Source organism: Pseudoalteromonas sp. 20-92, assembly GCF_030847595.1.
Taxonomy (GTDB): domain Bacteria; phylum Pseudomonadota; class Gammaproteobacteria; order Enterobacterales; family Alteromonadaceae; genus Pseudoalteromonas; species Pseudoalteromonas fuliginea.
On sequence record NZ_JANJGQ010000011.1, the window covers coordinates 1 to 57,671 of the forward strand.

General features: G+C 39.1%; 56 protein-coding genes and 1 pseudogene (1 of these 57 running past the window's edge). 36 read left to right on the plus strand and 21 right to left on the minus strand.

Translation table 11 applies throughout. The features are described from left to right. Positions 1 to 47: 47 nt before the first annotated feature. Positions 48 to 728, plus strand: a complete 681-nt coding sequence (locus NRL14_RS11145; protein ID WP_306724683.1) for an IS30 family transposase — start codon at positions 48 to 50, stop codon at positions 726 to 728. A 9-nt stretch (positions 729 to 737) separates the two neighbouring features. On the opposite strand, the pseudogene NRL14_RS11150 reads toward NRL14_RS11145, so the two are convergent. The 4 genes and pseudogenes from NRL14_RS11150 to NRL14_RS11165 all read right to left on the minus strand — a co-directional run. Continuing rightward, positions 738 to 1,001 (minus strand): annotated as a pseudogene (locus NRL14_RS11150) (transposase); the annotation flags it as partial. Between the two features lie 377 nt (positions 1,002 to 1,378). Then, the gene (locus NRL14_RS11155) at positions 1,379 to 2,281 is read right to left on the minus strand and encodes a hypothetical protein (RefSeq protein ID WP_306724684.1); all 903 of its coding nucleotides are present in this window, start codon (positions 2,279 to 2,281) and stop codon (positions 1,379 to 1,381) included. 288 nt (positions 2,282 to 2,569) lie between these two features. Further along, positions 2,570 to 2,971 carry a TIGR02444 family protein gene (locus NRL14_RS11160; RefSeq protein ID WP_306724685.1) on the minus strand — a complete coding sequence of 134 codons (402 nt, stop codon included), beginning with the start codon at positions 2,969 to 2,971 and terminating at the stop codon, positions 2,570 to 2,572. Continuing rightward, on the minus strand, positions 2,955 to 4,877 hold the full coding sequence (locus NRL14_RS11165; protein WP_306724686.1) for an ATP-binding cassette domain-containing protein: 1,923 nt from the start codon (positions 4,875 to 4,877) through the stop codon (positions 2,955 to 2,957). Before NRL14_RS11165 ends, NRL14_RS11160 begins: the two co-directional genes overlap by 17 nt. A 132-nt stretch (positions 4,878 to 5,009) precedes the next feature. Between NRL14_RS11165 and NRL14_RS11170 the strand changes: the two genes are divergently transcribed. Then, positions 5,010 to 5,213: a YheV family putative zinc ribbon protein gene (locus NRL14_RS11170; protein WP_007378899.1), complete on the plus strand. Its 204-nt coding sequence runs from the start codon at positions 5,010 to 5,012 to the stop codon at positions 5,211 to 5,213. A gap of 32 nt (positions 5,214 to 5,245) precedes the next feature. On the opposite strand, the gene NRL14_RS11175 is transcribed toward NRL14_RS11170, so the two are convergent. Both NRL14_RS11175 and NRL14_RS11180 read right to left on the minus strand, forming a co-directional pair. Then, a complete protein-coding gene (locus NRL14_RS11175) occupies positions 5,246 to 5,461 on the minus strand; it encodes a SlyX family protein (protein WP_007378900.1) in 216 nt (71 codons plus the stop codon). Continuing rightward, positions 5,448 to 6,446, minus strand: coding sequence for a WD40 repeat domain-containing protein (locus NRL14_RS11180; RefSeq protein ID WP_149605753.1), 999 nt, complete (start codon positions 6,444 to 6,446; stop codon positions 5,448 to 5,450). Before NRL14_RS11180 ends, NRL14_RS11175 begins: the two co-directional genes overlap by 14 nt. A gap of 214 nt (positions 6,447 to 6,660) precedes the next feature. Here NRL14_RS11180 and fkpA point away from each other — a divergent pair, with 214 nt between their 5' ends. Beyond that, on the plus strand, positions 6,661 to 7,413 hold the full coding sequence (fkpA, locus tag NRL14_RS11185) for an FKBP-type peptidyl-prolyl cis-trans isomerase (RefSeq protein WP_007378902.1): 753 nt from the start codon (positions 6,661 to 6,663) through the stop codon (positions 7,411 to 7,413). Between the two features lie 83 nt (positions 7,414 to 7,496). Here fkpA and NRL14_RS11190 read toward each other — a convergent pair whose 3' ends face one another. Then, entirely contained in the window at positions 7,497 to 7,967 is a 471-nt protein-coding gene (locus NRL14_RS11190; RefSeq protein WP_008138658.1) for an Rsd/AlgQ family anti-sigma factor, read from the minus strand. A gap of 527 nt (positions 7,968 to 8,494) precedes the next feature. On the opposite strand from NRL14_RS11190, the gene hemE reads away from it, so the two are divergent. After that, a complete protein-coding gene (gene hemE / locus NRL14_RS11195; RefSeq protein WP_002961084.1) occupies positions 8,495 to 9,559 on the plus strand; it encodes a uroporphyrinogen decarboxylase in 1,065 nt (354 codons plus the stop codon). Between the two features lie 94 nt (positions 9,560 to 9,653). On the opposite strand, the gene sthA is transcribed toward hemE, so the two are convergent. Both sthA and NRL14_RS11205 read right to left on the minus strand, forming a co-directional pair. Continuing rightward, a complete protein-coding gene (sthA, locus tag NRL14_RS11200) occupies positions 9,654 to 11,084 on the minus strand; it encodes a Si-specific NAD(P)(+) transhydrogenase (RefSeq protein WP_007378904.1) in 1,431 nt (476 codons plus the stop codon). A gap of 13 nt (positions 11,085 to 11,097) precedes the next feature. After that, positions 11,098 to 12,231: a fatty acid desaturase gene (locus tag NRL14_RS11205; protein ID WP_058230565.1), complete on the minus strand. Its 1,134-nt coding sequence runs from the start codon at positions 12,229 to 12,231 to the stop codon at positions 11,098 to 11,100. Between the two features lie 126 nt (positions 12,232 to 12,357). Between NRL14_RS11205 and fabR the strand changes: the two genes are divergently transcribed. From fabR to leuD, 5 genes are all read left to right on the plus strand, one after another. Further along, positions 12,358 to 12,981 carry an HTH-type transcriptional repressor FabR gene (gene fabR, locus NRL14_RS11210; protein ID WP_002961087.1) on the plus strand — a complete coding sequence of 208 codons (624 nt, stop codon included), beginning with the start codon at positions 12,358 to 12,360 and terminating at the stop codon, positions 12,979 to 12,981. 405 nt (positions 12,982 to 13,386) lie between these two features. Beyond that, positions 13,387 to 14,940 carry a 2-isopropylmalate synthase gene (leuA, locus tag NRL14_RS11215; RefSeq protein ID WP_002961090.1) on the plus strand — a complete coding sequence of 518 codons (1,554 nt, stop codon included), beginning with the start codon at positions 13,387 to 13,389 and terminating at the stop codon, positions 14,938 to 14,940. Beyond that, positions 14,937 to 16,013, plus strand: coding sequence for a 3-isopropylmalate dehydrogenase (gene leuB, locus NRL14_RS11220; RefSeq protein ID WP_169044565.1), 1,077 nt, complete (start codon positions 14,937 to 14,939; stop codon positions 16,011 to 16,013). The genes leuA and leuB overlap by 4 nt, the downstream gene beginning before the upstream one ends. A gap of 60 nt (positions 16,014 to 16,073) precedes the next feature. Continuing rightward, complete coding sequence (leuC, locus tag NRL14_RS11225; protein ID WP_306724687.1) at positions 16,074 to 17,474, plus strand: 3-isopropylmalate dehydratase large subunit; 1,401 nt, start codon at positions 16,074 to 16,076, stop codon at positions 17,472 to 17,474. Next, a complete protein-coding gene (gene leuD / locus NRL14_RS11230; RefSeq protein WP_002961095.1) occupies positions 17,474 to 18,073 on the plus strand; it encodes a 3-isopropylmalate dehydratase small subunit in 600 nt (199 codons plus the stop codon). The genes leuC and leuD overlap by 1 nt, the downstream gene beginning before the upstream one ends. 93 nt (positions 18,074 to 18,166) lie before the next feature. Here the strand turns inward: leuD and NRL14_RS11235 are convergent, their stop codons facing one another. Then, positions 18,167 to 19,675 (minus strand): DUF3360 family protein, encoded by a 1,509-nt coding sequence (locus NRL14_RS11235; protein WP_306724688.1) that lies wholly within the window; start codon positions 19,673 to 19,675, stop codon positions 18,167 to 18,169. Positions 19,676 to 20,093: 418 nt separating this feature from the next. Between NRL14_RS11235 and NRL14_RS11240 the strand changes: the two genes are divergently transcribed. Together NRL14_RS11240 and NRL14_RS11245 are read left to right on the plus strand one after the other, a co-directional pair. Beyond that, positions 20,094 to 22,331 (plus strand): Ig-like domain-containing protein, encoded by a 2,238-nt coding sequence (locus NRL14_RS11240; protein WP_306724689.1) that lies wholly within the window; start codon positions 20,094 to 20,096, stop codon positions 22,329 to 22,331. Between the two features lie 200 nt (positions 22,332 to 22,531). Further along, on the plus strand, positions 22,532 to 23,110 hold the full coding sequence (locus NRL14_RS11245) for a hypothetical protein (protein WP_306724725.1): 579 nt from the start codon (positions 22,532 to 22,534) through the stop codon (positions 23,108 to 23,110). Positions 23,111 to 23,112: 2 nt separating this feature from the next. Here the strand turns inward: NRL14_RS11245 and NRL14_RS11250 are convergent, their stop codons facing one another. Then, complete coding sequence (locus NRL14_RS11250; protein ID WP_008138679.1) at positions 23,113 to 23,493, minus strand: hypothetical protein; 381 nt, start codon at positions 23,491 to 23,493, stop codon at positions 23,113 to 23,115. A 98-nt stretch (positions 23,494 to 23,591) separates the two neighbouring features. Between NRL14_RS11250 and NRL14_RS11255 the strand changes: the two genes are divergently transcribed. Beyond that, positions 23,592 to 24,032 carry a TerB family tellurite resistance protein gene (locus tag NRL14_RS11255; protein WP_033040561.1) on the plus strand — a complete coding sequence of 147 codons (441 nt, stop codon included), beginning with the start codon at positions 23,592 to 23,594 and terminating at the stop codon, positions 24,030 to 24,032. Positions 24,033 to 24,049: 17 nt separating this feature from the next. Here the strand turns inward: NRL14_RS11255 and NRL14_RS11260 are convergent, their stop codons facing one another. After that, complete coding sequence (locus NRL14_RS11260) at positions 24,050 to 24,616, minus strand: NADPH-dependent FMN reductase (RefSeq protein ID WP_149613420.1); 567 nt, start codon at positions 24,614 to 24,616, stop codon at positions 24,050 to 24,052. A 119-nt stretch (positions 24,617 to 24,735) separates the two neighbouring features. Here NRL14_RS11260 and NRL14_RS11265 point away from each other — a divergent pair, with 119 nt between their 5' ends. Continuing rightward, entirely contained in the window at positions 24,736 to 25,635 is a 900-nt protein-coding gene (locus NRL14_RS11265) for a LysR family transcriptional regulator (protein ID WP_149613421.1), read from the plus strand. Between the two features lie 194 nt (positions 25,636 to 25,829). Here the strand turns inward: NRL14_RS11265 and norR are convergent, their stop codons facing one another. After that, positions 25,830 to 27,386, minus strand: coding sequence for a nitric oxide reductase transcriptional regulator NorR (gene norR, locus NRL14_RS11270; protein WP_096792241.1), 1,557 nt, complete (start codon positions 27,384 to 27,386; stop codon positions 25,830 to 25,832). 160 nt (positions 27,387 to 27,546) lie between these two features. Between norR and NRL14_RS11275 the strand changes: the two genes are divergently transcribed. From NRL14_RS11275 to hmpA, 3 genes are read left to right on the plus strand one after another with little or no spacing between them, the layout of a single operon-like run. After that, entirely contained in the window at positions 27,547 to 27,816 is a 270-nt protein-coding gene (locus NRL14_RS11275; RefSeq protein ID WP_007584928.1) for a hypothetical protein, read from the plus strand. Continuing rightward, complete coding sequence (locus NRL14_RS11280) at positions 27,816 to 29,048, plus strand: NnrS family protein (RefSeq protein WP_306724690.1); 1,233 nt, start codon at positions 27,816 to 27,818, stop codon at positions 29,046 to 29,048. The genes NRL14_RS11275 and NRL14_RS11280 overlap by 1 nt, the downstream gene beginning before the upstream one ends. A 24-nt stretch (positions 29,049 to 29,072) precedes the next feature. Then, entirely contained in the window at positions 29,073 to 30,254 is a 1,182-nt protein-coding gene (gene hmpA / locus NRL14_RS11285) for an NO-inducible flavohemoprotein (protein ID WP_306724691.1), read from the plus strand. A gap of 95 nt (positions 30,255 to 30,349) precedes the next feature. Here the strand turns inward: hmpA and NRL14_RS11290 are convergent, their stop codons facing one another. Next, positions 30,350 to 31,003, minus strand: coding sequence for an endonuclease (locus tag NRL14_RS11290; RefSeq protein WP_033030270.1), 654 nt, complete (start codon positions 31,001 to 31,003; stop codon positions 30,350 to 30,352). A 192-nt stretch (positions 31,004 to 31,195) separates the two neighbouring features. Continuing rightward, positions 31,196 to 33,907 (minus strand): TonB-dependent receptor, encoded by a 2,712-nt coding sequence (locus tag NRL14_RS11295; protein WP_306724692.1) that lies wholly within the window; start codon positions 33,905 to 33,907, stop codon positions 31,196 to 31,198. A gap of 423 nt (positions 33,908 to 34,330) precedes the next feature. Between NRL14_RS11295 and NRL14_RS11300 the strand changes: the two genes are divergently transcribed. Further along, a complete protein-coding gene (locus NRL14_RS11300; RefSeq protein WP_008138697.1) occupies positions 34,331 to 34,711 on the plus strand; it encodes a hypothetical protein in 381 nt (126 codons plus the stop codon). 10 nt (positions 34,712 to 34,721) lie between these two features. Here the strand turns inward: NRL14_RS11300 and NRL14_RS11305 are convergent, their stop codons facing one another. Together NRL14_RS11305 and NRL14_RS11310 are read right to left on the minus strand one after the other, a co-directional pair. Further along, positions 34,722 to 35,162, minus strand: coding sequence for a PaaI family thioesterase (locus NRL14_RS11305; RefSeq protein ID WP_033030264.1), 441 nt, complete (start codon positions 35,160 to 35,162; stop codon positions 34,722 to 34,724). A 234-nt stretch (positions 35,163 to 35,396) separates the two neighbouring features. Then, positions 35,397 to 36,887, minus strand: a complete 1,491-nt coding sequence (locus tag NRL14_RS11310) for a M12 family metallo-peptidase (protein ID WP_306724693.1) — start codon at positions 36,885 to 36,887, stop codon at positions 35,397 to 35,399. A gap of 263 nt (positions 36,888 to 37,150) precedes the next feature. Between NRL14_RS11310 and lexA the strand changes: the two genes are divergently transcribed. The 5 genes from lexA to NRL14_RS11335 all read left to right on the plus strand — a co-directional run bounded on the left by lexA (position 37,151) and on the right by NRL14_RS11335 (position 42,412). Then, the gene (lexA, locus tag NRL14_RS11315) at positions 37,151 to 37,768 is read left to right on the plus strand and encodes a transcriptional repressor LexA (RefSeq protein ID WP_007376396.1); all 618 of its coding nucleotides are present in this window, start codon (positions 37,151 to 37,153) and stop codon (positions 37,766 to 37,768) included. A 468-nt stretch (positions 37,769 to 38,236) separates the two neighbouring features. Beyond that, positions 38,237 to 39,379, plus strand: coding sequence for a cytochrome c oxidase subunit II (gene coxB, locus NRL14_RS11320; protein WP_033039608.1), 1,143 nt, complete (start codon positions 38,237 to 38,239; stop codon positions 39,377 to 39,379). Next, positions 39,379 to 40,971 carry a cytochrome c oxidase subunit I gene (gene ctaD, locus NRL14_RS11325; RefSeq protein ID WP_002959615.1) on the plus strand — a complete coding sequence of 531 codons (1,593 nt, stop codon included), beginning with the start codon at positions 39,379 to 39,381 and terminating at the stop codon, positions 40,969 to 40,971. Before coxB ends, ctaD begins: the two co-directional genes overlap by 1 nt. Then, complete coding sequence (locus tag NRL14_RS11330) at positions 40,971 to 41,501, plus strand: cytochrome c oxidase assembly protein (RefSeq protein WP_002959612.1); 531 nt, start codon at positions 40,971 to 40,973, stop codon at positions 41,499 to 41,501. Before ctaD ends, NRL14_RS11330 begins: the two co-directional genes overlap by 1 nt. Before the next feature lie 35 nt (positions 41,502 to 41,536). After that, positions 41,537 to 42,412, plus strand: a complete 876-nt coding sequence (locus tag NRL14_RS11335) for a cytochrome c oxidase subunit 3 (protein WP_002959610.1) — start codon at positions 41,537 to 41,539, stop codon at positions 42,410 to 42,412. Here NRL14_RS11335 and NRL14_RS11340 read toward each other — a convergent pair. Then, the gene (locus NRL14_RS11340) at positions 42,315 to 42,623 is read right to left on the minus strand and encodes a DUF2909 family protein (protein ID WP_306724694.1); all 309 of its coding nucleotides are present in this window, start codon (positions 42,621 to 42,623) and stop codon (positions 42,315 to 42,317) included. The two genes, NRL14_RS11335 and NRL14_RS11340, sit on opposite strands and share 98 nt — an antisense overlap. A gap of 14 nt (positions 42,624 to 42,637) precedes the next feature. Here NRL14_RS11340 and NRL14_RS11345 point away from each other — a divergent pair, with 14 nt between their 5' ends. From NRL14_RS11345 to NRL14_RS11405, 13 genes are all read left to right on the plus strand, one after another. Next, positions 42,638 to 43,378, plus strand: a complete 741-nt coding sequence (locus tag NRL14_RS11345) for an SURF1 family protein (RefSeq protein WP_306724695.1) — start codon at positions 42,638 to 42,640, stop codon at positions 43,376 to 43,378. After that, the gene (locus tag NRL14_RS11350) at positions 43,368 to 43,862 is read left to right on the plus strand and encodes a hypothetical protein (protein WP_007376400.1); all 495 of its coding nucleotides are present in this window, start codon (positions 43,368 to 43,370) and stop codon (positions 43,860 to 43,862) included. Before NRL14_RS11345 ends, NRL14_RS11350 begins: the two co-directional genes overlap by 11 nt. Before the next feature lie 17 nt (positions 43,863 to 43,879). After that, positions 43,880 to 44,869 carry a heme A synthase gene (locus tag NRL14_RS11355; protein ID WP_306724696.1) on the plus strand — a complete coding sequence of 330 codons (990 nt, stop codon included), beginning with the start codon at positions 43,880 to 43,882 and terminating at the stop codon, positions 44,867 to 44,869. Positions 44,870 to 44,881: 12 nt separating this feature from the next. After that, on the plus strand, positions 44,882 to 45,811 hold the full coding sequence (cyoE, locus tag NRL14_RS11360) for a heme o synthase (RefSeq protein ID WP_306724697.1): 930 nt from the start codon (positions 44,882 to 44,884) through the stop codon (positions 45,809 to 45,811). Then, the gene (locus NRL14_RS11365) at positions 45,808 to 46,425 is read left to right on the plus strand and encodes an SCO family protein (RefSeq protein WP_306724698.1); all 618 of its coding nucleotides are present in this window, start codon (positions 45,808 to 45,810) and stop codon (positions 46,423 to 46,425) included. Before cyoE ends, NRL14_RS11365 begins: the two co-directional genes overlap by 4 nt. Before the next feature lie 165 nt (positions 46,426 to 46,590). Beyond that, positions 46,591 to 46,863 carry an STAS domain-containing protein gene (locus NRL14_RS11370; RefSeq protein WP_007376404.1) on the plus strand — a complete coding sequence of 91 codons (273 nt, stop codon included), beginning with the start codon at positions 46,591 to 46,593 and terminating at the stop codon, positions 46,861 to 46,863. Between the two features lie 8 nt (positions 46,864 to 46,871). Then, positions 46,872 to 47,234 (plus strand): response regulator, encoded by a 363-nt coding sequence (locus NRL14_RS11375; protein ID WP_007376405.1) that lies wholly within the window; start codon positions 46,872 to 46,874, stop codon positions 47,232 to 47,234. 14 nt (positions 47,235 to 47,248) lie between these two features. Further along, the gene (locus NRL14_RS11380; RefSeq protein ID WP_007376406.1) at positions 47,249 to 49,336 is read left to right on the plus strand and encodes a chemotaxis protein CheA; all 2,088 of its coding nucleotides are present in this window, start codon (positions 47,249 to 47,251) and stop codon (positions 49,334 to 49,336) included. After that, a complete protein-coding gene (locus NRL14_RS11385) occupies positions 49,333 to 49,818 on the plus strand; it encodes a chemotaxis protein CheW (RefSeq protein WP_007376407.1) in 486 nt (161 codons plus the stop codon). Before NRL14_RS11380 ends, NRL14_RS11385 begins: the two co-directional genes overlap by 4 nt. Positions 49,819 to 49,873: 55 nt before the next feature. Then, positions 49,874 to 52,180 (plus strand): methyl-accepting chemotaxis protein, encoded by a 2,307-nt coding sequence (locus tag NRL14_RS11390; RefSeq protein ID WP_306724699.1) that lies wholly within the window; start codon positions 49,874 to 49,876, stop codon positions 52,178 to 52,180. 74 nt (positions 52,181 to 52,254) lie between these two features. Further along, positions 52,255 to 53,085 (plus strand): protein-glutamate O-methyltransferase CheR, encoded by an 831-nt coding sequence (locus tag NRL14_RS11395; protein ID WP_306724700.1) that lies wholly within the window; start codon positions 52,255 to 52,257, stop codon positions 53,083 to 53,085. Beyond that, a complete protein-coding gene (gene cheD / locus NRL14_RS11400; RefSeq protein WP_007376410.1) occupies positions 53,069 to 53,686 on the plus strand; it encodes a chemoreceptor glutamine deamidase CheD in 618 nt (205 codons plus the stop codon). Before NRL14_RS11395 ends, cheD begins: the two co-directional genes overlap by 17 nt. Positions 53,687 to 53,694: 8 nt before the next feature. Then, entirely contained in the window at positions 53,695 to 54,726 is a 1,032-nt protein-coding gene (locus NRL14_RS11405) for a chemotaxis response regulator protein-glutamate methylesterase (RefSeq protein WP_007376411.1), read from the plus strand. On the opposite strand, the gene NRL14_RS11410 is transcribed toward NRL14_RS11405, so the two are convergent. After that, complete coding sequence (locus NRL14_RS11410; protein WP_033030243.1) at positions 54,723 to 55,754, minus strand: polysaccharide deacetylase family protein; 1,032 nt, start codon at positions 55,752 to 55,754, stop codon at positions 54,723 to 54,725. The two genes, NRL14_RS11405 and NRL14_RS11410, sit on opposite strands and share 4 nt — an antisense overlap. On the opposite strand from NRL14_RS11410, the gene dinF reads away from it, so the two are divergent. Beyond that, the gene (gene dinF / locus NRL14_RS11415) at positions 55,734 to 57,068 is read left to right on the plus strand and encodes an MATE family efflux transporter DinF (RefSeq protein ID WP_306724701.1); all 1,335 of its coding nucleotides are present in this window, start codon (positions 55,734 to 55,736) and stop codon (positions 57,066 to 57,068) included. The genes NRL14_RS11410 and dinF overlap by 21 nt on opposite strands. A 13-nt stretch (positions 57,069 to 57,081) precedes the next feature. On the opposite strand, the gene NRL14_RS11420 is transcribed toward dinF, so the two are convergent. After that, a complete protein-coding gene (locus NRL14_RS11420; protein ID WP_007376414.1) occupies positions 57,082 to 57,351 on the minus strand; it encodes a hypothetical protein in 270 nt (89 codons plus the stop codon). 9 nt (positions 57,352 to 57,360) lie between these two features. After that, on the minus strand, positions 57,361 to 57,671 hold the 3' portion of the coding sequence (gene nfuA, locus NRL14_RS11425; RefSeq protein ID WP_002959571.1) for a Fe-S biogenesis protein NfuA. Its footprint extends 265 nt past the window's final position; 311 of the gene's 576 nt are visible here — the last part of the coding sequence; its start codon lies off the right edge, out of view; the stop codon is at positions 57,361 to 57,363.

Genomic DNA, 57,671 nt, shown 5'->3' on the forward strand with positions numbered 1-57,671 from the left:
TTTTTCACCCAAATTTGTATGCTTATTAGCATAACATTTCTTTCTTAATGGGTGGCCAAAATCACTGTACCACTACACATGAGACTATTTATAAAACGTTATTTATCCCATCACGCTATATTTTCGAAAAAGCAGTCCTTAGCCATCTTCGCTCAAAACGTAAGTTGAGGCATGGTAAACGCTCAACAAATAAGGGAATTTATAAAGGTATTATTGATGCTAAAACAATTCATGAAAGGCCTCATGAAATTGAAACACGAGAAACTCTAGGTCACTGGGAGGGCGATTTAATATCAGGAAGTAGCAACTCACATATAGCAACATTGGTTGATCGAAAAACACGGTATACAGCTTTGGTACAAGTTAATGGTAAGGATACTAAAAATGTAGTAAATGCACTTATTCTGAAATTTAATGGTTTACCAAAGGCACTTAAAAACACACTAACGTGGGATCGGGGAATGGAATCAGCAGACCATAAAAGATTTACTAAAAATACGAATACAGATGTTTACTTTTGTGACCCGAGTAGTCCGTGGCAAAGGGGAACAAATGAAAATACAAATCGCCTATTAAGGCAGTACTTCCCCAAAAAGACAAGCCTACATGGCTTTGACCAACGTTATTTAGATAAAATCGCTAATAAACTAAATAATCGACCAAGAAGAATATTAAACTATTTAACTCCTAATGATATGATTAAAAACCATGTTGCACTGACCACTTGATATCACCGTCGCTTTTTTTAATATTTCACGCTCCATTTCTAGGCGTTTCACTTGCGCTTTTAGCTCTCTGATCTCTTCTTGCTCAGGGGTCAAATTACCATTCCCTCTAAAAGCCTGCCCATCATCATTTTCAGCTTCTTTTATCCACCGACCAAGCATGTTGGGATTTACCCCTAAATTTCTAGAGGCTTCTGCTTGAGAGTAGTTTTGCTCAACAACTAATGCGATGGCATCAAGTTTAAATTCTTTGGAATACTTTTTATGTTTTGTCATTATCGATCTCCAGTTAAGTTGATTATCTCTTAACTGGGGTAGTCGAATCCATTAAACCACGTCAAAGCCTAGTCTATTTTGGATTAAGTGCTGTGCGTTTCACGGAGTGAGAACTGGTATGAAAATTTAATTTTCAAACTGGATATTTACTTTAGCTTATGTGTCGCCATTGTTACTTTACCCAACTTCTCGCAGTGTTATATGCATTGTATAGTATGCATATATACAATTTGCTTGTTATTAGTAGCAGAAATTATTAACTTGAAGGGATATTTATATCTGATAATGACGTTTATTATCTATATTAAAGTAAGAGTTAAAGGATATTAACTCTTACTTTCTAACATCAATATTCTATTTAATACAGATGAATATCATTAAAACCTATATGTACAAGTATATCTACTTCCATTGGTTGGAGTACAAGTTACTTGACCACCGCCTATTGACGGTGTAGTGCTGCTTGAAAAAATGACTCCGGCACGACCTGCTGCCCTAAAAAAGCTTCTGAAGCTGGTTTCTGTGCCTTCAGTAAAGCGATAGGTTTGAGGGGTTTTTATATCTAAGCTAGGTTTAATAATATTACCGTCGGCATCGGCTCCGCGCTCAAAATCCCACTGTATTCTTTTATCATTAGCGTATGCTAATGAAAAAACGGCAATGCTATTATCAGAAAAAGTTACTTCCATCAAAATTTTGTCTATGTTTAGTTTGTTTGATAGTTTTCCAGCCATTGAAACGTAGGTGTTAAAATCATCAGTTGCGGATGTATTTTCGGAATAATGATTAGCAACATCATTCTGAACAGCACTAAAACCTACTAAATCCCAGGCACTTTTAGCTATTTTTTCTGGAACAACATTAGCTTCTAGAGTTGAAATGCTCTCTTTTAATTGAATGCTTGCACTTGAGAATGCATAAAATGAATTTTGAGTCTTTTGTTCAACGCCATAACTATCTGCTGTTACACTATAATAAGGAACACGTCTATCACGCATTCTTCCGCCACGGCCATCTGGTTCATTATCATATGAAATGACACGGTATCCCGACTGCTTTTTGGTTACTTTAAATCTGTTAATAATAGTTTTGTCTAAATTCATAACGTGAACGTCAAGAGTTTGGTTAAGCTTTGCTTCTGATTTAGCTGCAATTTGAAATTGTTCAAAAGATTGACAATAACTACATTCTTTGAATATAGGTTCTTCGGTTTCTGCTATAGCTGCAGTAGAGGATACTGAAAAAAAAACTAATAGTGGAGCAATGAGAAAGTTATTCATATTTAATTTTCCTGAAAATAGAAGATATTATTGTACCTTTATTGGGGTGGATAATCAATATCTATTTGACTAAGGAAAATAGATATTGATTACTGAATTTACAGTGGCATGCTTATTGTTTTAAACAAAACAGCGCATGCTAGTGCTGTTATTTATCATAAAATAGGCGATAACGACTAATCGATGTCAAGCACAGGCTACCGAAAAAATTCTTTTTAACTTGATTTCCACTTAGCTCTCTCGGTTATAGATTGTTGGCGACTTATAGCTACTCATAAATATAGCGCACTATTTATTAGCAGGTGTTGGGAATGCAGTTAATTCAAGTTTGTTTACCGCTTCAATCAACATATGCTGCTGTTGTTTTTCAAGCTTGAGTTCTGCATTAAGCAGTTCTTCGCGTATTATGGCGTAGTCATTTATCGTATTCTGATTAATTTTTAAATAGCTACGTGCAGCGCGCAGAGGTTGTAATACGTGAGTATCAAACTCACTCACTACTTGTGTTAACTCGTTTAGCTGTTGGGTGTTAATACTTAAATTTAATGAATCTAAATAAAGTAGTAATAAGCATAAATTAACGTTTTTTCCTTGCTGGTTTTGTAGTGCCAGCAAGGTTGTTTGTTGATCAGGCTTTGCGTACAAGGTGCACGCAAACTGCCAAAAATGGTCGCTATTGAGCAAGTTCATCGGCGAATGCCTGTTCTTTTTCTTCCATTTCTTCAAGTGCCATAAGTAGCTCTTCTTCAATGTCGTTAAGCTTAGGCGTAAGGGTTGCTTGCTTGGCTAATAACTCTTTAAGCTTGGCTTTGTTGTCGTCGTTGTACAGTTCGTTATCACCTAAGGTCACTTCAACTTCACTTAATTCAGCGGTGAATTTATCGAGTTGCTTTTCAAGCTTTTCAATTTGCTTTTTAAGTGGCTGAGTGGCCTTTCTAAACTCAGCCTCTAAGCGTTTTTGCTCTTTGCGGTTAACACCTGGGTTTGCTTTAGGCTCGTCGGTTTGCTGCGCTTTAACCGCTTCTTTATTCGCGTTAAGTAACCATTGATAATACGCATCTAAGTCGTAACCAAACTGGGTTACTTTGCCATCATCGACTAGGTAAAACTCATCGGCGGTATTTTTAAGCATATGGCGATCATGCGAAACGGTAACCATAGCGCCTTCAAAGCCTTGTAGTGCCATAACAAGTGCATGGCGCATCTCTAAATCAAGGTGGTTGGTTGGCTCATCCAGTAATAATAAGTTTGGCTTTTGATATACCAACATGGCAAGCACTAAACGTGCTTTTTCGCCGCCCGAAAATGGGGCTACAGGCTCAAGTGCCTTATCGCCAATGAAGGCAAAGCCGCCTAAAAAGTCACGTAGTGATTGCTCAGTGGCTTTTGGGTCTAGTCGTTGTATGTGCGTTATTGCACTGGCTTTTAAATCAAGAGATTCAAGCTGATGCTGCGCAAAGTAACCAATATTTAATCCGTGATGCTGAATAACTTCGCCAGCTTGCGGCTCTAAATCACCAGAAAGCAGTTTAATTAACGTTGATTTACCCGCGCCATTTCGACCAAGTAAAGCAATTCGGCTGCCTGGTACAAGGTTTAGCTCTATATTATTTAAAATAGTGACGTCACCATAACCCGCTTTGGCTTTATCTATTGTCATTAGTGGGTTTGGTAATGCTTTTGGCTCTGCAAACTCAAAGTTAAATGGCGAGTCGGCATGTGCTGGCGCTAGTTTTTCCATGCGTTCAAGCGCTTTTACACGGCTTTGTGCTTGTTTAGCTTTACTGGCTTTTGCTTTAAAGCGCGTTATAAATTGCTCTAAGTGTGCAATTTGATCTTGCTGCTTATCAAACATCGCTTGTTGTTGTAGCAAGCGCTCTGCTTTTTGGCGCTCAAACTGCGAGTAGTTACCTTTGTACACATTGATAAGTTGCTTATCTACATGCCAAATTTGGTCAACCACCGCATCTAAAAACTCACGGTCATGCGATATAAGTACAAGGGTGCCGGTATAAGCACGTAAAAAGCGTTCAAGCCAATAAACGGCATCTAAATCAAGGTGGTTTGTTGGCTCATCGAGTAATAGTAAATCGGCGTCGCGTATTAATGCTTGGGCAAGGTTTAAACGCATACGCCAACCACCCGAAAACGAGCTGACAGGGTTTTCTATAAGGTTATTGGCAAAGCCTAAGCCGTGTAATAGCTCACCGGCGGTTGATTCAATGCTGTAGCCTTTAATGTTTTCAAGCTGAATATGTACTTTGGCTTGTGTGTCGCCATCGTTGTTTTGCTCGGCCTCACGCAGTGCTATACGCATTGCATAGTATTCTGGATGGCCTTGGAGTACATAATCAATCGCGCTTATTTCAAGTGCAGGTGTCTCTTGCTTAACAGAGGCAATAGACCAATCTTTTGGAATGCTGCAGTTACCGGCATCTAGTTGCAGTTCTGATTTTAGTAAACCAAATAACGTTGATTTTCCGCAGCCATTAGCGCCAACAAGGCCTACTTTGTGCTCTGGAAATAATGTAGCTGATGCGTTTTTTAATAAGGCTTTACCGCCACGAAGTAGTTCTATTTCTGAGATTTGGATCATGAATGCGTTACTTTGCTGTGCCCTTGTTAAGTTGGCGCTATCATAACATAGAACTTAATGCTCTTATCAAGCGTATCAACAAGTGAAGTTATACGATAAAATAGCGGCAGTTCAAACCACAGGAAAAATGTTGTGAGACAAAAGAAGCGATTTATTGCTGGTGCATCGTGCCCTGACTGCAAAGCCATGGATACTATGATGCTATACAGAGAACATGATGTTGAAAAAGTAGAGTGTGTTGAGTGTGGTCATAAAATGGCGCAACCCGATAACGCTGTTCAGGCGTCTACTCGTCAATTTGAACAAGTAATTGGTGTATTTAAACCGGGCGACTAACCCGGTTTTTTATTGCCTAATTTTTACCGGTTTTAGTAATGCGGTGGAGGCGGCTCAGGTGCTTCAGACATCATAGACGATGATGACTGCGACTCTTTAATTTTTTCTGCTAGCAGCTCAGTTTGGCGTTTCATTTTTGCTAACAGTTGCTGGTGCACTTTTATTTCATCATTTAAGACTTCAATTGTTTCGTCTTGAAAAGCCACTTTGGCTTCAAGTTCCATTAAGCGATGTTCAATTGTGTTCATTATTCTCTCGTATAATAAATCGCTCTGCGATACCGCTGGAGCTTTCGGTTAACAACGACTTACCGTTATCTGTAAATGTCACATCTAGTACCACCGCAGATTTAGGCTTACTGCCTTCGCGCGGGGCAACCTGCCAAGTTTGAATTTTTTCACCGCTTGGTATTTGCCACAAATCTACACGCTTATTTGGCGAGCCGGTTGCAAGCAAAGTGCCTTGTTCGTTAAAACGCACAGCAGTAAAAATTTTCTGACGCGCAATATACTTCAGTTTACTCACAAGATCACCTGTAGTCAGCTTCCATACATTTGCTTGTGCCATACTATCGGCCGTAAACGCATAGCGACCTTGTGGATCGAGCGTTACGTGGGTAACACGCGTTGGGTGATTAAAGCGATGAATTACTTGCCCTGTACGTGTATCCCAAAAGTAAGCAACATAATCGTTAGAGCCACTTAAAGCAAAGCGTCCGTTGGGCGATAAATCAACGGTGTTAACTTTATCTTGATGACCTAAAAATTCGATACGTCTGCCGGTTTCAAGGTTTATGAATACAACTACGCCGTCGCTACGGCCGTATAAAACACTACGGCCTTGATTGCTAATGGCAATATCGCGAATACTGGCTTTTTGTATTTTGTAATAACCTTTATTTTTGCCTGTGGTTATATCCCACACCGCAAACGTGGTTTTTTCGGCGGTAACGGCCACGCTGTTATCAAAAGCAATGGCTACTGCATACACTAGGCTATCTTGTGATTGTTGCTGAAACCACTGGTATTTTAGCACTTGCTGTTGATTATCCCACAGGGCGACCCCATGGTTAATGGAGGAGATCAAGCTGTATTTACCATCGTTCGATAGCGTTGATGAAAATGCACCTTGCGCAGCATGTTCGTAGCTTGCTACAGCCTGTTGTTTTTTATCGGTACAGGCGATGGCTAAAAAACAGCTAAATACGATTAAAAAAGTACGAAATATCGACATGTTACAGGTATTTCCTCTTAACTCTTAGTGACTGAGAGGTTAGACTAGGACGCGTTGAATGCCTAGGTTGTTTGTCTAATCACTGGATATGTTTTTAGTTTAGCTAACAATGTGAAATTTAGTCATTAAACAAGCAGCCTATCATGTAGGCCGTTAATCTTTAACTAGTAATAATACAATAAATGACAACTGCAAAGTGTGTCGGAGATTTAAAATGAAAAAGACGATTAAATTGTCATTGATTGCAGCGTCAGTTTTAGCGCTTACAGCTTGTAATCAAGAAGCAAAAAAAGAGCAAGCAGAAGTTAAGCTAGACACTGTTGAACAGCAACAAGCATACGGTATTGGTGCATCTGTAGGTAACTTTTTAAATAAAGATCTAGCAGACAAAACTGAAATTGGTATTGAACTAGACCAAGCACTTTTAATTCGTGGTTTTGAAGATGCACTTGCTGGTAATGCAAAAATTGACGAAGAAAAAATTCGTGAAGTGTTAACTGCATTAGATACATCAGTACGTACTAAGCAAGAAGAAACAGCAAAAGTTGAGTCTGAAAAAAGCAAAGAAGCGGGTGTTAAATACTTAGCTGATAACGCTAAAAAAGAAGGTGTTACAGTAACGGAGTCTGGCCTGCAGTACGAAGTGCTTAGTGAAGGTGATGGCGAAAAGCCAGTAGCAACTGATGTAGTTAAAGTACACTACAAAGGGACTTTATTAGACGGTACTGAGTTTGATAGCTCATATGCACGCAACGAACCTACAACTTTCCCTCTTAACCGCGTAATTGCGGGTTGGACTGAAGGTTTACAGCTTATGTCAGTGGGTTCTAAGTACAAGTTTACTATTCCTTCAGAACTTGCTTACGGCGACCGCGATTTAGGTAAAATTCCTGCTAACTCAACACTTATTTTTGATGTTGAATTACTTGAAATTCAAAACGATGAAGACGCAGCTCCTGCAAAATAATCATCATATAAACTAAAAGTTATTTAGCTTATAAATGTAAAAAGGGACCTTAGGTCCCTTTTTTAATACGTTACTTACACGTATTAATTCGTGTGATTAGAAAACAAGTTATCAATAAGCTCATCCTCTAACGCAAATCGTGCTTCTAGCGCTTCACCGATAACAGATAAATCGTTATCAAAATCTTTTAATAAGTCTTCTTTATCTACTTCTGCGTATTTATCGTTAAAATCCAGTGCAATATCAGTTGTACTAGAAATACGCGGGTAAATTGCATTGGCAAGTTCTTGGCTTTTTGGGCCTTTATTTTCACAAGCTTTAGCAATGTCATCATAAATTTCAAAATGACCGGCAGACAAGTAATCCATCAGAATTTGGCAAAAAGATTCAATTTGAGCAGGCTCTGGTAAAGCATGATCTTTTTTATCATATGGAGAAAAACCAGCCATTTTACAAAAGAGCACAATAAGCTCTTGGCGTTCATTTAACCATTTATCGATTACTGTGTGGCTACCACCCCATTTCTGTTGAGCTTTTTCTACACGCGTCAGCATAACTGTTCTCCTAGCTGGGTTGGTCTTTAAATTAAGTATAATAAGTTTATATACATCAAGATATATTTAATTTGCGTGTATATCAACAAGTAAAATAGATGTTCTAAAAGCGATGTAATTTATTGAATGGTAAATGGTGAGATTTATTGCAGGCAAGAAAAAACCACCGGTTAAGGTGGTCTAATTTCTTTCATTGGCTTGTTATAACAAGCTTTCTTATTTTTATGAGATAATTTTTATTGTTGTTATTTTAAAACTTTTATTTTTATTATTTTAAGATTTTTATTATTGTTTTTGTTAACGCGGGACAAACAATAACAAGCTTTTTTCGATGTTGCAAACATATTAATAAAAAGTTTTAAATGTTATGGTTTGTTTGCTTGTTTTATAGTCAAAATAGGTTGAAACCGTAGATTATATTGATCTGCCTCTAGGTAAGGCTGTTTTCGTCCCTAAGCAATAGAGGGTCGGAGAATATGGTGGTACAATCTTGCACAATTTATACAAGTCTTAGGATCATTTACGCCATGAGCGAATTAAAAAACGACCGTTATTTACGTGCACTTGCAAAACAACCTGTTGATGTAACTCCGGTATGGATGATGCGCCAAGCAGGACGCTATTTACCAGAGTATCGCGCTACACGTGCACAAGCGGGCGATTTTATGAGCCTGTGCCGTAATGCTGAGCTTGCATGTGAAGTTACACTGCAGCCACTACGTCGCTACCCGTTAGATGCCGCTATATTATTTAGTGATATTTTAACGATTCCAGATGCGATGGGTTTAGGTCTGTACTTTGAAACTGGCGAAGGTCCTAAGTTCGAACGCCCTATTTCATCTCTTGCTGATGTTAAAAAAATTCCAAAACTTGATCCAACTGACGAGCTTGGCTACGTAATGAACGCGGTAAGCACTATTCGTCGTGAACTTAAAGGTGAAGTACCGCTTATCGGTTTTTCTGGTTCACCTTGGACGCTAGCAACTTATATGGTTGAAGGCGGTAGCAGCAAAGTATTTGGTAAAATTAAAAAAATGGCGTTTGCAGAACCGCAAACACTTCATTTATTACTCGATAAGTTAGCTGATTCAGTTATTGATTACTTAAATGCTCAAATTAAAGCTGGCGCGCAATCGCTAATGGTATTTGACTCATGGGGCGGTGTATTAAGCCCGCGCGATTACAACGAATTTTCACTACAATACATGCATAAAATTGTAGATGGCTTAATTCGTGAGTACGACGGTCGTAAAGTACCGGTTACTTTGTTCACTAAAAATGGTGGTCAATGGATTGAAGCTATTGCAGCAACAGGCTGTGATGCAATCGGTCTTGATTGGACTATTAATATCAGCGACGCTAAACGCCGTGTGGGTGATAAAGTAGCTCTACAAGGTAATATGGACCCATCTATGTTACACGGTACACCAGAGCGTATTCGCCAAGAAGTAGGCACTATTTTAGAAGACTTCGGTACAGGGAATGGCCACGTGTTTAACTTAGGCCACGGTATTACACCAGATGTAGACCCTGAAAATGCTGGCGTATTCATTAATGCAGTACATGAGCTAAGTGCTAAGTACCATAAGTAATAGTCACTTAAACAAGCTTTAAAACTGTTTAAAAGTAAAAACCCGCTAAGTTGCGGGTTTTTTGTTACCTATTTATAAAGGCTTTTAAAACTACTTATTTAAATAAGCGATTTAAACCATTTAATGCCGCAACACGGTAGGCTTCAGCCATGGTTGGGTAGTTAAATGTGGTATTTACAAAGTAGTCGATATTATTGCCACCATTTTTTTGTTCCATAATGGCTTGGCCAATGTGAACAATTTCAGAAGCACGTTCGCCAAAACAATGTACGCCAAGTACTTCTTTGGTTTCGGTGTGGAATAATATTTTTAAACTACCTACTTCAGTACCAGCAATTTGCGCGCGAGCCAAATGCTTAAACTGAGCACGGCCAACTTCATATGGTACTTTAGCGGCTGTAAGCTCTTGCTCGGTTTTACCTACTGAGCTCATTTCTGGAATGGTATAAATACCAGCCGGAATATCAACAATCAGTCTGTCATCGCAGTTACCACATGCAATTGCATCAGCAGCTATACGACCTTGGTCAAACGCAGCACTTGCAAGGCTAGGATAGCCAATTACATCACCTACAGCGTAAACGTTATCAATTTCTGTTTGGTATGTTTCGTTAACTTTTAATTGGCCACGGCTATCGGCTTTTAAGCCAATGGCTTCAAGATTTAGTGTATCAGTGTTACCAGTACGACCATTAGCAAATAAAATACAATCAGCTTTTACGCGTTTACCTGATTTTAAATGCATTATAACGCAGTCGTCACGCGTCTCAATTCGGTCAAACTCTTCGTTATGGCGAATAACAATACCGCTATTCCAAAAGTGATAGCTAAGCGCGTCAGATATTTCTGCATCCATAAAGGCAAGTAGTCGGTCGCGTGTATTAACCAAATCAACTTTAGCGCCTAAACCTTTAAATATTGACGCGTACTCACAACCAATTACACCAGCTCCGTAAATCAGTACACGATGAGGGTCATGCTCAAGGCCAAGTATTGTGTCACTTTCGTAAATACGAGAATGCGTAAAATCTACCTCTGGTGGGCGATAAGGGCGCGAACCCGTTGCTATAACAATCGTTTTAGCAGTCAGTCGCTCAGTTGAACCATCATTTCGTTTTACTTCAATTGTGTGCTTATCTACAAAGCTCGCATCACCTTGAAACATATGAATGCGGTTGCGATCGTAAAAGCTACTACGTAAATTAGATTGCTTAGAAATAACCGAACTTGCGTGACGTAAAATATCAGGAAATGTTAAGCGGCTAGGGCGCTCGCCAACATTAAATAACGGGTTTGCTTTATATTCAATATAACGACTAACAGAGTGGCGAAGCGCTTTTGAAGGAATTGTGCCCCAATGTACACAACCGCCACCAACAGATTCTTGGCGTTCAATAACCGCTACTTTTTTATCGTTTTTTGAAAGGTTCATGGCGGTACCTTCACCGCCAGGACCCGTGCCAATAATTATTGCATCATATTGGTATGTCACGGGTACTTTTTTTTGTTCTGGTTGTTTGGCCACAGCCACTCCTAAATTAATTAAAAGAGGCTTTTAATAACCTCGCATTAAGTGCTAGCCATGCCTGTTTTTGATTTTCCCAGGCGGCTTCCAACTCATGGTATTGTGCCATTAATGCTGAGCGTTCACACTGCTTTGCCATGTTATTTTTTTTAACTTCTAACACTTGTTTTTGTAGTGAACAATAATTTTGCAGTTTTTTCAGCAGTAAATCGTACTCTTGTTGTAATAATGTAATCTTATCTTGTGCTAAAGGCAATTTTGCAAGACGCGTTTGCGTTTTGCTCATGAGCGTTTCGGCCTTCGCTTTTTCTATACGTTCAACAGGAGTACGCTTTAACTTATTGGCTAAACCAACAGCTGCTAAAGAGCGAATCATCCATTTTGTTGGATCGTAATGAAACCATTTAATACCGTTACGGTAGTCGCTTGCAAAAATATGGTGGAAGTTGTGATACCCCTCACCGTATGTAAATAACGCTAAAAAGCCGTTATCACGTGCCGTATTTTTTTCGGTGTATGGGCGAGAGCCCCAAATATGTGCAACTGAGTTTATAAAAAAGGTAAAGTGTTGACTCAGTACTAAGCGTAGTAAACCTGCAAGAATTAACATCCCCCACACATCACCAACCAATAAACCAAGTATAACAGGCAAGCCTACGTTCATAGCAATCACAAGCTTTAAGTAATGTTTGTGTTGCCACATAACTATTTTATTGCGCTGTAAATCACGACAATTACTATAATCACCGTAGCTATCGCCTTGGTAGTCACGTAACATCCACCCGATATGGCTATACCAAAAACCATTGGTCGCCGCGTAAGGGTCTTTTATTGGGTCGTCAACTTGACCGTGATGTATACGGTGATCGCTACTCCAATGCAATGCACTGTTTTGCAGCGCAAAAGCACCGCCAAGCGCAAAAATAAATTCAACTGCAGGGTGTGCGTTATAGGTTTTATGTGCCCATAATCGATGGTAGCCGGCAGTAATTGATAAGCCTGCATAAAACATGCAGCCTACAAAAGCAATCCAATGCGCGCTGGTAAATCCGTAGCTAATGGCGTACCAAGGTACAAGTGTGGCAGCCGCCAAAAAGGTTAGGCTAAAAAATAGGACGTTTGTCCAAATAATCGGTGGTTTATTCATAATTCTCAATCTCAGCGTACAACTGTAAGCTAAAATAGTATTTCAAACTCTTGTCGTCAAGTATTAGACTGTACAATTGAGCTAATATCACTAAATATTCATATAAAATAATTCAGGGAGCTGTTGATGTCGGGTGTTAGAGCGCAACAGAAACAAAAAACACGACAGGCGTTAATTCAAGCGGCATTTAATCAGCTGAGTGCTGATCATAGTTTTTCGAATTTAAGTTTACGCGAAGTAGCACGAGAAGCCGGTATTGCCCCAACGTCTTTTTATCGTCATTTTAAAGACATGGATGAGTTAGGTTTAACCATGGTAGACGAGGCCGGTTTAACTCTTCGCCAACTAATGCGTCAAGCTCGCAGACGAATAGCGAACGATGGCGGCAGTGTTATAAATACCTCAGTGGTTACTTTTATGGAGTTTATTGATAACTCAAGTAACCAATTTAGATTATTACTACGAGAGCGCTCCGGGACTTCTAAAGCATTTAGAGCCGCAGTAGCGCGCGAGGTAAAACATTTTATTTTAGAGCTGGCTCATTATTTAGAAAGCGAAACTAAATGTAATGCTATGCATGCCTATATTCAGGCGGAATCTATGGTAACGCTCGTATTTAATGCGGGTGCAGAAGCGCTCGATATAGAAGGATTGCAACGCGACGAATTAATTGAGCGCGTTATTTGGCAGCTGCGTTATATTACTCGTGGAGCCGGGCATTACGTAAGAGAAACGAGTAAAGAAGCATAGCTTAAAAAAATTGCAAAAAGTTAATATAAGCACGGTATATTGTAGTGCTTATTAATTTAAGCGTCACTAGTCGCGTATTCGTTATTTTAATTCTCAATAAGCATCTGGTTTGAATTAAAAAACCCAATTGAATCATTTTTAAATCTGTTTTGTGGAATTTTTATGCTTGCTTCCATCGCTTTGTAATGTTAAAAATAGGCTTCACTGAACACACACACAAGAAAACAAGATGCATATTATTCGTTTAATTACACTAAAACTGAACCTCTTACTGCTATGGCAAGTGAGCGGGGATTAGTGTGTTTGCATCGAGTTGAACACTAAAAACCCCGCAATTGCGGGGTTTTTTTTATCTCGCGGCTGGGATTAATTGAAATTTGGGTAACATAGGAATGAGGGGCAGTTATGCAAGAGCAAGATAAAGTATGGATTTTTGATACCACCTTACGTGATGGTGAGCAGGCACTTAAAGCAAGCCTTACTGAAGATGATAAAATTCAATTAGCGCATACAATTAGCCGCTTGAATGTGGATGTGATGGAAGTGGGTTTTCCGGTTTCGAGCCCTGCTGATTTTCGCTCGGTGCAACGTATTGCAACCGAGGTAAAAGGCCCGATTATTTGTGGTTTAGCACGCTCTGTTGCCAAAGACATTGAAGCCTGTGGCGAAGCACTTCGCACAGCACAACAAAGCCGTATTCATACTTTTATTGCTACAAGCCCTTTGCACCTTGAACATAAATTACGTATGAGCCTAGACGATGCAACGGCAATGGCTGTTAAATCAATTAAATTAGCACGTAACTATACTGATGATGTTGAGTTTTCGTGTGAAGATGCCGGTCGTACGCCGCATTGGGATTTATGTAAAATTGTTGAGCAGGCAATTAACGCCGGAGCTTCAACGATTAACTTGCCAGATACCGTTGGTTTTGTAACGCCAGACGAATACGCCGCGATGATCCGCCATTTAATGAATAACGTGCCAAATATTGATAAAGCGCGCTTAAGTGTGCATTGCCACAACGATTTAGGTTTAGCTGTAGCAAACTCTGTAGCCGCTGTACAAGCGGGTGCACGTCAAATTGAGTGTACTATTAATGGCATTGGTGAGCGTGCTGGTAACTGCTCGCTTGAAGAAGTGGCGATGATTATGAAAATGCGCAAAGACCACTTAAAAGTATACACAGATATTAAAAGTGAAGAAATTTACCGCGCATCTCGTCAAGTGGCTAAAATTTGTAATATGCCAGTACAACCAAATAAAGCGATTGTTGGCGAAAACGCCTTTGCACATAGTTCAGGCATTCACCAAGACGGTGTATTAAAAGCGCAAAATACTTATGAGATTATGTCGCCAGAAAGCGTTGGTGTGCCAAGTAACCAATTAAATATGACTTCGCGTTCGGGTCGTCATGTTATTGAGCATCGCCTAGAAGAGTTAGGCTATCAAAAATCTGATTACGATATGGATGGCTTATACAAAAGCTTTATTGAATTGGCTGACCAAAAAGGCACCGTATACGATTACGACCTTGAGGCGATGATTTACTTTAATCAAATTAACGACAAAGACGAAAAATACCAATTAGAATTTGTTAACTCAGCCTCTAACTCACAATCGGTAGCAAGTTCTACGATTGGAATGCGCATTGATGGCGAAGCTAAACAAGAAGCCGCGACAGGTAATGGCCCAGTTGAAGCCTCGTTTGCAGCTATTGAGCGCTTAACCGGTATGAGCGTTGAAATGATTGAATATAACTTAGAAGCGACAGGCCAAGGTGCAAGCTCATTAGGCCAAGTAAATATTATAGCTAAATACGATGGCCGACCTTATCACGGTGCGGGCATTGCAGCGGATGTGGTTGAAGCGTCGGTGCGCGCCATGATCCGTGTTTATAACTTAATTTATCGTGCACAAAAAGTGTCTGATTTAAAACAACAAAGGAAAGCAGGATGAGTAAAACAAACTACAGCGTTGCAGTATTAGCAGGCGACGGTATTGGCCCAGAAGTAATGGCAGCAGCAGAGCAAGTACTTGATGCTGTAAGCAATAAGTTTGGTTTTACCCTGAACCGCGAGCATTATGCAATTGGCGGCGCAGCCATTGACGAATTTGGTAAAGCATTACCAGAGAGTACACTTGCTGCGTGCGAAAACTCAGACGCTATTTTATTTGGTTCGGTAGGCGGTCCTAAATGGGAAAACTTACCACCAAACGAGCAGCCTGAGCGTGCATCGCTTTTACCGCTTCGTAAGCACTTTGGTTTGTTTTGTAATTTGCGCCCCGCACAGTTATTACCTGCATTAAGTGCAGCGTCACCACTTCGCGCTGATATTAGCGAAAAAGGGTTTGATATTTTATGTGTGCGCGAGCTAACCGGCGGCATTTATTTTGGCGAAAAAGGCCGTAGCGGCGAAGGCGCAGAAGAGTTTGCATTTGATACGCAAACATACTCGCGTAAAGAAATTGAACGTATTGCACGTTTTGCTTTTGAAGCTGCAAAATTACGTAGTAACCACGTTACCTCTGTTGATAAAGCCAACGTACTTGCATCAAGCGTATTATGGCGCGAAGTAGTCACCGAAGTAAGCAAAGACTACCCAGAAGTAAGCCTAGATTACATTTACGTAGATAACGCTGCTATGCAGTTAGTTAAACAGCCTAGCCAGTTTGACGTACTACTTTGCGATAACTTATTTGGCGATATTTTGTCAGATGAGTGCGCGATGATCACAGGCTCAATGGGCTTATTACCTTCGGCAAGCTTGAATCAATCGGGTTTTGGGTTGTATGAGCCAGCAGGCGGTTCAGCACCAGATATTGCAGGTAAAGGCGTTGCAAACCCAATAGCACAAATATTAAGTGCCGCATTAATGCTACGTTACTCGCTAGGGCAAGACGAAGCTGCGCGCACCATTGAAAAAGCAGTAGCAGAAGCTGTAGAAGCAGGTGTAGGCACACCAGATATATATCCAAATGCCGGTTACAGCACAAGCGATGTGGCAGCAGCCATCGTTTCACGCATTTAATAACATAGTAAAGTTGCAGCACCGTTATGCTGCAACTCAAACAGATTAGGGAATTAGCAAGTGGCCCAAACGTTATACGACAAAATTTGGCAAGCACATACCGTTGCCAGCATAAACGAGCAAACCGACTTACTTTATATTGACCGCCATTTAGTGCATGAAGTTACTTCTCCGCAGGCTTTTGCTGGTCTACGTGAAAAAAACCGTACTGTACGTTGCCCAGAAAAAACCTTTGCAACGATGGATCATAACGTATCGACTAAGAGCCGATCACTTGATGCCGCAAGCGAAGTATCTAAAAATCAATTAATGGCGCTTGATAAAAACTGTAAAGAGTTTGGTATTGTACTTTACGATTTAAACTCAATTAACCAAGGCATTGTGCACGTAATGGGCCCAGAGCAAGGTATTACTTTGCCAGGCACAACCATTGTATGTGGCGATAGCCATACTTCTACGCATGGTGCGTTTGGCGCATTAGCGCATGGTATTGGTACGTCTGAGGTTGAGCACGTATTAGCAACGCAAACGCTACAGCAAAAAAAGGCGAAATCGTTAAAAATTCAAATTAACGGTGTATTGCGTCCAACAGTTACGGCTAAAGATTTAATTATGGCGGTAATTGGCAAGTTAGGTACTGCTGGTGGCACAGGCTATGTAGCAGAGTTTTGTGGTGCAGGCATTGAAGCGCTTTCAATGGAAGCCCGTATGACGCTATGTAATATGAGCATAGAAATGGGTGCAAAAGCGGGTTTAATTGCATCTGACCAAATTACTTATGATTATTTAAAAGGTCGTCCGTTTGCACCTAAAGGCGCAGATTTTGATGCAGCCGTTGAATATTGGGAAACCTTAAAAACAGATGAAGGCGCTGAGTTTGACTTGAGTGTTGAGCTTGAAGCTAACGACATTCAGCCGCAAATTACCTGGGGCACAAGCCCAGAGCAAGTCATTGGCGTTGATGAATGCATACCCGATCCTGACCAAGAACCAGATTTAATTAAAGCCGACGCTATACGCAGTGCTCTTAAATACATGGACTTAAAAGCGGGCGATAAATTATCAAGCGCAAAAGTAGACACGGTATTTATTGGTTCATGTACTAATAGTCGCATTGAAGATTTACGTGCAGCGGCAAAAATTGTTGAAGGCAAACATGTTGTTGCCGGCATTGAAGCGTTAATTGTACCAGGCTCTGGCTTAGTTAAAAAACAAGCCGAAGACGAAGGCTTAGCCGATATTTTTAAAGCTGCAGGCTTTGAATGGCGCGAACCAGGTTGTTCTATGTGTTTAGCGATGAACGATGACCGCTTAGAAGCGGGCAAGCGCTGTGCATCTACTTCTAATCGTAACTTTGAAGGCCGCCAAGGTCGTGGCGGGCGCACGCATTTAGTAAGCCCTGCAATGGCAGCAGCAGCTGCAATACATGGTCACTTTGTTGATATTAGAGGAGAAGCCTAATGAGCGTGTTTTTTAGTGGCTTAATGGCCCCACTTGATAAAAACAATGTTGATACTGACCAAATTATTCCTAAGCAGTTTTTAACATCAACTAGCCGTGAAGGTTTTGATGCTGCATTGTTTTATGATTGGCGTTACCTAGATAACGGTGAGCCAAACCCTGACTTTATTTTAAATCGCCCATGCTACCAAGGCGCGCAAATATTATTAACGCGCGACAACTTTGGTTGTGGCTCATCTCGCGAGCACGCGCCATGGGCACTTAAGCAATATGGCTTTGAAGTTATTTTAGCTGAAAGCTTTGCAGATATTTTCTTTAATAACTGTGGTAACAACCAAATGTTAGCCATTGCATTACCTGCCGATACGCTTGAGCAATTGTTTGTACTTAGCGAGCAGCACGACGATATAAACATTGAAATCGACCTTGAAAATCAAACACTAACAAGCAGTAAGTTTGCGCCAATTAGTTTTGATATTCGTAAAGACGTAAAAGAGCGCTTATTAAGTGGCTTAGATTTTATTGGTGTAACCGAAACACTAAACCCACAAATAGATGCGTTTGAAAAACAACTAGCAGCTGAGCGCCCTTGGCAGTAATTTCTTAACCGTGTGTATTAAAAACCACGTATTAAAAAGCACGGCAATTGCCGTGCTTTTTTGTGGGTAAATATTAGGTTCAGTACCTAAGGCTTAATGTCTAAAGTCAGCCATTAACGCAGGTATACCAGGTAACATGCCTACAATTGCCATTACAGTGGTAAGTAGCACAAACATAATAAGTGGAATCACCCAGCGGCTCATTTTAGTTAGCTCAGCGCTACGTTCTTTACAGCCAATAAGCCCTAGATTATCAAGTAACATAGTAAGCGACCAACCAAAAGCCGGATTAACCAAGGTTGAGGCAAACACCACAATAGCGGCTGATTGCGTTGTTTTGCCTTCGCGCGTCATTCCCATGCCAGCTTCAAGTAGCGGAATAAACACTCCTACAATAAGCGCAACACAAAGCACAGGTTGCCAAATGGCTAAATCCATAGGGTAACCCCATAAACCAGCAATAATACAAAATAATGCAGTTAAAATAGCGCCAGCCGGAATAGGGCGTTTAGCAATAGCAGCAGGTACAATGTAGGTTCCCCACGATGAGGTAAAGTTAGCACCACCGGCAAGTGAGCCAAATGTTTGTCTAACCGATGCGCTCAGCATGGTGTCGTCGATATTCATTTGTACTTTTTCAGTACGTTGCGGATAGCTTATTTTTTGAAATACTTGATGACCTAAAAAATCTGGTGACCACATAGCAACGGCGAGCACTGCAAATGGGAGTACAACCACAAAGCTTTCAAGTGTTGGCAGGCCAAGCATCCAGCCCGTGTTTTCACCCCACCAATAAGCTGGGTTCATATTTGGTAAACCCGGTGCAGTATGAAACTCAAACGGTGCGCCTAAAGCAAAGGCAACCACACCACCAATAAGGCAGCTTAACGGCACGGCTAACCAACGCTTTTTAAAGTGCTCTAATAGCGCATACAATAAAATGGTGGCTAAAATAACAATAAACGCAATATGCGCCATATCAATGGCCTCAGCCCAGGCAAACAGCTTTTTAACCTGCGAAATAGTACCAATAAAGCCTAAATAAATGAGTAGCCCGCCACATACACCTTTACTGGTTAGGCGCGCGAGCATACTCCCTCCTTTGGTTATGGCCAAAATAAAACCAAAGGCACCAATGAGTAAGCCAAACGCCATAGGGTGGCCGCCAGCTGCAACTACAATAGGAATTAACGGTATAAGAGGGCCATGAGTACCAGCCAAGTTAGCTGTTGGTAAAATAAAGCCTGAGAATAAGATGATAAAAATAGAAACAATGAGTAATTCGTAGCGCACGTTTTCTAAAACAAATGCATCGCTTAAGCCAAGAGGCGCCGCAAATGTTGCTGCAATAGCACCCACCATAACGACTTTACCAATAGTGCCCGCCATTGCAGGAATGGTGTCTTCAAATTCAAATCGGTAATCTCTAAACGGTAAATTAGGACGCCAGCGTTTAGGCTGCATAATTTGCAGCTCATGTTCAAGATACTCGTCGCGGCTATTAAACTCGGAGCTGGGTTTGTGATTGTTTTGATAGCTGTTTGCATCGTCATGTAATGCTTTTTTGTGATCTGACTCGTTACCCTTTTGGGTTGCTGACATAGTTCCTCCTGTTACTCGTTGTTTATTTATTAATACGGCTTTTGTTAAAGCAAATGAATAGTGAAGGGGCAGGGTAGAACAGCTTTTACTCAATAATGTATAGGCAAAAGGTCGTGTATGACTTTATTTAACGCTAAGTCAGTGTGTTGGTTTTCTTAGCTAGAAAATGAAATTGATTTTATTTTATTGTAAATCAATTGCTTGTGTTTTTTTTGCCATGTTCTAATTCGATAATCTAATATAAACAGGCTTGTTATCCTTTAGTCTAAGTCATGGTCTGTTTATTTTTATTTCGTTTGATAAAGGTAACTCAAAGGATAAGGTTTTTCTTTAGTGTGATTGGTAAAGTTTAAATTGCGTTACATATTTCTAACTTGTTTGATAATATTAGTAAAAATATAATTATTAGGGAATTAATGTGAAATTTAAATTTGCTAGGGATATTGCACTACTTTTTTTTGTTGTATCTATAATTGCAGGGTGTGGCGGTGGAAGTTCAAGTGATTCTGATGAGGAAATTAAGCAACAATTAATAGTGACAATAGATGGACCTAACAGTGTTGACGAAGAAGATGGATTTACACTTGTTGCCAGTGTAAATCAGAGTTCAGAGGGGCTCACTTTCACGTGGTTTAACCAAGATAGCCTGTTGGTCGGTGAAGGCGCGCAATTAAATATCGAAAGCTTAGATGTTAAAGAAGACTCTGATTTAACTTATGTTTTATATGTTTTTGACGGTGAAAGCGAAATTCGTACTGAATATACTCTAACTGTTAAGCATCGCATAAATGTTGTCACAGCACCCAAGGATACTACTAATACAGTTTTATTATTACAAAACAAGCTTCTTTTGGAAGCGCAATCACTTAGTAACTTGCTTATACAAAAAAATAGTGGGGAAGTCATAACGCAAGAAACAGTTTGTCCAAATGGCGGCTTGAACACACTCACTTACCTCGATAACGATGATTCGGCAACAGTATCTCAAGGGGATAGACTTAAACAAACTTTTCAAGATTGCTTGGTAAGTTATCAAACTATACTAGTAGGTACTAGGTTGGTATCTATAAATGATGTAGATGAGCAAAGTAAATCTATTGATTTTACAGTTAATAATGATGCAGTAGATATTGTCGATATGAATAGTAACTATAGTGGTTTTATGTCTTTTAAAGGCAGTTACTCTACACAGCTTTCTTACTCGCCCAGTAGCCGAAATATAACTATAGTCGCAGATGAGAATTTACACGCAACATCGTTAAAAGAAACTTACCTTAATGACGAAGTTTATAACATTAATATAAAAAATCTATTAATTGATAAAAATATAGATTTTAACACTGCTACATATTCTATAAGCACGAACGGCAACGTTTTTGATTCTAACCTAAATGGTGAGTTTAGCTTTTCTCAAGAAGAGCCGTGGTTCGGTTATTTCTTGGAATACCCCCATAAAGGCTCAATGAAAGTTGAATCACAAAAAGAATTTTTATTACTAGAGAGTAATTTTGTTACAGATTCTGAGCAGTTTCTCGTCAAATATGATCAAGAGGAGTTCGCGCTTTATTGGGATTATTTTTCTGTTGATGGGCTTGCTTCGTTTGATGAAAATAATCATATCATTTCATTTCGTGTAGATAATTTTCAGCGTATATATGATAACGATCTAGGTCAAAAATTAGTGCCAGTTGATGGACCCATAACACTTACTTTTTCTCGAGCGGTTCAGTCTGCAACGGCTTTTTTTCAAAAGGAGTATGATTATAGCACAGGTAATTTACCTGCTAGAGTAGAAATTGCAGGTGCCAAAATAAATATTTATCCTGAAAGTTTCCTTCAAGCTGGTTCAAATTATAGTTTAAATATTTCTGAGATAGTTAGCGTTACAGGGCAGAACTTGAGCTGGATAAATGCTGATATAAGTACGACTGATAGCATTATTCCAAAATTGACAAGCGACAATTACTTTTATCAAGATGATGCATATCCAACCTTGAGCGCACAAGAGAGCATACTAAATAATGGTGAAAGCTTTTCGTATAAATGGGTTGATGTAAGTGGTTTGGGTATCGAATTTGATAATGATGAAGCAGTATCTACGAGCTTCAGTTTACCTCAAAATATTGAGTCAGATTTAATTATAGAGCTTATTATCACCAATGAGTTGGGTGAAGTTGCCAGAGAACGAATTACACTAAAATACCTTCCAAAATCTGGTACTTATTTGTACATAAGTGGTGAAGAAGGGGACTACATAAGCTCAGGAAAAAAAATTATTGAAACGTTAAATACAGGCGACTTTTCGACTAGCTTTGATGGCGAGGATATGTCGCATTTAGCATTTTCCTTTGAAAATAATATAAGCTTTTGGAATTTAGATTTAAAAGCACCAGGCAACGAGCGCTTATCTGTCGCTAAATATAGCAATGCGACTCGCTATCCTTTTCAAGACTCATCATCACCAGGATTAAGCTTTACTGGAGAGCATAGGGGATGTAATGAAGTGTATGGCGAGTTCGAAGTTTTTGAGCTTGAAGAAAATACTGAAGAAGTTCAAAAGCTAGCGGTAAACTTCACACAACGTTGTGAAAGTAATGATTCTCCAGAGTTAAAAGGGTACATTAGGTTTAATTCTGAAATACCCTTGAATCCATAATTATAAAAAACTAAGCGCGAATTTCGCGCTTTTTTATAGGCATTTAAATGCCTTTGCGCTAAGTAAATGCTAATAACTGCATACACGATCTATTATAAAAAGAGTTGCAGTATTGTTAGTTAACTTCTTAACTAGAATTTAGGTTTGTTTAGCTAAATTTAATTTTTATCATATAAGGCTTTTTAGTGAATAAATTATCAATGACAGCGTTATTACTTGCCTCATCAACAGCTATTGCACGCCCTGCGCCTTTGGTATCTATACCGACGCATGATGCGTTTTTTAATAATATTGCAGCGCACTGTGGTAAAGCGTTTGAGGGTAAAGTAAGTGTAGATAATGCAAAAGGGCCAAGCTCATTTGACAATAATAAACTGGTTATGCATGTTCGTAAATGTAGCAATAGCGAGCTACAAGTACCGTTTCATGTAGGGGATGATGCATCGCGTACATGGATCATAACTAAAACGGGCAGTGGTTTGAGTTTAAAACACGATCATCGCCATAAAGATGGTAGCGACGACGCATCCACTATGTATGGTGGCCATACACTTGATGCAGGATTTGCTCAAATGCAGTCGTTTCCAGCAGACCAGTACTCTAAAGAGTTATTTGTAGCACAAGGCATTGCACAGTCTGTAGGTAATACATGGCAAATGTATATTTACCCGGAAGTATTTACTTATCGGTTAATTCGCCAAGGGCGTGAGTTTAAAGTGGATTTTGATTTAACTAAACCTATTACTCCACCATCAGCACCTTGGGGTTATAAAGACTAAGGTTACTTGCCCTTGCTTGTATCTTCTTTAGTTTCGCATTGTAGTAAAACACTTAAATCTGGTTGATAGGCGCGTGGCTTAGTTGGAAAACGTTCATATTCTTGCACGCCTTCAAGCACTTTCAACATAAAGGTGTTGCCACGACATAAGCGCTCAGCATGGCGTAATAAAAATACGCTTTGGTTGGAAAAGTGTTTGTAATCGTCAGACTTAATTTTTATTTTATAATTGTCTTCGCCAATTTTTGTTTGGTAGTAATGCACTTTGTTGTCAAAGTCGTAGAGTTTTTCTGTTTCGGCTTTTTCAGCAAAGGCTGTATTTGCGCTCGAAAGGGCGACCAGTATCGCGCCTATAGTGAAGCGTGGAGAGTTTAATCCTTTCATAAAAATGTATCCTTTAATTTGCGAACTTTATACCCATTAATATGAGTTATAAGGCCGATTAATTTTCGTTTAGTCTAACACCCAAAAGGGAAAGTGTGATGTTCAAACAGATAAAACAACTTTTTGCTGTATTCGATGACCAGCAGCCAAGTATGCAAAAGCACGATTTAAAAACAGCCGTTGCTGCATTGTTAATTGAAGTTATGCGCGCTGATGCCAAGCTTGAACATGATGAACAACAAACCCTGACTGTAACCTTAAAAAAGTACTTTAATTTAACAGATATCGAAGTTGATGAGCTCACCACTAATGCGGCGAGTAGTTTGGATGGTGCGATAGATTACTTTCAGTTTTCAAAACAGATTAATGAGCATTGCAGCGCGGTACAGCGAATAGAAATAATAGAACTATTATGGCGCTTAGCGTATGCCGATGGAGAAATAGATCCCCAAGAAGACTACGTAATACGTAAAGTCGCAGGGCTTTTATATGTAACGCATACCGATTTTATCGCCGCAAAAATAGCGGCGACAAAGTAAGTAGGCGGGCGTGCAAGTTATTTTAACTTACTTGCAACGCTTACTAATTGATGAGCAAGGGCTGATACTTTTTCAGCCGTTACAGGTTCATTTATTTGCCCATTTTCATCAAACAAAGTGTGTACAGCGGGTACAGCAAGCTGATCGGCAAGCACTAACGAACCAATGCCGCTTAATATATCACGCACATGATTTAAACCTCGTAATCCGCCAAGCCCACCTGGCGATGCTGCAAACAAAGCGACCACTTTATTACGAAAAGCAGGAACAGCACCTTGTTCTGTGCGCGATGCCCAATCAATGGCGTTTTTTAGTGCTGCGGTAATAGAGCCGTTGTACTCTGGGCTTGCTAGTAAAATACCGTCGGCTTTACGTAGCTTGTCTTTCAAAAGCTGTACATCGCTTGGTGTGCCTTGCGCTTCTATATCTTCGTTAAATAGTGGGATGTTTAATTCGTTTAGTTTTATTACTTCTACTTCAGCACCTGTTTGTAGAGCAAAACGTGCTGCTTCATTAATAATTTTTTGATTAAAGCTTTCTTGGCGAAGGCTTCCTGCTAGAGCGATAATTTTTGGTGCTGACATGGTAGTGGCCTTTTAATGTTTTAAGTTTCATGGCTAATGTAGCAAAATTTTGCTTGTAGAAAACCCCAATAAACGCAACACTTATGTGCGTATATGCACATAAGTGAAAGGTAGGCAGCATGGCGATAAAGTTTGAAGATTGGCAAGACGTTAAAGTAGCGTTTGAAGTAGCACGTTTAGGCACGCTAACAGCGGCAGCAGAAGAGCTTAATGTGCACCACAGCACAGTGCTTAGACGAATTAATAATCTAGAAAAAAACTTAAATGCACGACTTTTTCATCGCCATGCCCGTGGTTATAAAGTAACTGAAATTGGCACTAAGTTATTCGCAACGGCGCAAACTATTCATAGTTCGTTAGAGCAGCTTCATAACGATATTGCTTCGGCAGACAGTACACTTAGAGGGAGTTTGTTGCTAACGACGGTAAGCGGTTTTATGGATATACTTGGGGATGTGTGTGAGCAGTTTCAAGCGTTACACCCGCAGGTGCAGTTAGAAGTTATTTTAGAACAAAAAAGGCTAAGGCTCGATCACGGGCAAGCACATATTGCTGTGCGTGCAGGCCCAAGGCCTGATGAAGGCGATTATATTGCTCAACATTTGGCGCAGCTTTCATCGGGCTTATACGCTAATAAACGTTATATTAATAAATACGGCATGCCTAAATTATTAAGTGATTTACAACAGCATAATTTTGTATCGGGTGTGGCAGGTTTTAATGCCCGCGTGCCTTATTTTGCGTGGGCTGATGAACATATTCCCGCATCGCAAATAAAGCTGCGAGTATCTGAAACCGCAGAAGCGACTCGTGCAATAATTAAAGGGCTAGGTATTGGCGGATTGCAGCATGACGTAGCGGCGCAATATCCTGATTTAGTGCCTATATTACACAGTGAGTTAAGCTGGCCTACCGATGTATGGTTAGTCACGCATCACTTAGTGCATCGCACTGCTAAAGTACAAGCTTTTGCAGGGTTGCTAAAAACACATTTTAGTAAGTTAGCTGCTAATCAATAGTTTTATACCAACCTGCATAAATCTTTGATCAATTTAACGAATTAAATTTCACTATAACGTCGTTAAAAATTTTTTATTTAGAACAACTAGATACAAAAATTTTTGCCTAGTTCTAGCGTAATTTTCTTAACGTTAAATAGACCCCATATATAAGCAGATTGGTATTAGCCGCATTTTAGCTATGTTTTAAATGATTATAGTGTTTTTTTCACTTCTATCCCTAGGCGTTTAGCCAAGCGTACTAAGTTAGCTCTATCTAATTCAAGCACTCTTGCTGCTGCTGACCAGTTGTAGTTATGCTTCTTTAATTGCTCAGTAATTACGTTGTATTGCAACGATTCTACAGTTTGCTTTAAAGGTTGGTTGATTAAGGTGTTGGTTGTACTTTGGCTTGCTACTAGAGAGTTTTGCGGCGCACTCGGGATTAAATCACAGTGCTCGCTTGTAATGGTTATTATTGGATTTTGCCATTGGCTTTGTTTTGCTTTTAGGGCGCTGCGGCTAATGACATGTTCAAGCTCGCGCACGTTACCTGGCCAGCTGTACTGATTAAGTAATGCTTGCGCTTCGGGGCTTAGTTTTAATTGTTTTATCCCTAATTTACGGGCTGTTTGCTCAATAAAATAACCAGCTAAGAGTGTTATGTCGTGCTCGCGTTTACTAAGTGGTGGCACAGTAATAGGGTAGACACTGAGGCGATGGTATAAATCGGCTCTAAAGCGACCTTGAGCTACTTCTTCTTTTAAATTTCTGTTGGTTGCAGCAACAACGCGTACATTTACGTATTTTGGCGTGTCTTCTCCTACCGTTTGTATTTCGCCACTTTGTAGCACTCGTAATAGTTTACTTTGCATGGCAAGGGGTAGTTCGCCTATTTCATCTAAAAATAACGTGCCGCCATCAGCTAATTGAAATTTACCTTGGCGCGAATTTAGTGCGCCTGTAAAAGCCCCTTTAGAATGACCAAAAAATTCACTTTCGGCGAGGTTTTCGGGAAGTGAGGCACAATTTAAGTGAATAAGCGGTTGATCTTTTCGAGCTGAATTTAAGTGAATGTTACGCGCAACAAGTTCTTTCCCTACCCCTGTTTCACCTAATATCAGCACGCTAAAGTTAGATGCTGCAACGAGTTTAATGTCGTTTTTAAGTGTTTGCATTAGCGGGCTTTGACCAATAATTTCACCGCCGTCCCGTGTTAATGCTTCACGATTTAGTTCTTGTACTAATGCACTTGAGTGCTGTGCATGCTGTTTGTAATGGGCAAGTTCTAAGGCCGTTTTAAAGTGCGCACTACACAGCGTTTGTAAAGTATTGAGTGTATCAGCGCTTATGCTGTTAAATGCATTGGCGTTAAGGCTATCAAACGTAAGTACGCCAAGTAGCGCGTTTTTATCATAAAGAGGTAAACCTAAACATGCATGTACCGGTATGTCGCCGGTTTTAGCTAATAGTAATCCGTCGTATGGATCGGGTAGTGGGCAGTCGTGCGCAAATTGCAGCGCAAGTGTGCTTTTGCAAATAGCTTCTAGGCGAGGGTGCTCTGCTATTTTAAATCGTCTGCCTAAACTGTCGGGCATTAATCCTTTAATTGCCAGTGGTTTTAATTGCTCGCCCTGAAGCGCTAATAACGCACTTGCATCACTAGGAATCACCCGCTCAACCGTTGCTAGTAATTGATCAAAACTATGCTCGTGCAGTGTACTTTGAGCAAGCTCTAGAGCAACTTGGGTAAGGTTGAATTGCTGGTTCATGTCAAAATGACCTGTTTGTGTTTTTATGAGTTAACTTATAGTAGGTCATAAAGACTCATAGTGTAAAGTGGTTTAATTTAACTTATTGAATTTAAATGAATAAAGTTGTTGGCACAGTATGTGTAATAGCTAAGTAACGTAGTTAGTTACAGAGATCGCCATGAACACTCTAATGCTGAATAATTTAAATAATCAAACACAGTTTAGTTCACTATACGAAACAGTATTATTTGCTGCCAATACGGCATTAGCTGTGAGTTTAGTGTGTATTACGGCAAGTATTTTAATTAGCTACCCGTTTGCTGAGTACTTTTCCATGGCGGTGCAAGTATCAGCTCATATTGGGACTATTGTTATTGCTGCTATTTTAAAAGTAAGTTACGTACTGCGCTGTGTTGCACAACATGGTTTAGGGCAGGAGGTGCGATAATGCGCCCTATAAACTTAACTGAGCCAATGCCAGCACGCGTTGCTATTCATCAAGTATCTCAATGGCCATTATGGATGCTCGCTTTTAGACCTTTCTTTTTAGGCGGTGGCTTATTGGCATTTTTGTCGGTGGGGTATTGGCTACTTATTTTAACAGGCCATGCAAGTTGGCACTCATCGATACCTGCGACATTATGGCACGCGCACGAAATGCTGTTTGGCTTTGCAGGAGTTGTAGCTGTTGGCTTTTTACTTACCGCTGCACAAACATGGACAGGCGTACCGAGCATAAGTGGCAAAGCCCTTATGTGGCTTACGTTTATATGGCTTGCAGCGCGCTTAGCCTTTTTTGTGATATTGCCTGATATTGCTCATTTTAATTTATATGCTGCACTTACATTACAAGTTATTTGGTGGCTAGGCGCCATAGCCGCGTTGGCTAATATGTTATTAAAAGCCAATAGCAAAAGTAACTATCCATTTTTAGCTATTTTAGCTGTGCTTTGTGGGCTCAATGTATTGTATTTAATACTCATTTTACAGAAAAACATGCAACTTGCACTTGGTGTGGTTGATACCGCAGTACTGGTTATTACTTTACTAGTTGGCATTGTTGCGGGTCGCGTTTTACCATTTTTTACCGCTAAAGGTCTGGGTTTAACCGAGCAAGTTCGCACTCCTAAAATAGATAAAGCGGTGATGTATTTATCTATTTTGGCTATCACTTTATTTTTCATCGACAAGTTGTTTTTGAACACGATTAATCCTGCATTGGTTGTTGCAACGGTTGCTGTGCTTCATCTGGTCAGGGCTGGTTGTTGGTGGGATAGCAAGGTATTGAGAGTGCCGTTGTTATGGTCTTTGCATTTTTCGTACCTTGCTCTAGGTGTTGGTTTGATGCTGGTGGCAATAAGCTTTTATAGCAGTGCAATACAATTTAAAGATGCGCTGCACTTAATCACTATTGGCACAATAGGTATGATGATTTTAGCAATGATGACGCGTGTATCGCATGGTCATACAGGGCGTACACTCGCTATTCCTCATTACATGGCTGTTGCTTTTGCGTTTTTGCTTGTGGCCGCTATTACTCGTTCATTACTCCCTTTTATTATTGGGCCTCACCTTGCTTGGCAAATAAGTGCTTTGCTGTGGCTAGTGGCTTTTTCATTATTTTTAATTCACTGCACACCTATATTAACGCGGCGTCGTGTTGATGGGCGTCGTGGTTAGTTCATCCATCCATAGGAAACACATATGTTATCTGATAAAACCATTGAGATTGTAAAAAGCACAGTTCCGTTATTAGCGCAGGCGGGTACGGTTGTTACCGATCATTTTTATAAGCGTTTATTTAGCCATAATCCTGAGCTTAAAAATATTTTTAATATGGCGAATCAAGATACAGGTCGTCAGCAATTTGCACTTTTTAATGCATTGGCTGCGTATGCACAAAATATTGATAATTTAGCCGTATTAAAAGAAGCGCTAACACGTATTAATCATAAACATACAAGCTTGAATATTTTACCTGAGCATTACCCTATTGTAGGTGCGCATTTAATTGGTACATTAAAAGAGCTTATTCCTGAGCAATTTACTCCCGATGTTGAATACGCTTGGCGCGAAGCTTACGGCGTACTTGCTGATATTTGTATAACCGAAGAAGCTGCTTTGTATGAGCACAGTAAAAATAAACACGGTGGTTGGGCGGGAACTCGCCAATTTAAAATAACCAACAAACAGGCCGAATCAGAACTAGTAACAAGCTTTACACTTACGCCAGTTGATGGCGAAGCTGTTATTAAACATAAACCAGGGCAGTATTTAGGTATTAAAGTTAAGCCAGAGGGCGCTGAATATGAAGAAATTCGCCAGTATTCTATTTCGCAAAAAAGTAACGCTAAAAACTACCGTATTAGTGTTAAAAAAGAGCTACAGCCAAAGCCTGGCATGGTGTCTAATTATTTACACTCATTAGAGCAAGGCACTATTGTTGAGTTATACCCGCCGGCAGGAGACTTCTTTTTACGCAATAACACAAACCCAGCGGTACTCATTTCAGCAGGTGTTGGGCAAACGCCAATGCTGGCTATGCTTGAAACGTTATTAAGTGATAATTCTAATCAAGAGATTATGTATTTACATGCCTGCGAAAATACTCAGCAGCACTTGTTTTCAAAATATTTAAATGAGTTAACAGCGCAGAATAACCACTTGCAAACAATAACGTGGTTTAATCAAGCGACAGAGGGCGTTGACTTTACTGGGTTAATGAGCTTAAACGCAGTACAAGCACAGCTACCATTGAGTAATGGCGACTTTTACTTGTGTGGCCCTGCGGGGTTCATGGCATTTATAAAAAACCAATTACTTGGGCTCGGTGTTAAAAGTGAGCATATTCATTACGAAATATTTGGCCCGCATCAAGACTTATAATACCGTTTAAAAGTGGGCATATTTTAGATAATTATTTAGCCTACTAACTTAATCGCGCACTATAAGGTTTACTCAATAGTGCGCAACCAATTAAATTATAGCTTTTTAGTATCACTTTGCGCTGCAAACGTTTGTTTTTGCCATGCATTAAAGAGCTTTTGTTGCTTATCTGATATCTTTAAACCGTAGGTTCTTTGCATATAAGCATAGGTGTCGGCTATACGTTTTCGCGCATAAACAGGCGGTTCAACTACACGTTGTTTAAAGTTTACTTTTACTTCGCAGCGACCATACTGTGTGGCGTTTTCGCTAAGCATGCCAAATCGATAATTGGAGCGATCGGCATTAATTTCGCCAATAGCTGGCGCTAAGTTGTTTATATCGGCTTCCATTTTTCTAAATTTAGCACTTACTTTTCTACAATTTTTTCGCCCGCCATCTTGCCAACATTGTAGTTGATGACCAAATTCCCACGCCGGAACAATGTGTTCCCACTCAATGCGTAGTGCTCGCACGTTTATCTTACCTGAGCGTGTAAGCGTATTTCTCGGAACGTAACCACAGTTTGCGGGATCTGGAACGAGTTTTTTACCTTCTTTTTTAATGTCGCAGCCGCAGTAGATGCTTTTAGCGTTGTCAGGTAGGGTTTTAATAAGGTGTTTTTTTGCAGTAGAAAAACGGGTGAACTGCTCCGCCGATACCGAAACACACAAAAAACAAGCCAATAAGGCCAGAATAAATCGAGTCATATCCATCACATATGTGAACTACAGGAATGGCTAGTTTAAGCTGTTGATTAAAAAAGATAAAGGAGACTTAGAATTTAGCTTGAAATGGTTACTGGTACTTGCTCTTTTTATTTTTGTAAAAAAGCTGATAGTGCGGGGAAACTATCAGCTTTGTATAAGCTATTTAACCTGAGCTTTGGTTAAGATATTTACTTACATACTATAGCGAATACCTAAAAAGAATTGCCTACCAGTATGGTTATACTCTCGTGGTAAATTAAGTGTTCCGTCACCAGTGGTATACAAGCGCTCGTATTCATCGGTTAAGTTAATAGCTTCAAATGTTACGGTTACATTGTCATTGAGATTATAAAAAGCAGAAAGGTCATAATGTGCTGGACCTGTTGTTGCTTCTTCAGCATTACCATTACTGCCAGTATAATCAGTAATGTAGTTATCGCGTTTATTCATTGAAACGCGAGCGCCATAATTTTCTTCTTCGTAATAAAGTGTGAAATTATATGAATTTTTAGAAAGCCCCGTTATTTCTCCTGCGGATACGTGAGTGTAGTTAGAAACAATACCGGTATTTTTTAATAACCCCGGTAAAAAGCTAAATGGCTGTTGATATATTAGCTCAATACCTTTAACAACAGTTCCCTTGCCATTTACAGGTACGTAATGGGTGTAGGGTGTTGTTCTTGGGTCAAGTGCACTTGATGGATCGTATTGCGGATCGTTATCAATGAAAGGTAAGTATGCAGGGTCAACTAATTTTTCCTCAGTTGAGCTGGTGATGAAAGTACCTATATCTTTATAAAAACCAGTTAAAGCAAGTAGCGACTCTTCATCAAAATACCATTCGATACCTAAATCAGTATTTGTTGAGGTGAATGGGTCTAAAAATGGATTACCCGCACTGACTGTTCCATTTAAATAGGAGAATGATGGGTTACCTGGGTTTAGTGAGCCAAGGCTTGGACGAGTCATGGTTTTGGATAACCCTAAACGTACAACAACATCTTGCGTTGCATCCAGTGCTAAATTTAAAACAGGTAAAACATTATCGTAACTATTTTCAATTTCAACAGGATCGCTTTGAATAAAGCCCGTTGATGTTGTTTCTGTTTTTACATAACGTAAGCCTACATTTGTTCGTAGGAGCATATCAGATATTTCATATTCAAAATCTGATTGAATATAAGCAGCGATGGTTTCCTCTTCAACTTCCCAGCTTTGTGCACTTCGCGCCGTCCACTCTTTATTGAGTAGTTGTGATTCAATTGCATCAAAATCGGCCACAATAAATTGTGGCAACGTACCATCATAGCCTGAGCCATAATCATCGAAAGGCATTAATTGTGAAAAGCCGACGGATGACTCTTGATCCGGAAATCCATTAATTTGCGATTCATCATAGTTTACTGTTCTATCGTTATAAGCAACCCCACCTTTGATGCTCATAAAGTCTGTTTCGTAAGTTAAATCTAATTTGGCAGTATCATTTTTTCTGAGTACATCCGTAGCACGAAGTCGACCGTCTGTTAAATTAAATGAACTTGCATCTAAATTATCATAGCCATAATCCATCACTGCAGTATTTGCGCTATTTCCAAAATCAATTGAGACGGTATGAGGTGTATTGCTGGTCATATTATAACGATATTGCTCAGAGCGAGCATTTGACTCAGCGGTGCCGATCATTGCATCTAATTTTAAGTAGTCAGATAGGTGGTATTTACCAGATAACACATACTGTTTAAATTTTGTTTTAGATACCTGTTGACGGCTTTCTGCACGGGACTTTACTCCACTAAATGTACCTGCCTGAATTTGTTTTCCATTTTCGGCAACTGTAATAGAGTCTGGAGTGATCTCGCTAAATGTATTTCTGAACATTTCGAAGAAATTATACATCGTACGACTGTTGTCGAGGGTAGAATGCAAGGTATCGAAGGTAATTACTAAGTCATCGTTAGGCGCATACTGTAATGAGCCTGTAAAACCTAATCTATCTTGTTCATTACCAAAAAAATCAGGGCGGGGAAGTCGAGGAGTCCATAGGCAATTTACATCATCAACTTGCTCACCTTCAAATTCACAATTTCCCACATCAGTAGTGCCAATAACGTCAGTATTTGATGTGTCAGCATAGACACCGCCGCCGTCTTTGACGGGGGTTGTCCAGCGAACAGTACCAAAACCTTCTTGGCGAACTGTGCGCTTTGATTTAGCGACAGAGAATAAAGCCCCAAAGGTATCGTCAGCAAATGTATTACTGATCATAAATACCATTCTAGGGTCTGTCTCTTCTGTTAAATCGTTATAGCCTGCCTGTGCCGACGCAGCTACATGAAGACCGGGGGAATCAAAAGGTTTTGCTGAATACATATCGACAGTACCTGCAATACCTCCTTCTTCGGTTGCAGCTGTTGGTGATTTTTGAATATCAACGCGATTGAATAGCTCTGATGCAAAAACGTTGAAGTCAAATGCTCTTCCGCCATTTACACCACCACCCGAATCAGTCCCATCTGTACTAGCAGGAACTTCCATACCATTAAGGGTTGAGCGGGTAAAAGATGGGCCTAAACCACGTAGAGTAATTTGACGTCCTTCTCCTCCTTCTCGCGAAATTGCGACACCAGGGATCCGCTGTAGTGACTCTGCGATATTTAAATCTGGAAATTTACCAATGTCTTCGGCTGCAATTGATTCCGTGGTATTTACTTCAAACCTTTTGGTAGCCAGCGATTTATTAAGTGATGATCTAAAGCCTGTAACTTCGATTAACTCAATTTCACTTTTCTTTTTTATATTTGTTTGTTCGGCTTCTTCAGCACTGATTTGAGCTGTCGTGCTAATTAATAATGCACTAATAATGTAATTAAGTGGCCTGAGAGTGAATCTTTTTGACGTTTTCATTGTGTGTTCCTGCTGAATTTAGGTAATGCCACTCAGTTCAGATTTTGCACTTATTTTTTGTGTTATAAGTAAGCGTAAATATGAGTGAGGTGTGTTTGGCTTTATTTAAATACACCTCTTTAAGCAGTGTATTTAACCCGCACACTTAAAATGCCACCGGTGGCATGTGAAAGTCAAGGTTATTTTTTATACTTTTTTAAACAATAATTCACTTAATTTTAATCCTCAAAGGTCAACAGGCCATGGAGTTTATAAAAAAGTATTGTTTGTACTTAAAAATGATAAATATTAAATAATGGACTATGAATGCGTAAAACTATCTATTTACCATATAAAACAGCTTATATTACATAGTTGATTTGGTATAAAAGTAAAACTGCGTTAAAGTTTGCGGTGTAATCATTAGAGGATAAATACTAAACAATGTCGGAAATTCAATTTTTAAATGTAGATCTTGAGCTTGAATCAAAGCAAGATATTAGTTTGCTAGTGGCAGACTTGAAAAAAGTCGCGACGATTTTACATTATGACAAAGACGAATACCGTCAATTAGCCCGCATTGAAGCAACAGGTGTAGTAAACACGCCTGACAAAGCAATAAACCATATATGTGAGCTTATTGAATCGTGTTCGCGCAACGCGCTAAAGCAATGGTTAAGCTGTTCACGTAGAACATTTGATATTGGTTTTGAATCAGGCACATCGCCTAAGTGTTTTAACCAAGCTTTAGATGCAGATACATTATTACGTATATCTGCTATTGGTGCGGGTATGGAAATTACAATTTACCCAATCGAAAAGTAACAGTAAGTAATTATCTTCGCTCTACTACGGCTGCGGTCATTCTTGATACGCAGCAAAGCTCGTTTCGACTATTAGTAATTTTTATTTCCCAGACTGAACTACGCTTACCAATATGAAACGCTTTTGCGGTGGCTGTTAAAGTACCATTACGAGATGCTTTTAAGTGACTGGCGCTAATTTCTTGTCCGACACAATAAAACTGAGTGAAGTCGACTACGAAGTTAGCTGCATAACTTGCTACTGTTTCGGCAAGCACTACGTTGGCTCCTCCATGCACCATGCCCATTGGATTATGATGCGCTGGTATGGCAGGCATAGTTGCTACGAGGTAATCATCACCAATTTCGGTAATTTCAATTCCCATGGTTTTCATTAGTGTACCTTGGCCGTTTATACCCTCATCTAGCTGTTTGCAAAACTCTAAAGTAACAGGTTGATACCAAATACTCATAAGCTTACCTTTTAAAATAGTAGTAAAAATATGGCTTATATTTTCATAAAGTTAAGATAATGAAAATAAAAAAGTGGATCTAAATTTATAGCCAGATAGCGTGAGGCGGATAGTAAGAAGGAATAATAGGGATATCGTAGTTTATTGATACAATCGAGCAGTAAAGAAGAAATCGCCCTAGGCTAAATATAAGCAAGCAGCATAATGTTACTTGCTTATACTTAGCCAGATCTTTTATTGGTAACTAGCTATTAACTCTACATTACTAAAAGCACTGTAGCCTTTAATCATAATAGAGTAATTACCAGTGCGGGTGTCGCTACAGCTTTCATTATTTCCGTTTTTATACGGTCGGCAATCGTAGTTACTGCTCGTTGCAATTGCATTATATTTTACATGTAGGTCAACATCCCCAGTGCCATTAGAGGTCGAAAATGTGACTTGCTCAGCTTCACTTGGCACTGTAAAAGTAAACAATTGCTCACTGTTTCGATCACCACTAACAACGATAGATTGGTTATTTTGCAGTGTATTGTTATTTACCGGTGGGCTAGATGCAGATCTAAAATTTGCAATTGTTGGGTTTGTTAAATTTAAGACTCTAGCGTTATCGTGTTTTGATGGAGTTCCCATAACACTTCCGCTGTATGATTTGTTTGGATTTGACCAGTAATTGATTCTTGTGCAGTTATTTGTACAGTTATAAGCCATTACTGAACGCCATTGTGATTGAGGTTGCTGATAACCATGGCCGAACGAATAAGGAGATGTTGATGGATCGTTTTCAGGGTTATGACGAGCACCTTGTAAATGACCAATTTCATGACCGAAAGAGTAATAGCCGGTTGCACAGTCATAATCAACCATCGCAAATGCGCTGTTAGCATTTGCACCAATTGCTTTGGCTTGGCCACAGTAGCCGTTAATGTCGTTTATTAATATGACTACATCAGCACCGTATTGATCTCGTAGTGTGTGCGCTTCATCCATATAACCATCGTTTTTGGCAGCTAAACGATTTAAATCCGTACCTGAATTTGTAGCTTCAGTATAATTAACTCGGCTTACATGGGCCAAACTAACAACTGCATTGACACCTGAGTTTTGGTAACCCTGATTAGTCTCTACTATTGCAAGATCAATCAAGCTATTAATATCACTAGATTTTTGTTCTGCGGCTGGGGTGTATAAAACGAGTAAGCTAATATTGCTTTGCGCGTTAGTTGCCATAGCTGTTTGGAAGCTTTGTTCTGTTAAAATTTGTTCACTGATTGAAATAGTGTTATTAGATTGTTGATAATCGGGTGCATGCTCAGCAGGTTGTTTGGCAGGATCTAATTCAATAAAATTATGACCAGAATGTTTATTCGGTTGCAATTTATAAACATGTTCATTTACCTTTATCGTACCAGAAATCCCCTTTGTAGATTTTATCAGTGTTACTTCGTCACCATCTAAGCTTTTACCTACCCAGATTAAGTTACCAGTTGCTGATGTACTTGCTGTACTTTTGATAAATTCAATGTCACTTCCCTGAACAGGTAAAAAGAATGCATTGGTTTTTGCGCTTAGTTCGAAAAGCGGTTGCCCAAATTGAGATTGAGCATTACCTTCTTTATTAATGTTTTGCGTAAAGTTAGAGTGCTGCACTTCGAAAAGTGGGACTTGGGCATACGCATAGCCGCTAAACAATAAGCCAATAAACAATGGTGAATATTTTTTCATTTGATAATCCTTTTAAGTGTTTGTACACATAAAGTGTACATGTTAATAAGTTGTTTTCAATTTATTAACATGTGGCTGTCATCAAATTAGCCCTTAATCGTAAATATAAAGATACAAATGTTTATTTTATGTAAGCATTCGTTGTTTCTACATAAGTGTAAAAGTGATTTATTAACAGCAAGCAATCAATGTAATTTAAATTTGCGATTTTTATTTAACTGTATATACTCACAGTTAAATGTACTGTATGGAAAACCAGTTGTATGCGACCATTAACGAAGCGCCAAGCTCAAATTCTCGAATTAGTTAAAGTTTTTATTAAAGACACTGGTATGCCTCCTACACGTGCTGAAATTGCACAAACATTAGGCTTTAAAAGTGCCAATGCTGCTGAAGAGCATTTAAAAGCGCTTGCTAAAAAAGGTGCTATTAAGATGAAACCAGGTGCAAGCCGAGGTATTCAACTTGTTGAGGAAGAAGAGCCTGAACAGTTAGGTTTACCTCTTATCGGGCGAGTCGCAGCGGGAGAGCCTATTTTGGCGCAAGAGCACGTTGAGAGTCATTGTAAAATTGATCCATTAATGTTTAAACCGGCTGCTGATTTTTTATTGCGAGTTAACGGTATGAGCATGAAAGATATAGGTATTATGGATGGTGATTTGTTAGCTGTGCATAAAACTCAAGTTGCAGAAAATGGACAAGTTGTAGTTGCTCGTGTTGATGATGATGTTACCGTAAAGCGGTTTGAAAAAGCAGGCCGAAAAGTATTATTGCATGCTGAGAATGACGACTTTTCGCCAATTGAAGTTGATCTAGAAAATGAATCTTTTAATATAGAAGGTTTAGCCGTTGGAGTTATTCGTAACGCTGATTGGATGTAGTTTTTAATTTATTTTTATAAATGCGTGCTTTTTAGCACGCATTTTTGTTTTAACATTAGCACTAAAAATAGGACGTAAACAGCCAACTAATTATTTTAGCTGTAAATTTTTTTGCACTTATATTTTCCCCCTCCGAATGCGTTAAACCCCTTTGTTTTGCTCATATTTAGAACTTCCTGTTGACTAGTTGATTACTGACTTTTTATTAATTACTCAATATCACCTGGTTGTTTTTTATACTAAAACTTGCTTGTTGTTCATTTTTTAGCTAATTATTAATGTGCTGAGCTAATAATAACTCACAGCTTTTTAGTTTTGAGAACACACAATATACACAAACTCGTTGTTGGCGCAGCAAAACCAATCAATATTAAATAAGATTGGCTAAAAAAATAAAAATAACGAATTGGCGTTTAAGCCGTATGCCTCTTCGCTTTGCATTCGCAATAGCATCAAAGGAGCCGTCACATGGGTAAACTGACCTCTACCTTGTGGCTTATATTATGTGTTTTTTCGCACTCAGTTTTGGCGAACAGCCAATACAATATGCGCAAAGGCGTAACCGATATAAGCAATAATGTATATCAGCTGCACATGACCATATTTATAATATGTTGTGTGATTGGGGTGATAGTGTTCGCAATTATGTTTTGGGCACTTATTCATCACCGTAAATCTAAAGGGGCTGTACCTGCCCAATTTCACGAAAGCACTAAAGTAGAAATACTTTGGACTGCAATTCCGTTTGTTATTTTAATTGCTATGGCAGTACCAGCCACTAAAACCCTTATTGCAATGGAAGATGCCAGCAAAGCTGATCTCACTATTAAAATTACGGGTTCGCAATGGAAATGGCATTATGAATATATGGGCGAAGATGTAGAGTTCTACTCTATTTTATCTACCCCGCAAGATGAAATCGCGAATCTTGCAGATAAAAACCCTAACTACTTACTTGAGGTTGATAAGCCTCTTGTACTGCCAATAAATCAAAAAGTACGATTTTTAATGACTTCTGACGATGTTATTCACTCTTGGTGGGTACCTGATTTTGCAGTTAAAAAAGATGCGAACCCCGGCTTTATAAACGAAACATGGACGAACATAAACGAAGAAGGTACTTACCGAGGCCAATGTGCCGAGCTGTGTGGTAAAGATCATGGCTTCATGCCCGTTGTGGTGGTTGCTAAATCTGAGGCTGATTTTAAAACATGGTTAGCAGATGCAAAGCAGGCTAAACAAAAAGCAGCATTAGCAGATGCCGCATTACTTGATAAAACCCTCCCAAAAGAAGAGTTAATGACTTTAGGCGAACAAGTATATATGGCTAATTGTGCAGCGTGCCATCAGCCTACGGGCATGGGGTTACCGGGTGTATTTCCTGCACTTAAAGGCAGCCCGATAGTGCTTGGCGATATAAAAGATCACATTGATGTAGTTATCCATGGACGACCCGGTACGGCAATGCAAGCTTTTGCCAAGCAGTTATCTATAAAGCAATTAGCTGCGGTTATTACTTATAAACGTAATGCGTGGGGTAATGATACGGGTGATGTTATTCAACCGAGTCAAATACAGACAGCACTTGATGCCAAAGTGGAGGCGAACTAATGAGTAGCATAGTAGAACAACCTAACGCCAATGAAGCTCATCATGCTCATCACCCAGCTAAAGGTTTTAAACGCTGGCTTTACACAACTAATCATAAAGATATAGGTAGTTTATATTTAATTTTTTCGCTGACCATGTTCTTAATTGGTGGCGCAATGGCTATGGTGATCAGAGCTGAATTATTTCAACCAGGCTTACAGTTGGTCGATCCTCACTTTTTTAATCAAATGACCACAGTTCATGGTTTAATTATGGTGTTTGGTGCGGTTATGCCCGCCTTTACAGGCCTTGCTAACTGGATGATACCACTCATGATTGGCGCGCCAGATATGGCATTGCCAAGAATGAATAACTGGAGCTTTTGGATTTTACCGTTTGCGTTTTTAATCCTATTGGCATCGTTATTTATGCCTGGTGGGGGGCCTGCATTTGGCTGGACTTTTTATGCACCACTGTCCACAACATACAGTAATGATAATACTGCATTGTTTGTATTTGCCGTACATATTATGGGAATTAGCTCAATAATGGGCGCAATCAATGTGATTGTAACCATAGTGAACTTACGTGCCCCCGGCATGACATGGATGAAGTTGCCCTTATTTGTATGGACGTGGTTAATTACTGCCTTTTTATTAATTGCGGTAATGCCAGTGCTTGCAGGGGCTGTCACTATGGTACTTACCGATAAGTACTTTGCGACCAGCTTTTTTGATGCTGCAGGCGGTGGCGACCCGGTGATGTTTCAGCACATTTTTTGGTTTTTTGGTCACCCTGAAGTGTACATAATGATTCTTCCTGCCTTTGGCATTATATCTACAATAGTACCTACCTTTTCTCGTAAAAAACTTTTTGGCTATGCCTCAATGGTATACGCCACATCCTCCATAGCACTATTGAGCTTTATTGTATGGGCTCATCATATGTTTACTACTGGGATGCCGGTCGCTGGCGAGTTGTTTTTTATGTACGCGACCATGCTTATATCGGTACCTACAGGAGTAAAAGTATTTAATTGGGTTGCCACAATGTGGAAAGGCTCAATAACTTTTGAAGTGCCAATGCTTTTTAGTATTGCGTTTATTGTGCTGTTTACCTTAGGTGGTTTTTCGGGATTGATGCTGGCAATTACACCTGCTGACTTTCAATATCACGATACTTATTTTGTAGTGGCGCACTTTCATTATGTATTAGTAACAGGGGCTGTATTTTCGATAATGGCGGGGGCCTATTACTGGCTGCCCAAGTGGACAGGCAATATGTTTAATATCACATTGGCTAAATGGCATTTTTGGCTATCGCTGGTGAGCGTGAACGTACTGTTTTTTCCTATGCATTTTGTAGGGCTTGCCGGTATGCCGCGTCGGATTCCCGATTACGCTCTTCAATTTGCCGACTTTAATGCAATTATAAGTATTGGTGGGTTTGCCTTTGGTTTATCGCAATTGTTGTTTGTAGCTGTGGTAATTAAATGCGCGCGTGGCGGTGATAAAGTGCCTGCAAAAGTATGGGAAGGGGCAGAAGGGCTTGAGTGGGAAGTTGACTCTCCAGCGCCATATCATACTTTTTCTACGCCGCCGGTTATTAAGTAATGACACACGCACCGCTACTCAAACGTTTGGTACTTATTTGCATAGGCATGTTTGCCTTTGCCTTTGCTTTAGTACCTTTGTATGACGTGTTTTGTGATGTAACAGGGCTTAATGGAAAGCCTTCGCTTGAGCAAGCAGAGCAAAGTACACAAATAGTACAAAACCGAGAAGTCGGCGTTAGCTTTACTACTCACGCACAAAGTGGTGCACCGTTTGAAGTTAAATCAAAAGAATACAGTGTAGTGGTAAAACCCGGTGCAATGCGTGAAGTAATGTTTAGTGCAAAAAATAACAGCAACCTAGATAAAGTAATGCAGGCTGTACCATCAGTCTCACCAGGTAAAGCGGCAAAGTATTTACATAAAATAGCCTGTTTTTGCTTTGATCAGCAACCTCTAAAAGCAGGGGAAGAACTTGAATTTAAATTGCTTTTTTATGTTGATACCGCACTGCCAAGCGACATTGAAGAATTAACTTTATCTTATACCGTATTTGATATTAGTGAACAGCTGGTGGCAAGTAATAACTAGCTTTTTAAACTAGTGTGAAACTAGGAGTAAATAAAATGAATCAAGAATATGAGCATTATTATGTACCAGAACAAAGCCCGTGGCCTATTGTAGGTGCTGTTGCATTGTTTTTTATTGCAGTAGGGGCAGGCTTAACAGTTATGAGTGTAGGTAAAGAAGGTGGTAGCGGGGTTTATCTGCTTTATGCCGGTATTGCTGTACTTGTGTATATGTTGTTTAGCTGGTTTAAAAATGTAATTAGTGAGTCAGACCAAGGTTTGTACTCAGCACAAATGGATCGCTCTTTTAGACAAGGTATGAGCTGGTTTATTTTTTCTGAAGTTATGTTTTTTATGGCCTTTTTTGGTGCGCTTTTTTATGCACGGGTATTGTCGGTACCTTGGCTTGGAGGCGCAGGCAATAATGCAATGACTAACGAGGTTTTATGGCCAACTTTTGAAGCTGTTTGGCCGCTAGTTTCAACACCTGCTGGCGAAACTACTCAAGCTATGGGCTGGCAAGGCTTACCGCTTATAAATACCTTAATACTGCTTACTTCCTCAGTTACTTTACATTTTGCCCACGTAGCGATGGAAAACAATAAACGCACTCCACTTAAGGTTTTTTTAGGCGCTACTATTTTATTGGGTGTTTGCTTTTTAGGGCTGCAAGTTGAGGAGTACATGCATGCATATAATGACCTTAACCTAACGCTAGATGCGGGTATTTACGGTAATACGTTCTTTTTATTGACTGGTTTTCATGGAATGCATGTAACGCTAGGAACCGTACTTTTATTTGTAATATTTTTACGGATATTAAAAGGGCACTTTACTAAAGATAAGCACTTTGCTTTTCAAGCAGCTGCTTGGTATTGGCACTTTGTAGATGTGGTGTGGCTGTGTTTGTTTGTATTTGTATATGTGCTGTAGCGTTTATTGGCGAATTATTTGCTTTAATAAAACCAAGTTTAAGCGCTGCAATAACAACAACTAAAACAACAACCGAAAACAATACGCGACGACCTAAAAAGTGAGACATAGGTCGTCCCTCAGTTTTCCCTGACACGATAATAAACAATGCTCTAAATAAGTTAAAAAGTATAAATATTAACAACAGTACGATAATAATTTTAATAATCACTGAGTTGACCCTTTATGCAGTTAGTTTTATGGCACAAACAAAAGCTTAGCTCACTAATCACACTTTGTATGGTTGTGGTTGTTGTACTTGTGTGTGTGCGATTAGGGTTTTGGCAGTTGGAGCGAGGTGAGCAAAAGCAGCAACAACTAACCGCTATTGCTAAGCAACAGACTCGAGGTGTGATGAGCTGGTCTCAATTACTTAACCTGCCTGATAGCTGGAACAAAACTGGTGTATTGGTTGAGTTAAAAGGGCGATTTGTGCAAAACCAATATTGGCTTTTAGATAATCAAGTTTATAACGGGCAAGTAGGGTACGACTTACTTGCTTTACTAAAGCCAGGCAGCGAAGAAAAAGTGATTTTAGTCAATTTAGGATGGGTAAAAGCGCCTATATCTAGAGATGCACTGCCAAAGGTTACTCTGCCTACAGGTATTTTTGTTCTTAAAGCGCAAATAAAAGAAAATAACTTAAGTAGCTTTACGCTTGAAGATAAAACTACAAATAACGACTTACCTACAAGAATCCAATCTATCGACTTGGATATGTTGAGCACTCAAAGCCAGCAATCATTAATTAATTTTATGGCTTACAGACAAGGTACTGGTGATGAGATTGCAACACCTCATTATGAGGCCGTTGTTATGAGCCCTCAAAAGCATAATGCCTACGCTGTGCAATGGTTTTTAATTGCTATTGCATGTGCTGTTGTGGCTATTTTTGCGAGTAAAAAAAGGACACATAATGAAAAATAATCCCCTTTTGTTGTTTGTGGGTTGCTGCGCTATCCCATTAATTTTGGCATATGGCGCATTAAAGTTTGATTGGTTGCCTACTGCAATTACTAATAATGGCGAGTTTTTAAGCCAAGAAATAAAACTTAAAAATTGGCCGAAAAATAATCCCAAGCAATGGACTATCGCACTTAATTATTCAAACGAATGTAACACCCCATGCAGCGAACAACTCAATGCACTGAATAACTTATATGTGGCACTTGGTAAAAACCAAGGCAAGGTTGATATGGCTGTAATGGGAAGTCCCAACAATAAAAATCTACCATGGAAAATTATTACCGAGCAACAGAGCTTAAATCCTGCAAGTTTGTATTTAATTGATCATATGGGGTTAGTGGTACTTGAATATCCCTTTAAGGCCGAGCCACAAGAAAACCGTTTAGTACAAAAAGGGTTATTAAAAGATCTAAAAAAATTACTTAACTATTCTCGTTCTAGCTAACTAAGTTGGAGTATCTGATGTATAAAAATTATAAAAACTTAGTATTAATAACAGGATTACTCGCTTTGATTGTAGTTGCTTTAGGTGCGTACACCCGCTTAAGTGATGCAGGATTAGGGTGCCCCGATTGGCCTGGCTGTTACGGCTTTTTAACGGTACCTAAGCATGAGGCTGACATAGCCTTAGCAACTCAAAGCTACCCCGATATGATGTTCGAAACCGCAAAAGCGTGGAAAGAAATGATTCATCGCTACTTTGCAGGTGCTTTAGGCTTACTTATTTTAGGTTTATTTGTGTTGGCTTTTTTAAAACGCCAATATCCAACTACGCCAGTTAAATTGCCTTTGGCTTTACTTCTACTCGTGGTGTTTCAGGCTGCCCTTGGTATGTGGACAGTAACCATGAACCTTCAGCCGCTTATTGTAATGGGCCACTTATTAGGTGGCTTTAGTATTTTGTCACTTATAATGCTTTTATATTTACGGCTAACCGCAAAACCTATTATGGGTGGCGATAGCGGCGCAAAACGCTATTTTGGTTTAAGTTTAGTAGCGCTCAGTGTATTAATTATCCAAATTGCACTTGGTGGTTGGCTGGCTGCAAACTACGCCGCTCCGCATTGTAGTGGTTTGCCATTGTGTAATTACGCACAACCGTTTTCATTAAGTAGCGTATTTCAATTACCACTTGAGCACAGTAATTATGAGTTTGGTGTGTTATCGCAGCAAGCGCGTATGTCTATTCATTTATTACATCGTATTTGGGCACTGGTTACTTGCATCGTCCTGGCGCTAATTATGTGGAAAATATACAGCCAAGCGTACTCTAAAAAAATTAAAAATTGCGTTGTGAGCGTATTACTTGTCCTGCTTTGCCAAATTAGCTTAGGGCTTATTTTAGTACATTTGTATATTCCGTTGGGAGTTGCACTGGCGCATAATTTGATGGCTGCCATACTGTTATTAAGCATGGTTAGGTTGTGTTATTACCTAAAATCACGCACATAAAGGGGAAATATAATGGCACTTATAATTGATAAAAAAATACTGCTACCCGTTAATACTCAATCGCTAATTTCGCGTACTCATAGTTTGCTGCAAGACTACTTAGCAATTAGTAAATTTAAAGTGGTAGCCATGCTGGTACTAACAGCTTGGGTTGGTTTAGCGCTGGCTCCCGATGTAGGACGTGGTATGGCTGTACAGTTTATTAGCTTGTTAGGTATAGGGCTACTTTCTGCTGCTGCAGCGGTTATTAATCACGTGGTTGATAGTGAGATAGACTCAAAAATGGCGCGGACTCGTCATCGTCCTGTGGCTAAAGGGCGTTTAAGTAAAACACATGCGCTTAGTTTTGCAGCTGTTATTGGGATTGCTGGTTTTATTATGCTAACGGTGTGGGCCAATACCTTAACCGCTATATTAACGTTATTTGCATTGGTAGGTTATGCATTTGTTTATACATCATTTTTAAAGCGTGCTACACCGCAAAATATTGTTATAGGTGGGTTGGCTGGCGCAATGCCTCCATTATTAGGTTGGGTGTCAGAAACAAACCAAATGGCAGCAGCCCCTTGGTTACTTGTAATGATAATATTTACCTGGACTCCGCCACACTTTTGGGCGCTGGCTATAGCACGAAAAAGTGATTACGAACGCGCTAAAATCCCTATGTTACCGGTAACCCATGGAATCGACTTTTGTAAAACCTGCGTTGTTGCTTATTCTGTTTTACTCGCTGTAGTTTGCGTATTACCTTATTTAATTGGTATGTCTGGATTAATATATTTAATAGGTGCGTGTGTATTAAATGCAGTGTTTATATATAAGGCGGTCAAATTAAAAATTGCTGGAAATGATGAGACTGCAATGGACTTATTTCGTTTTTCGATTATTCATTTAATGGTACTCTTTGTAATCTTATTTATAGATAAATGGCTCCCTTTATGAAGCAGTTATGGCTTGGATTAATTGTTGTTTTAGTTTTGTTTTTATCAGCATGTTCAAATGAAAATAGTCCACCAGATGTAGATGCATTAGTTTACGAAAATGCAAAGCCACTGTCTGATTTTACGTTAAACGATCAGCGCGGCGAATTAGTGACTAAGCAACAATTTTTAGGACAGTGGAATTTAGTATTTTTAGGCTACACAAGCTGCCCAGATATTTGTCCATTAACACTAGCTAAGTTAAATGCTGTTTATAAAAACTTACAGGCAGATTATCCGCTACAAGTTTGGTTTTTATCGGTTGATCAAAAACGCGATACACCAGCTAAACGAAAGCAATATATAGATTACTTTAACCCTGATTTTTTAGCTGTATCAGGGGAACATAAACACCTTTTTCCAGTTGTTCGAGAGCTTGGCTTAATTTACGCCATTAGCGATAGTAGTGAATCAGAATATGCAGTTGATCATAGTGCTTCGGTCGCTATGGTTGATCAAAATGGAGCCGTAAGAGCTATTTTTAAACCCGAATTTAAACAAGGTAGTGTGCCATTAATTAATGCGACGACTTTAACCGAAGAATTTAAAAAAATAGCCGATTACTATAAAAACTAGTTTTTAACTTTTCATGTATTTTAAAGGAGCTTTGTGCTCCTTTTTTTTGTTTTTCATTCCTGTTACAAAAATTAATTTAATTTTTTTAGGCCCTTTTATGGCATTTTTAATAACTAGGTCTAAGCTTTTGTTATGAAATAAATTGACAAGGAATGCACTTACTAAATGTTAAAACTTCCACGTGAACTTGTCATTATGCAAGCTGAAACACTGCATCAAGATTTACTAAAAGAACTCAATAGTAATAATGATATTTGTCTTGATATTAGCGATGTAATGTCTGCCGATACTGCCTCAATTCAACTTTTATGTGCTTTGCAAAAACATCTGCTTATCATTAAGCATAAAATAATTTGGGTAGGGGCGAGTGAAGCATTAACACATTCAATTGAGCAACTCGGTTTAAGTCATTACTTAATACTTGAAAGTAAAGGTTAGGAATTAATATGAAAAAAATTTTAGCGGTTGATGACTCAGCATCAATGCGTCAAATGGTAAGTTTTACTCTAAAAACAGCAGGGTTTGATGTAATTGAGGCAAAAGATGGAAGTGAAGCGTTAGCTATCGCTAAACAACAAGATTTTGATGTCGTAATTTCGGATGTAAACATGCCAATAATGGATGGTATTACGTTGATTAGAGAGCTGCGAGGTTTACCTAATTATAAATTCACACCATTACTTATGCTCACTACAGAGTCGGGCTTAGAAAAAAAAGTAGAAGGTAAAGCCGCTGGCGCAACAGGTTGGATAGTTAAACCGTTTAACCCAGAACAGCTATTAGCCGTTATTAAAAAGGTTATTCGCTAGCGAAGGAGTATTGTGTGAGTATAGATTTGAGTCAATTTTTTGAAGTTTTCTTTGAAGAGAGTTTTGAAGGCCTAGATACTATGGAGGCTGAGCTTTTAAACTTAGTGCCAGGTGAGGAAGACTTAGAAACTATCAACACTATTTTTAGAGCTGCTCACTCAATTAAAGGGGGAAGTGGTACTTTTGGTTTTAGTTCTGTTGCTGATTTTACCCATGTACTTGAAACACTATTAGACCAGATCCGCCAAGGAGAGCGAGAACTTAGCACTGAACACGTTAATTTATTACTCAAAGCAGTTGATTGCTTGCGAGGTTTACTTGCCGCGCTTCAAGCAGATCAAGCGTCTGATTTAACTGAAGCTAATGCTTTGCGGATGCAATTTGAACATGTGTTAGAGAAAAAAGACAACGTATTGGAGAGTAAGCCACAAAACGAAGCTGTGCTATCGACTAGCAACACATATCAAATTAACTTTAAGCCTCATCATCACTTATTTAAAACAGGAAATGAGCCGCTGTACATGATCAGTGAACTTGCTGAGTTAGGTGAATTAAAAACAACCGTTTTTTATGATTCAGTGCCTGATATTACGGAGTTAAGTTATGATGAATGTTTTTTACACTGGCGCTTTTTTTTAAATACAAGCCATGACGAAAAGGCGATAAAAGAAGTCTTTGAATGGGTAGAAGATGATGCAGAGATTACAGTTGAATTATGTGTAAGCTCATTTGATGATGAACAACCAGCTAGTATTTCAGATCATAACCATGATTTAGTTCTCTCAGAACAACCTGAAAAATTAGAAAAAATAACAACCTTACCCGCCAAATCAAAACCAAGTAGCAATAAAGATAAAAAAGTCGCTAGTGCGCCAGAGTCAACCTCAATCCGTGTTGGCATTGATAAGGTTGACTCATTAATAAATATGGTTGGTGAACTGGTAATTACTCAAGCTATGCTGAATCAGCTAAGTGAACAGGAAATAACATCAACTACGATTACGTCGTTGAAAGAGGGTCTAGCGCAACTTGCACACAATACACGTGACTTACAAGAAAACGTAATGCGTATTCGTATGTTACCAATTAATTTTGTATTTAGTCGCTTTCCTCGATTGGTACGCGACATAGCACAAAAGCTAAATAAGAAAGTCGAGCTTAAGTTGATTGGTGAGCAAACCGAACTTGATAAAACCGTAATGGAAAAAATTTCAGATCCTATGGTGCACTTGCTTAGAAACTCGCTTGATCATGGGTTAGAAACCGTAGATCAAAGAGTGCTTGCAGGAAAAAATCCAGTGGGAATTGTCACGTTAAATGCATTTCATCAAGGCGGTAATATTGTTATTGAGATAATGGATGATGGTCAAGGCCTTAATACCAAAAAAATTAAAGAAAAAGCAATCGCAAATGAGTTAATTACAGCCGATAGTAATTTAACGGACAATGAAATCAATGAACTAATTTTTATGCCTGGCTTCTCTACTATGGATGAAGTGAGTGAGCTATCGGGTCGAGGTGTAGGCATGGATGTTGTTAAGCGTAACATTCAATCTTTAAATGGTTCAGTTGAAGTAACATCGGCCCCTGGTATTGGTTCAACATTCACAATTCGATTACCGCTTACGCTAGCTATTTTAGATGGTCAGCTCGTTAAAGTCGCTCAACATACCTATATTATACCGCTCATTTCGATTGTTGAGTCATTACAAATTGATATCACAAAAGTAAGTCGAGTGGGTAAAGACCTTGATGTACTCAGACTTCGAGATGAATATATTCCTATTTTACGTCTATACGCTATTTTTAATCATCAAAATGCGATTGAGTCTTTAGATAAAACATTACTCGTAGTAGTTGAAACTGATAACCAAAAAGTAGGACTTTTAGTTGATGATTTATTGTCTCAGCAACAGGTTGTGATTAAAAGTTTAGAAGCTAACTATCACAAAGTTGATGGCGTATCGGGTGCCACTATTTTAGGAGATGGGCGCGTATCGCTGATTGTGGACATTAGTGGCTTAATAAAGCTCTCAGGTTTAAAAAAACCAGGCAGTCAAGAACTAACCATTGAAACGCAAGCCACTTTGGAGGCGTTATGAACTCAGAGCAAAGCCAGCTCAGTAACCAATTAAACCTTCAGCAGCAACAAGGAGTGAAGCAATTTTTAACTTTTATTATGGCTGATGAAGAGTACGGCGTTGATATTCTAACAGTACAAGAAATTCGTAGCTGGGAGGAAATTACAGTACTACCTAACGCACCTGAGTTTGTAAAAGGCGTAATTAACTTGCGGGGTACAATTGTGCCAATTATTGATTTACGTTTACGGTTTGGCTTACCAAGTACTGATTATGGACCATTGACAGTGGTTATTGTTATAAAAATAGAGTTTGAACAGGGCAGTAAAATTATAGGTATTGCAGTAGATGCAGTCTCTGATGTTTACAGTATTGTAGAGCAAGATGCTAAAGCTGTTCCTAGTTTATCTGAATCAAATAATTGTGAGTACGTTGCTGGGTTGGTCAATGTGGGCGATAAAATGGTGGCGTTGATCGACTTACAAAAAACAATGAATATTTAGTTTATAAAATAACTAAATAAAGTAATAAAAAATAAACTTAAAGGTGGTGATGGGCATGGGATGGTTTAGTAATCCAAAACAGTCAGAATCAAGTAATGATTTAATTGTAAGCGCATTAAACAAGTCATTAGCTGTGATTGAGTTTGAGCCAAGCGGGATAATAATTACCGCAAATGCTAACTTTCTTAGCGTAATGGAATACCAATTAGAAGACGTACAAGGACAACACCATTCTTTATTTGTAGATTATGATGATGCTAAAAGTAATGACTACAAAAATTTTTGGCAGCGTCTTCGCAATGGCGAGTTTATTTCCGATGAATTTAAGCGTTTTGCTAAAAGTGGTAAAGAGGTTTGGATTCAGGCTACTTACAATCCAATTATTAATTCTGAGGGCCAAGTACTCAAAGTCGTTAAACTTGCTACAGATATCACAGATCAAAAGTTGGTATCGGCAAATGCTGCCGGACAAATTAGTGCAATTAGTAAATCCCAAGCGGTTATCGAATTTAGTTTAGATGGCAGTATTATTAGCGCTAATGATAATTTTTTAAATGCTCTTGGTTATCAGCTCGATGAAATTAAAGGTCAGCATCATAGATTATTTGTCGCACCGGAATATGCAAATAGCAATGAATACAAAGAGTTTTGGACTAAACTTGGTCGAGGCGAGTTTGATTCAGGTGAGTATTTACGAATAGGAAAGCAAGGCCAAGAAATTTGGATACAAGCCTCTTATAACCCAATCTATGATATGAATGGTAAGCCTTTTAAGGTTATTAAGTACGCTACAAATATTACAGTGCAAAAAGAGCTTGAAAAAGCCTCTAGAAAGGCAGCCGATTTAGCTAGTGCCCTAAAAGTTTGCCAGGCAAATGTAATGATTGCCGATGAAGATCTTAATATTATTTTTGTGAACGATTGCGTTCAAAAAATGCTTAAAATACGAGAAAAAGAACTGCAAACAGTATTACCAAACTTTTCTGTAGATAGTCTTATAGGTACCTGCGTTGATGACTTTCATAAGCACCCTGCGCACCAACGTGAGTTACTAAAAAATTTGGATAAACCACATAAAGCTGAATTACTTTTAGCAGGTGTTACTTTTACCTTAATAGCTTCACCTTGGATTAGTCAAGAAGGTAAAAAGTTAGGCACAATTGTGGAATGGGAAGATAGGACTGCTGAAGTTGCTATAGAAAAAGAAATTGCGACGCTCATTAGTGCAGCAGGTAAAGGCGATTTAGATACAAGAGTTATTGAAAATGGAAAAGAAGGATTTTTCTTACGTTTAGCTCAAGGGCTAAATAGTTTAGTTAAAATTGTTGATGATGCTGTCGCCGATACTGGAGATATGCTTGATGCTATGGCAAATGGTGATTTGTCAAAACGAATCGAGAAAGAATATAAAGGCTCATTTGATAAACTCAAACGTGATGCAAACACGACAGCAGATAAGCTCACCGAAGTTATAAATCGGATAAATTCATCGGCTACGTTAGTTGCAAGTGGCGCTGAAGAGATATCTCAAGGCAATGCTGATTTGAGTCAGCGAACAGAAGAGCAAGCCTCGTCACTTGAAGAAACAGCATCAAGCATGGAAGAGATGACCAGTACCGTTCGCCAAAATGCTGATAACGCAAAAGTAGCAAATGATTTGGCAGAAGAAACCTGTGAAAAAGCAATACAGGGCGGCGAAGTCGTTAACAGAGCTGTCACGAGTATGTCGGCGATTAATGAATCAAGCAAAAAAATTGCTGACATTATTGGGGTCATTGACGAAATAGCATTTCAGACCAATTTATTGGCGCTTAATGCTGCTGTAGAGGCTGCTAGAGCTGGTGAACAAGGGCGGGGCTTTGCGGTTGTTGCAGGGGAGGTTCGTAACTTAGCTCAGCGCTCAGCAGGCGCAGCTAAAGAAATTAAAGAATTAATAAGAGACAGTGTAGGTAAGGTCGCTGATGGTTCTCAATTAGTTAATGAATCAGGCGCTACACTGAAAGAAATTGTTGTTTCAGTACAACGAGTCACACAAATGATTTCTGATATTACAGAAGCATCCGAAGAGCAAAGCGCCGGTATTGAACAGGTAAATAAAGCTATTTCACAAATGGATGAAATGACTCAACAAAATGCTGCTTTAGTAGAGCAAGCCTCTGCCGCTGGCGAGTCTATGGCTGAGCAGGCAAATGAAATGCGCCGGTTACTCAACTTCTTCTCTTTAGGTCAGCAAGATACAGCGATGATTTCACCTACGATGCGAACGCCAGCGCTATCTCAAAGGCCGCAGAATAATTATATTCGCAGTAAAACGCGAGGAGATAATTTTGTTGACTCGGCAGATGAATGGGAAGAGTTTTAACAACTCACCTTCTCGGCCTCGTTGTTATGTAATTACATTGAGGCATTGCTTGTTGGCTTGATTGAGAGTGAATAATGAAAGAGTTTTTATTTACCGACCGAGATTTCAAAGAGATTGCCGATCTTGTTTATAACGCATGCGGAATTGTATTAGGTGAACATAAACAAGAAATGGTTTATTCGCGTTTAGCAAGACGTATTAGAGAACGAAACCTTGTTGATTTTAAATCATATTTAGCTTTTTTGAAAAAGAATAAAGATCAAGAGTTCGATGCCTTCATTAATGCTATAACAACGAACTTAACATCTTTTTTTCGTGAAATTCATCATTTTGAATTTATTAAATCTGAACTTATCCCTGTCCTTTTAAAAACAAATAAGCACAGCAAACGCGTGAGATTTTGGTCTGCTGGTTGCTCAACTGGAGAGGAGCCTTACAGTTTAGCAATGACATTAAATGCTGCATTTCCGAGTGATTGGGATGTGAAAATCTTAGCCACAGATTTAGATTCAAACGTGTTAGCAAAAGCGCAAAGTGGCATGTATACCGCTGCAAATGTTAATGGACTCAGTGAGCAGCAGCTCAAGCGTTGGTTTTTAAAAAGTAAGGATGGTGAGGCATATAAAGTAAAGCCAAAATTGCAGGAGTGTATAGCGTTTAAACGTTTAAACTTATTACAAGAGTGGCCAATGAAAGGCCCTTTTGATCTTATTTTATGTCGTAATGTAGTTATTTACTTTGATAAAGAAACGAAAGATCAGCTTTTTGAACGCTACGCTAATATATTGAGTGAGCAAGGGCATTTGTTCTTAGGTCACTCAGAGAGTATGGGTAAAGAGCATTCTCAATATAAAAACTTAGGTAAAACGATGTATCAAAAGGGCAGTAATGCACGCGGAATTTAGAACAGTATTACCTAGCTTTGAGCATATTAAGCGGTATTGGGATTCAGGTCGGCAGAGTGTTGTTGCCAAAGTGCTCCCTGGTGAGTTTTATGTGTCGAAAAACAATGAACTTATTTCAACAGTACTCGGTTCGTGTATTGCGGCTTGCGTTTATGACGAAGTACTAGGAATTGGCGGGATGAACCATTTTATGCTGCCAATTCAAAAAGGAGTGGAGCTTAATAATGCACATAGCTTAAGTTGTCGTTACGGTAACTGGGCTATGGAATATTTAATAAACGAAGTGCTAAAAAATGGAGCTTCACGTCGAAACTTAAAAATTAAGCTGTTTGGTGGGGGGAAAATTATTAGCGCGATGACTGATATCGGTTTGGGTAATATTAGTTTTGCTACCGCTTATGTTCAAGAGGAAGCCCTTAATTTAGTGGCGCATGATATGGGAGGCCCTTGGCCAAGGAAAATATTTTTTCATCCCCACACTGGTAAAGTTCATATGAAAAAGTTGAAAAACTTACATAACAATACCATTGAGAAGCGTGAAGTTCGTTATTTACAAAGCCTTAAAAAACAAGATGTAGTTACGGATATTGAACTGTTTTAGGTGTGTTTATGATTAAAGTACTCATAATAGATGACTCTCCTTTAATTAGGCGATTACTCACTGACGTTTTACAGCAAGCTGAAGATATTACAGTGGTAGGTAGTGCTGAGGATCCATATAAAGCACGAGAAATGATTAAACAACTTAACCCTGATGTACTTACATTGGATGTAGAGATGCCAAAAATGGACGGTATTAGTTTTTTAAAAAATCTAATGCGCCTAAGGCCAATGCCTGTAGTGATGATTTCTACATTAACACAAAAAGGTTCACCAATTACATTAGAGGCACTAGAGCTCGGTGCGATTGATTTTATAGCTAAACCAACGGCTAATATAAAAGATAAAATGAGCCAATATGCGTATTTAGTTCAGCAAAAGGTACGAGTAGCCGCTGGTGCAAGAGTTAGAAGTTATAAAAAAGCGTTACCATCGAGTGATCCTTTACCTATCAATGCTCAGTTTTTATTAAATAAAGTTATTGCTATAGGCGCATCAACTGGGGGCACTGAAGCGATAAAAGAAGTATTAATAAAAATGCCTATTAATTGCCCGCCGATTGTTATTACTCAACATATTCCCCCTGTATTTAGTACTTCGTTCGCTTTAAGGATGGATCGTACATGTATCATTAGTGTTAAAGAAGCAGAGCAAGGTGATAAGCTAGTCGCAGGTTGCGCTTATATTGCTCCTGGTGGTTTGCATTTAACCATTAAAAAATATGGGGGACACTTATATTGTGAACTTGATGATAATGAGCCTGTAAATCGGCATAAACCAGCAGTGGATGTATTGTTTAATTCATTGGTAGAAATTAACGCTAAGAATGTTGTGGCAGCGTTGTTAACCGGAATGGGGAGTGATGGCGCAAAAGGATTGCTCGCTTTAAGGGAAGGTGGCGCGTACACACTAGCTCAGGACGAATTTTCGTCTGTGGTTTGGGGAATGCCAAAAGCTGCTGTGGAGTTAAACGCAGCAAACGAAGTTGTTGCGTTGGATAAGGTAACTGAGCGGCTATTGAATCAGGCTATTAAAGTTTAATTATTTTCAATAACCCACGGCTGTGAGAACCAATAATAGTCACTCGGGTTTTTAATCGAAGGCGCAGTGCAATTAAAGCGAGAACGGCCATTATTTAGCTCTTTTGGAGAAGTGACTTCAACCGTATTTTTACTTATCCAATTTAAGCTTGCTTGGCCAACATTTGAGACATAGCAGGCAAACTGTGTTTTATGAAAATCTCCCATTTCAAACTCTATGGTTAGTGTTGGTGGGTTTTGTGTTGTCACGCTATCTTGATACGTTAACTTTGTAATATTAAAAGCATGAGAATTTAGTTTTGTGATTAACGTATCTAGTTTACTGTAAAACCCAGAAGCTGGGAAACGCGGCAAGCGACTGAAGTTTGAGTTTTTATTCACTGCCCCAGAGTGTTGACCAATACCTATAAAGCCAAGATCAGTCACAAGAGCTTGTAATTCGTTATTAAATTCACCATACGGGTAGGCTAAATATTTGTAGTCTTGGCCAACCTCTTCTTTTATACGTTGTTGTGAATACAAAATATCTTGTTTGATACGTATTTTCCACTGGGCATCCGTTTCGTTATCAAGTTTAATATGCAAATAATCATGTTGAGCACTGTGGTTGCTTATAAGCGCGCCCTTTTTGCTAAGCTCTTTGAGTTTATCCCAGCCCATTACATAACTTTGGCCTTCATCAATTAATTTTGGATTTACAAAAATAGTATATGGATAATTAAATTTCTCTAAAATTGGCGCTGCTTCGTCGTAATTGTTGTTGTAACCGTCATCAAAAGTGATAGCGATGGTTTTCTCAGGTAATGTTTTACCTTGCTGAAGTGCATTTATTAGTTCATTAAGAGGAATAACGTTAAAGTTATGCTCTTTCAAATAGCTTAAATGTTTAGTGAATGTATTCGCGCTAACACTCGTTACGGCAGGAAGGCTTTCACTAACATGATGGTATTGTAAAATAACAGCAGCTTGAACGCGTAGAGATACACTAATGAGAGAAAATAATACTAAATGAAACAATTTCTTATACATAATAAAGCACACCATAAAAGCTTGTTGTTGTTAGCCGGTCCGATGATACTATCAAATATCACAGTACCACTGTTAGGAATTGTTGATACTGCTGTCATTGGGCACTTAGGGAGCGCTCACTATTTAGCGGGTATTGCGCTTGGTTCTGCTGTTATTTCTATTTTATTTTGGCTAGCGGGATTTTTAAGAATGAGTACGACTGGCATGGTCGCTCAGGCTTACGGAGAAAATGATTTAACTCAATTAGCCGCCTTACTTAAACGTAGCTTATTACTTGCAAGTCTTGTTGCTGTACTACTTATCGCTTTATCCCCTTTGATAAAACATGCTATTGCATTTTTATCTGCTGCTAATAGCGATGTACTCGCACAAGCATATCAGTATTTTAGTATCCGCATTTTTAGTGCTCCAGCAGCATTGTGTAATTTAGTGTTACTGGGTTGGATGCTTGGTGTACATTACGGGCGAGGGCCATTTTATTTATTATTAGTAACAAACATAGTCAATATAGTACTCGATATTTACTTTGTTGTTTACCTTGATTGGGCGGTTGCTGGTGCTGCATGGGCGTCATTTATTGCTGACTATACCGCACTAATTTTTGCACTTTTTTTAGTGGTTAAACTAGCTAAAAAACAAGATATTGAGCTCAATGTACCGAATTGGTTGAGTATTAGCAAGATGGCTGAATTATTGAGTTTGAATCGCGATATTTTTATTCGCTCTTTAATACTGCAATTATGTTTTAGCTTTATGACATTTTATGGTGCACGTATTGGCGAAACGACACTCGCTGCTAACGCCGTGCTACTTAACTTTTTGATGTTAGTTAGTTTTGCTTTAGATGGTATTGCATATGCTAGTGAGGCAAAAGTAGGGCAAGCAAAAGGCCAAAAAAGTGTAAGTAATATAGAGTTATGGGTAAAAATCAGTGTATTTTGGGGAATGATGTTTGGATTGTTGTATAGCCTGTTTTTTGCCGTTTTTGGTGCTCAGATTATTATGCTTTTAACCAATGTGCCAGAGGTTATTAATGAGGCGACGCTTTATTTGCCTTGGATTATTGCACTTCCATTACTTGCTATGAGTTGTTTTTTATTTGATGGTGTTTTTGTGGGTTTAACACGTGCAAAAGATATGCGTAATAGTATGCTTTTTTCGGCTACAGTTGGATTTTTTGGGGTGTTTTGGATATTTAACGAATTACAAAATAACGGACTATGGTTAGCTATGAGCTGTTTTATGTTAATGCGGGGCGTGACTTTGATTATTAAATACCAAAGGCTTAAAGAAAATAACAAACTATTAGATTAAGTGCGATGATTATTTATTTCCATAAATCGGGATCGTGATTTTTTGGGCCAATGCCTTTAATGACTTGTGAAAAGCGGTTAGCAAAAATCCCGCAATAACCCCAAGCTGCAAAAAACAGTGCAGGGACTAAAATTGCAACGCCAATTATTTGCAAACTGTAGTGAGTGTAATACCCAAGGGAGATGAATACCACGGCTAGCACAAATAGTGCTAAGCCGCGAAAAAAGCGCTTTAAGCTAAGTTTAGGGTTACTCCCTAAACGATAGATAAGTGGCTTTAGCATTTATAATAATTAATAGTAAGAGTGATCGCCCGCTTCGTGCTCTGTGATATCAGCAACACCGGTGATTTCTTCAAATTTAGCGATCATTTCTTTCTCGATGCCTTCTTTTAGCGTTACATCGATCATAGAGCAACCATTACAACCACCACCAAACTGAAGTATAGCAATGCCTGCAGCTGTTATTTCTACTAGACTTACTTGGCCGCCATGGTTTGCTAGTTGCGGGTTTACTTCAGTTTCAAGCATGTGCTGCACGCGTTCATTTAATGATGCATCATCACCAATTTTACGAGCTTTAGCATTCGGCGCTTTTAGCGTTA

Bases quoted from the DNA above. Each gene is read 5' to 3' on its own strand.
- NRL14_RS11155 (WP_306724684.1), bottom strand. From the start codon at position 2,281: ATGAATAACTTTCTCATTGCTCCACTATTAGTTTTTTTTTCAGTATCC.
- hemE (WP_002961084.1), top strand. From the start codon at position 8,495: ATGAGCGAATTAAAAAACGACCGTTATTTACGTGCACTTGCAAAACAA.
- lexA (WP_007376396.1), top strand. From the start codon at position 37,151: ATGCGACCATTAACGAAGCGCCAAGCTCAAATTCTCGAATTAGTTAAA.
- NRL14_RS11295 (WP_306724692.1), bottom strand. From the start codon at position 33,907: ATGAAAACGTCAAAAAGATTCACTCTCAGGCCACTTAATTACATTATT.
- NRL14_RS11345 (WP_306724695.1), top strand. From the start codon at position 42,638: ATGCAGTTAGTTTTATGGCACAAACAAAAGCTTAGCTCACTAATCACA.
- norR (WP_096792241.1), bottom strand. From the start codon at position 27,386: ATGAACCAGCAATTCAACCTTACCCAAGTTGCTCTAGAGCTTGCTCAA.
- NRL14_RS11410 (WP_033030243.1), bottom strand. From the start codon at position 55,754: ATGTATAAGAAATTGTTTCATTTAGTATTATTTTCTCTCATTAGTGTA.
- NRL14_RS11255 (WP_033040561.1), top strand. From the start codon at position 23,592: ATGTTCAAACAGATAAAACAACTTTTTGCTGTATTCGATGACCAGCAG.
- NRL14_RS11375 (WP_007376405.1), top strand. From the start codon at position 46,872: ATGAAAAAAATTTTAGCGGTTGATGACTCAGCATCAATGCGTCAAATG.
- NRL14_RS11385 (WP_007376407.1), top strand. From the start codon at position 49,333: ATGAACTCAGAGCAAAGCCAGCTCAGTAACCAATTAAACCTTCAGCAG.
- NRL14_RS11310 (WP_306724693.1), bottom strand. From the start codon at position 36,887: ATGAAAAAATATTCACCATTGTTTATTGGCTTATTGTTTAGCGGCTAT.
- NRL14_RS11145 (WP_306724683.1), top strand. From the start codon at position 48: ATGGGTGGCCAAAATCACTGTACCACTACACATGAGACTATTTATAAA.
- cyoE (WP_306724697.1), top strand. From the start codon at position 44,882: ATGGCACTTATAATTGATAAAAAAATACTGCTACCCGTTAATACTCAA.
- fabR (WP_002961087.1), top strand. From the start codon at position 12,358: ATGTCGGGTGTTAGAGCGCAACAGAAACAAAAAACACGACAGGCGTTA.
- leuA (WP_002961090.1), top strand. From the start codon at position 13,387: ATGCAAGAGCAAGATAAAGTATGGATTTTTGATACCACCTTACGTGAT.
- NRL14_RS11235 (WP_306724688.1), bottom strand. From the start codon at position 19,675: ATGTCAGCAACCCAAAAGGGTAACGAGTCAGATCACAAAAAAGCATTA.
- leuD (WP_002961095.1), top strand. From the start codon at position 17,474: ATGAGCGTGTTTTTTAGTGGCTTAATGGCCCCACTTGATAAAAACAAT.
- hmpA (WP_306724691.1), top strand. From the start codon at position 29,073: ATGTTATCTGATAAAACCATTGAGATTGTAAAAAGCACAGTTCCGTTA.
- NRL14_RS11165 (WP_306724686.1), bottom strand. From the start codon at position 4,877: ATGATCCAAATCTCAGAAATAGAACTACTTCGTGGCGGTAAAGCCTTA.
- NRL14_RS11365 (WP_306724698.1), top strand. From the start codon at position 45,808: ATGAAGCAGTTATGGCTTGGATTAATTGTTGTTTTAGTTTTGTTTTTA.
- NRL14_RS11180 (WP_149605753.1), bottom strand. From the start codon at position 6,446: ATGTCGATATTTCGTACTTTTTTAATCGTATTTAGCTGTTTTTTAGCC.
- ctaD (WP_002959615.1), top strand. From the start codon at position 39,379: ATGAGTAGCATAGTAGAACAACCTAACGCCAATGAAGCTCATCATGCT.
- NRL14_RS11395 (WP_306724700.1), top strand. From the start codon at position 52,255: ATGAAAGAGTTTTTATTTACCGACCGAGATTTCAAAGAGATTGCCGAT.
- NRL14_RS11350 (WP_007376400.1), top strand. From the start codon at position 43,368: ATGAAAAATAATCCCCTTTTGTTGTTTGTGGGTTGCTGCGCTATCCCA.
- NRL14_RS11260 (WP_149613420.1), bottom strand. From the start codon at position 24,616: ATGTCAGCACCAAAAATTATCGCTCTAGCAGGAAGCCTTCGCCAAGAA.
- NRL14_RS11250 (WP_008138679.1), bottom strand. From the start codon at position 23,493: ATGAAAGGATTAAACTCTCCACGCTTCACTATAGGCGCGATACTGGTC.
- NRL14_RS11305 (WP_033030264.1), bottom strand. From the start codon at position 35,162: ATGAGTATTTGGTATCAACCTGTTACTTTAGAGTTTTGCAAACAGCTA.
- NRL14_RS11280 (WP_306724690.1), top strand. From the start codon at position 27,816: ATGCGCCCTATAAACTTAACTGAGCCAATGCCAGCACGCGTTGCTATT.
- fkpA (WP_007378902.1), top strand. From the start codon at position 6,661: ATGAAAAAGACGATTAAATTGTCATTGATTGCAGCGTCAGTTTTAGCG.
- NRL14_RS11405 (WP_007376411.1), top strand. From the start codon at position 53,695: ATGATTAAAGTACTCATAATAGATGACTCTCCTTTAATTAGGCGATTA.
- NRL14_RS11175 (WP_007378900.1), bottom strand. From the start codon at position 5,461: ATGAACACAATTGAACATCGCTTAATGGAACTTGAAGCCAAAGTGGCT.
- coxB (WP_033039608.1), top strand. From the start codon at position 38,237: ATGGGTAAACTGACCTCTACCTTGTGGCTTATATTATGTGTTTTTTCG.
- NRL14_RS11330 (WP_002959612.1), top strand. From the start codon at position 40,971: ATGACACACGCACCGCTACTCAAACGTTTGGTACTTATTTGCATAGGC.
- NRL14_RS11355 (WP_306724696.1), top strand. From the start codon at position 43,880: ATGTATAAAAATTATAAAAACTTAGTATTAATAACAGGATTACTCGCT.
- NRL14_RS11370 (WP_007376404.1), top strand. From the start codon at position 46,591: ATGTTAAAACTTCCACGTGAACTTGTCATTATGCAAGCTGAAACACTG.
- NRL14_RS11420 (WP_007376414.1), bottom strand. From the start codon at position 57,351: ATGCTAAAGCCACTTATCTATCGTTTAGGGAGTAACCCTAAACTTAGC.
- NRL14_RS11290 (WP_033030270.1), bottom strand. From the start codon at position 31,003: ATGACTCGATTTATTCTGGCCTTATTGGCTTGTTTTTTGTGTGTTTCG.
- NRL14_RS11275 (WP_007584928.1), top strand. From the start codon at position 27,547: ATGAACACTCTAATGCTGAATAATTTAAATAATCAAACACAGTTTAGT.
- NRL14_RS11245 (WP_306724725.1), top strand. From the start codon at position 22,532: ATGACAGCGTTATTACTTGCCTCATCAACAGCTATTGCACGCCCTGCG.
- NRL14_RS11205 (WP_058230565.1), bottom strand. From the start codon at position 12,231: ATGAATAAACCACCGATTATTTGGACAAACGTCCTATTTTTTAGCCTA.
- NRL14_RS11190 (WP_008138658.1), bottom strand. From the start codon at position 7,967: ATGCTGACGCGTGTAGAAAAAGCTCAACAGAAATGGGGTGGTAGCCAC.
- NRL14_RS11390 (WP_306724699.1), top strand. From the start codon at position 49,874: ATGGGATGGTTTAGTAATCCAAAACAGTCAGAATCAAGTAATGATTTA.
- NRL14_RS11160 (WP_306724685.1), bottom strand. From the start codon at position 2,971: ATGAACTTGCTCAATAGCGACCATTTTTGGCAGTTTGCGTGCACCTTG.
- NRL14_RS11335 (WP_002959610.1), top strand. From the start codon at position 41,537: ATGAATCAAGAATATGAGCATTATTATGTACCAGAACAAAGCCCGTGG.
- leuB (WP_169044565.1), top strand. From the start codon at position 14,937: ATGAGTAAAACAAACTACAGCGTTGCAGTATTAGCAGGCGACGGTATT.
- cheD (WP_007376410.1), top strand. From the start codon at position 53,069: ATGCACGCGGAATTTAGAACAGTATTACCTAGCTTTGAGCATATTAAG.
- dinF (WP_306724701.1), top strand. From the start codon at position 55,734: ATGAAACAATTTCTTATACATAATAAAGCACACCATAAAAGCTTGTTG.
- NRL14_RS11265 (WP_149613421.1), top strand. From the start codon at position 24,736: ATGGCGATAAAGTTTGAAGATTGGCAAGACGTTAAAGTAGCGTTTGAA.
- NRL14_RS11300 (WP_008138697.1), top strand. From the start codon at position 34,331: ATGTCGGAAATTCAATTTTTAAATGTAGATCTTGAGCTTGAATCAAAG.